Below are 57,671 nucleotides of genomic sequence, written 5' to 3' on the forward strand. Positions count from 1 at the left end.
ACCCCGCCCCGCTCAACTTCACCCCCAATGTCGCCCCCCCCGACCGCATCTTTTCCCCTAAAACGGTGTGGGGGCGCGTCCTGGATCCAGGACGCGCCCCAACACCGTTTCCGTGCGGAACAACCTCACCCGAAGCCGCGCGAGTCCTGCTTCAGCGCCGTGTCCACCGTCAACGCCGTCGCCACGACGAGGCTCAGGAGCGGCTCGGGCAGCTGGTAGTGGATCTGCAGGACGTAGTTGTCCGCGGTCGTGAACATCGTCTTGGCGAGGCCTTCCCAGGTCTTCGTGATCCGGGCGACCTCGTTGTCCGCGTGGTCGACGATCGAGAAGTTCCAGGCGCGCCAGTTCTCGGCCTTGATCGCGCCGGCCTGCTGACCGTTCACCATGATCGCGAAGTTGATCTTCCCGATCATGTTCTGCTGGACGATCTCACCGATCGGCTGGCCGTCGGGGCGCTCGACGATGACCCGCGACTTCATGAACTTGCGGGGGCGGGTCAGGTTGAGCACCGGCTGACCGTACGCGTCACGGATCTCGAGCTTGTGCGTCATGAACTGGTCGACGCTGGAGACGAAGCGCGCGACCTTCTTCAGCGTGCTCTGACCGACCTGCACGACCGAGCCGAGCGTGTTGCCCGCCTGGTCCATCACGCTGTACTCGTTCGTCAGCTCGATGAGCTTGGCCTTCTGGTTCACGACCAGGACCGGCTCGGTGAAGAGCGAGCCGCCGCCCTGCGCCGTGGGCGTGACACCCGCCTGCTGCTGGACCTGCCGCTGCACCTTGGCCGGGTCGGCCTGCGGGGCCCCCTGCTGGGGTTGGCCGTAGTGGGCCTGCTGCGGAGCCTGCTGCTGGACCGCCTGCTGACCGAACTGCCCTTGCTGCTGGCCGAACTGGGCCTGCGGCTGACCGTACGCGGCCTGGGCCTGCGGCTGGGCCGGCTGCTGAGCCTGCTGCTGCGGGACCTGCTGCGGCTGCGCCTGCTGGGCCTGCGCCTGCTGGCCGCCGGCCTGCTGGCCCGGGTTGGTGTGCTGGGTCCACTGGGAACCGTCCCACCAGCGCAGCAGCTGGGGCGCGCCCTGGGGGTCCGGATACCAGCCTGCAGGAGTGTTCGATTGCGTTGTCACCCGGGCACACTACCCCGCGAACGGGGGCGCTTCGCCAGCCCCTCGCGCCCCCTGTGACACCTGACTCACCGCGGTTGATTCCCTACGCGCACCTCGACCCTCAGCTGCGTCTCCCCCTCCCGCGTCTCCCCCTCGCGCATCTCCACGGCCCCGACCCGCCCCGCGGCCCGCACGTCCGCCTGGGCGAGGCCGAAGCGGTGCAGGCTCGCGCGCGGTCCGGAGACCACCACTTCCGCGACCTCCGCGCGCATGGAGAGCCGGGCCTCCGACTTCGCCCTGCGGATCGCCGCGATGACCTCCGAGGCCGTCGACAGGACCGAGGCGTCCGCTCCTTCAGGGGCCCGGGGAGCGGGCCACGCGGCGCGGTGGACGGAGCCCTCGGCGTACCAGGACCACACCTCCTCCGTGACGAAGGGCAGGACCGGTGCGAACAGGCGGACCAGCGCGTCGAGAACGGTCCGCAGCGTCGCGCGCGCCGACCGCGTCCCCGCGTCCTCGCCCTGGTCGCCGTACGCGCGCGCCTTCACCAGCTCCACGTAGTCGTCGCAGAAGCGCCAGAAGAAGCGTTCCGTACGCTCCAGGGCCCGCGCGTAGTCGAAGTCGTCGAAGGCGGCGGTCGCCTCCTCCACGGTGGCGGCGAGTTCGGCGAGCACCGCCCGGTCCAGGGGTTCGGTGGCCGGAGCCGGGTCCGCCGGTCCGGGCCCCTCGTCGAGGCTCAGCACGAACTTGCCGACGTTCAGGAGCTTGGTCGCCAGACGGCGGCCGACCTTCATCTGGCCGACGTCGAACGCCGTGTCCGTGCCGGGCCGCCCGCTCGCCGCCCAGTAGCGGACCGCGTCCGAACCGTGCCGCACGAGCAGGTCCCCGGGCGTGACCGCGTTCGACTTCGTCTTCGACATCTTCTTGCGGTGCGGGTCGAGGATCCAGCCGGAGATCGCGGCATGCCGCCACGGCAGCTTCCCCTGCTCGGCGTGGGCACGCACCACCGTCGAGAACAGCCAGGTACGGATGATCTCGTGGGCCTGCGGCCGGACGTCCATCGGGAAGACGCGCGCGAACAGGTCCGGGTCCGAGCGCCAGCCGCCGGCGATCTGCGGGGTGAGCGAAGAGGTGGCCCAGGTGTCCATGACGTCCGGGTCGCCGGTGAAGCCGTGCGGCTCGCCTCGCTGCGCGTCCTCATAGCCGGGCGGTGCTTCCGCGCTCGGATCGACGGGCAGGGCGGAGGCGTCCGGGACGATCGGGCGGGTGTGGTCGGGCTGGGCGTCACCGTCCAGGGGGTACCAGACCGGGATCGGGACGCCGAAGAAGCGCTGCCGGCTGACCAGCCAGTCGCCGTTCAGGCCACCGACCCAGTTCTCGTAACGCACCCGCATGTGCGGCGGATGCCAGGTCAACTCGGCCCCGCGCGCCATGAGTTCGTCCCGCAGGCCTGCGTCGCGGCCGCCGTTGCGCAGGTACCACTGCCGGGTGGTGACGATCTCCAGGGGCCGGTCGCCCTTCTCGTAGAACTTCACGGCGTGGGTGACGGGCCGTGGTTCGCCCTCCATCTCGCCGCTCGCGCGCAGCAGTTCCACGATCCGCTCGCGTGCGGTGTGCGCGGTGGCGCCCGCCAGCTTCGCGTACGCGGCGACGGCTTCCGCCGATTCGACACCGCTCGGCGGCTGCGCGAGGAAGCGGCCGTCCCAGCCGATCACCGGCCGCGTGGCGAGCCGCAGTTCACGCCACCAGGTGACGTCGGCCGTGTCGCCGAAGGTACAGATCATCGCGATGCCCGTGCCCTTGTCCGGGACAGCGGCACGGTGAGCGACGACGGGCACCTCGACGCCGAAGAGCGGGGTGCGGACCGTCGAGCCGACCAGGCCCTTGTGGCGCTCGTCGTCGGGGTGGACGACCAGAGCGACACAGGCGGGGAGCAGTTCGGGCCGGGTGGTGTCGATGGCGACCGGCCGGTCGTCCGGGCCGTGGAAGGTGAGCCGGTGGTAGGCGCCGGGCCGCTCCCTGTCCTCCAGTTCGGCCTGCGCGACGGCCGTGCGGTAGGTGATGTCCCACAGGGTGGGCGCCTCGGCGATGTACGCCTCGCCGCGCGCCAGGTTGTTGAGGAACGCGAGCTGCGCGGTGGCACGCGCCTCGGTGCCGATCGTCCGGTACGTACGCGACCAGTCGACGGACAGGCCGAGCAGCCGCCACAGATCCTCGAAGACTTTCTCGTCCTCGGTGGTGAGGTGTTCGCACAGCTCGATGAAGTTGCGCCGCGAGATGGGCAGTTGATTCTTCGGCGGTGACTCCGGCGGCCGGAACGAGGGGTCGTAGGGCAGCGCGGGGTCGCATCGGACACCGAAGTGGATCTGGACGCGGCGTTCGGTCGGCAGGCCGTTGTCGTCCCAGCCCATCGGGTAGAAGACTTCCTTGCCGCGCATGCGCTGATAGCGGGCGACGGCGTCGGTGTGCGTGTACGAGAAGACGTGCCCGACGTGCAATGAACCGCTCACCGTGGGCGGCGGGGTGTCGACGGAGAAGACCTCCTCCCGCGTCCTGGTGCGGTCGAAGGCGTATACGCCCGACTCGTCCCATCGCCTCGACCATTTCTCCTCGAGCCCGTCGAGAGAAGGCCTGTCGGGAGCGCCGTCCGCGCTGGTGCGATGGGGGAAGGTCATGCCTCCGCATGCTAAGCGCGGGCGGGGTGCGGGGGCCTGCTGTTTTTCGCGGCCGGAGCGGCGGCGGCCCCAGGTGCCCGCGCTCCTGAGGCCGCCGCGTGTGTCAGGCGGAGATGATCGCCGGGTCGCTGACGCCCGCCTGGCCGTTCTCCACGTGCCCGGAGAAGCGGCGCAGGAAGGTGGCGTCCGCGTCGGACTTCACCGTCACGTCGTACCAGCGCTTGCTCGCCCGCAGATCGACGGTGTGCTCGACGGTGCCGCCCGCCCTCACCTTGAACGTCTGGGCGGCGCCGCCATAGGAGTTGGAGACGCTGAGGTTCACGTCGGTGGTGCCCGCGTTCCGCAGCGTCAGCCTGAGGTTTCCGGTGGTCTTGTCGTGCCGGGCGGTGACCTCAGGGCCCGCCTTCTTGCCGGGCCCCTTGAAGACGCGCAGGAAGCCGTTGGGCCCGAACACCGACAGGTCGTACGCACCCTTCGAGTACGCCGTGTTCCAGGTGTCGGAGATCTGCTTGCCGGCCTCCGTGGTGTACGTCCAGGGCCCGTCCGTACGGTTGCCGGAGCGCACGTGGAAGCAGACGCCCGCGGCCTCGCCGCCGCCGAAGGTCAGCGTGAACTTGCCGTCGGCGGGCGTCCCGGCCCCGTCCACCAGCGGCGCGTACGGCAGCGGGCGCGCGGGCCGGGAGCCGGTCTCCTGCTTGGGCAGGTTCGCCTTCGCGGGGGCCTTGGGCACGTAGTCGGGGTGGCGCTCGTTGTCCGGCGGCTCGTAGGCGTCGGTGTCCGGCAGCGTCGCCGGGTCGGTGTCCTTGCCCGCGAAGTCGAAGGCGGAGGTCAGGTCACCGCAGATGGCGCGCCGCCACGGCGAGATGTTCGGCTCGCGGACGCCGAAGCGCTTCTCCATGAACCGGATGATCGACGTGTGGTCGAAGACCTCGGAGTTCACGAAGCCGCCGGTGCTCCACGGCGAGACGACGACCATCGGGACGCGCTGGCCGAGGCCGTAATGTCCGGCGGCGTACTGCGCGTTGCCCGGGAAGTAGTCGAGCGTGGTGTCGACGGTGGACTTGCCCTGGTTGGCGTCCTTGGGGACGTACGGCGGGACCACGTGGTCGAAGTAGCCGTCGTTCTCGTCATACGTGATGAACAGCGCCGTCTTCGCCCATACGGCGGGGTTGGAGGTGAGCGCGTCGAGGACCTGCGCGATGTACCAGGCGCCGAAGTTCACCGGCCAGTTGGGGTGTTCGGTGAAGGCCTCGGGGGCGGCGATGTAGGAGACCTGCGGGAGCCTGTCGGCCTTCACGTCGGCCTTCAGGATGTCGAAGTAGCCGTCGCCCGCCTTCACGTTGGTGCCGGTGCGCGCCTTGTCGTAGAGGGGGTCGCCGGGGTTGGCGTTGCGGTACTTGTTGAAGTAGAGCAGCGAGTTGTCGCCGTAGTTCCCACGGTAGGCGTCGTCTATCCAGCCCCAGTGTCCGGCCTTGTCCAGGCCGTCGCCGATGTCCTGGTAGACCTTCCAGGAGATTCCGGCCTGCTCCAGGCGTTCGGCGTACGTCGTCCAGTCGTAGCCCAGTTCCTGGTTGCCGAGGACCGGTCCGCCGCCCTTGCCGTCGTTGCCGACGTGGCCCGTCAGCATGTAGTAGCGGTTGGGGTCGGTGGCCCCCATGAACGAACAGTGGTAGTCGTCGCAGACGGTGAACGCGTCGGCGAGGGCGTAGTGGAACGGGATGTCGTCGCGCGTCAGGTAGGCCATCGTCCGCTCGGACTTGGCGGCGATCCAGTTGTCGTACTTGCCGTTGCTGAAAGCGCTGTGGCCGCCCGCCCAGTCGTGGTCGAGGCCCGCGATGAACTGCATGCCGAGGTCCTCGGCGTCCGGGTGGAAGGGCAGCACTTCCTTGCCGCCGCCCGACTGGTTCCAGACGGGTTTACCGCTGGGCAGGGTCACGGGGCGCGGGTCGCCGAAGCCGCGTACGCCCTTCATCGTGCCGAAGTAGTGGTCGAAGGAACGGTTCTCCTGCATCAGGACGATGACGTGCTCGACGTCCTCGATGGAGCCGGAGCGGCGCTGTGCGGGCAGAGAGGCGGCGCGGGCGATGCTCTGTGAGAGCGACGCGAATGCCGCGGTGCCTCCGGCGAGTTGCATGAACCGGCGCCGATTGAGTTCTGGCATGAGTGGATTCGACCTCGTCGTGTGGGGTGTGGGGGACGCGAGCGGGTGCAGTGTGTCAAGGGGAGCAAGGATCAGGGAAGGGCCCGTGACCTGGATGTGAAGAGAAGTCCAACCCTTGGCGGGAAGGACACAAGGCCTGAACCTATGGGCCCAAATCGCCCTGTGTGACGTAAGTGCACCGACATGCCCGGCAACGCCCCGGTCAGCTCGTGAGGACGACGAGCTGCTGGGTCGCGCGGGTCATCGCGACATAGCGGTCGACCGCGCCTTCGACGCCCTCGCCGAACTTGTCCGGGTCGACGAGGACGACCAGGTCGAACTCGAGCCCCTTCGCCAGCTCCGGGGTCAGTGACCGGACACGGGACGTCTCCTGGAAGCCGGGATCACCGATGACGCAGGCGACCCCGTCGGCGTGGGCGGCGAGCCAGCCGTCGAGGACCTTGTCCAGCTCCGTCACCGACCCGTGCGTCACGGGAATGCCGCTGCTGCGGACGGAGGTCGGCACGTTGGCGTCCGGGAGCGCGGCCCGGATGACCGGCTCGGCCTCCGTCATGACCTCTTCCGGCGTGCGGTAGTTGACGCTCAGGGAAGCCAACTCGACCCGGTCGAGCCCGATCCGCTCAAGACGCTCCTGCCACGACTCCGTGAAGCCGTGCCGTGCCTGCGCGCGGTCGCCGACGATGGTGAAGCTCCGGGACGGGCAGCGCAGCAGCAGCATCTGCCACTCCGCGTCCGTCAGCTCCTGGGCCTCGTCCACGACGACGTGCGCGAACGGTCCCGCGAGGCGGTCCGGGTCACCGGGCGGCAGCTCGGACTCGTCGACCAGGCTGACCTGCGCGTCCTGGCCACGCAACATCGTCACCAGACCCTCACCGTCGTCGCCGTCGGCGCCCGAGGCGGACGCGGCGTCGATCAGGTTGTCGACGACCTGCGCCATCTGCTCGCGCTGGGCGGCGAGGATCGCCTCGTGCCGACGCTTCTGCCGCGCCGCCTCCGGGTCGCCGAGCCGCTGCCTTGCCGCATCGAGCAACGGCAGGTCGGAGACCGTCCAGGCCTGGGGTGCCGCCTTGCGCATCAGCGTGCGCACCTCGTCCCGGTCGAGCCAGGGGGCACACATCCGCAGGTAGGCGGAGTTCGACCACAGGTCCCCGACGACGTCGGCCGCTTCGAGCAGCGGCCACGCCTGGTGCAGGGTGGTGACCAGCTCCTCGTCGTGCCGCAGCGACCGCTCGAACAGCTCGCCGGGGACATCGCCGTCGATCTTGTCGAGGAGGATCGCGACCAGCTCCTCCCAGATCTGCTCACGCGCCTCGTTGTGCGGTGTGCCGCGTCCCGCCGCGTCGAAGGCCTCCGCCCAGTCGTCGGCGGTCAGCCGCACGTCGGCCCAGTCGGTCGAGACCGTCATCCCCTTGGTGGGCGGCTCCTCGTAGAACCTGACGGCCTTCTCGATCGCCTTCACCATGTCCGCGGACGACTTCAGGCGGGCCACCTCCGGGTCGCTCTCGGGTCCTGCCGTGGCTCCCTCGGCGACCAGGTCCTGCAGGATGCAGGTCTGCACGCCCTCCTCGCCGAGGCTGGGCAGGACGTCCGCGACGTAGTTCAGGTAGGGCCGGTGCGGGCCCACGAACAGCACGCCTCCCCGGCTGTGCCCGAGGCGCGGGTCGGAGTAGAGGAGATAGGCGGAGCGGTGCAGGGCGACGACGGTCTTGCCCGTGCCCGGACCGCCGTCGACGACGAGAGCACCGCGGGAGCCCGCCCGGATGATGGCGTCCTGGTCGGACTGGATGGTGGCGAGCACGTCGCGCATCCGCGACGAGCGGTTGCCGCCAAGGCTGGCGATGAAGGCGGACTGGTCGTCGAGCGCCGCGTGCCCGTCGAGCCCGTCGGCGGTGAACACCTCGTCCCAGTAGTCGCTGATCCGGCCGTCGGTCCAGCGGTATCTGCGGCGGCTCGCCAGCCCCATCGGGTCGGCGTGGGTCGCCGCGAAGAACGGCTCGGCCGCGGGGGCGCGCCAGTCGAGCAGCAGCCTGCGGCCCTCGCTGTCGGTGAGGCCGAGCCTGCCGATGTAGACGGGCTCGGGGTCGTCCGCGGTCACGATGTGCCCGAGGCACAGGTCGAGGCCGAAGCGGCTCAGCGTGCGCAGGCGGCCGGACAGGCGGTGGATCTCCAGGTCCCGGTCCATCGCCTCACGGCCGATGCCGCCGGGCGCCCTGCGCAGGTCGTCGAGACGTGCGGAAACCTCGGCGACGGTCTCCTCGAGGGTCTGTGCGACGGACGCGAAGTGCTGCTCGTCCCGGGCGATCAGCGCCGGGTCGGCCTTGGCGGCGAGGCGGGCGGGAAGGTCGAACGCGGTCAGCAACGCAGGCACTTAAGGGATCTCCCGTTTTCGCAGGTCGTGGGCTTAGGCCTGCGATTGTGCGGGACGACCGGGGCCTTGCCGCAAGCCCCCCACTGCGCTATAAATTAAGAGTGGCAAGGAGTGGGAACACCTCCTTGCCTTCTTTTTTTGCCTCCTGCCCTGCCTCCCGCTCGTCTCCTTCCAGGCCGGCGCTTCCAGCGATCGAGGAGAGTCATGACCGCACGCATCCATGGAACCGTCGCCCCGGGATTCGAGGGCGTACGCGAGGAGTTCGAGCGCAACTTCGCCGAGCGGGGCGATCTCGGGGCTTCCGTCGCGGCGACGGTCGACGGTGAGTTCGTCGTCGATCTGTGGGGCGGGGACGCGGACAAGACGGGCACGCGCGCGTGGGAGCGCGATGCGCTGGTGAACGTGTACTCCACGACCAAGGGGATGACCGCGCTGTGCGCGCATCTGCTGGCCGACCGGGGCGAGCTCGACCTGGACGCGCCCGTCGCCCGCTACTGGCCGGAGTTCGCCCAGGAGGGCAAGGCCGACATCCCGGTGCGCTGGCTTCTGAGCCACCGCTCCGGGGTGATCGCGCCGCGCGAGCCCATGACGCCGGACGACCTCTACGACTGGGAGAAGGTGTGCGGGGCGCTGGCCGCGACACCGCCGTGGTGGAAGCCGGGGTCGGCACAGGGATACCACGCGCTGAGCTTCGGCTATCTGGTCGGTGAGGTGGTCCGGCGTATCACCGGGGTCTCGCTCGGCACGTTCCTGCACAGCGAGGTCACGGGTCCCCTCGGCGCGGATGTGTACGTGGGCACTCCGGAGAGCGAGCACGGCCGGTGCGCGAACATGGTGAGGCCGCTCGCCTCGGACGGCCCGCGCAGCGCGCTCGGCTCGGCTCCTCCGCCCGCGCCACCGGTGGCCTCGATCGACGCCCACCCGATGGCCGTCGTCACGCTCGCCCTGCAGTACCTGCCCGTCGGCAACGTGAACAGTGCGGCCTACCGCTGCGCCGAGATCCCCGCGGCCAACGGGCACGCGTCCGCGCGGGGGCTCGCGACGGTGTACGCGGCGCTGGGCGGCGGAAAGCTGCTGAGTTCCGGGGCACTTGAGCGGCTCCGGACGCGGCAGGGCGAGCCCGACGAGCCGGACCTGGTGCTCGCGGCGGGCACGGCGTGGGGCGAGAAGTGGGACTGGGGGCTCGGCTACATGCTGAACCGGTACGGGCAGGCGGGACCCAACCCGCGGGCCGTGGGACATGGGGGCGCGGGCGGGTCCTACGCCTTCACCGATCCCGAGAACCGTGTTTCATACGCGTACGTGATGAACCGGATGGGCGGCGGGACCTCCGGGGAGGATCTGCGGAGCGTGCATCTGGTGGGGGCGCTGTACCGCGGGCTGAAGTAGGGGGCCGGGGGCTGGCTGTGGGAGTCGCCGCCGGGGGGCGGCGGCTGGGGTGTCGGGGGTGAGGGCTCGGGGGAACGTAATCTGCCCCCATGGAGCAGCGCACCCCCCGCCACCGCCCGTCAGGGCAGTACGCCGCCGCCGATTCCCGCAGGGCGGCCATCATCGACGCGGCTCTCGCGCTCTTCGCCAAGGCGGGCTATCTGAACTCGTCGCTTGCGAAGATCGCCGAGGAGGCGGGGACCTCCGCCACCGTCATCACCCACCACTTCGGGTCGAAGCAGCGCCTCCTGATGGCGGTGCTCGAAGCCCGCGAGGAACGCACGGTCCGTACGTTCGGGCGGCTCGGCCCCGACACCGGCTCCGGCCCCGCCCCCGACCCCGGTGACGACGTGCGCGCGCTGTTCCGGGAGGTCCTCGCGCTGGCCGCGTACAACCTCACCCAGCCGGGCCTCATCGAGCTCTACACCAGGCTGTCGGCGGAGGCGGGCGACCCCTCGCACCCCGCGCACGCCTACTTCGCCGAGCGGTACGAACGCGTCGCGCACTATCTCGCCTCAGCGCTGCAACGTGCGGTCGCAGCCGGGCAGTTGAAGCCCGAGATCGAGCCGGAGAGCGTCGCGCGGGAGATCCTCGCCGTGTCCGACGGGCTCCAGGTGCAGTGGGCCATCGCCGAAGGGCGCCTGGATTTCGTCGGGCTGTACCGAGCGTACCTGGACCGGCTCACCCAAGCCCTCGCCATGGACGGCAAGGGACTTGGTGAGCCGGCCGAGGCGGAGCGGCTCCCCCGGGCCGCGCCCCCGCCCGCCCCCTAGCGGGCGACCCCCGTCAGCCGGATGTCGCGGGACGAAGAGCCGACGTACACCGTGCGCCGTCCCTCGGGGCGCACCCAGTGGCCGCGGTCCGTGTCCCAGTACGACAGTTGGCGCTCGGCGATCCGCACCCTGACCCGGCGCGACTCCCCTGCGCGCAACTCGACGCGGTCGAAGGCGGCCAGCGTCTTGACTGCCATCTCGACGGCGGCGCCGCGCGGGGCGCCCACGTACACCTGCGGGACCTCCGCACCCGCGCGCCGCCCCCGGTTCGTCACCGTGAACGACACCTCGTACCCCTCGCCCGCCCTGCGCACGGACAGGTCGCGGTAGCCGAACTCCGTGTAGGACAGGCCGTGGCCGAAGGGGAAGAGGGGCTCTATGTCCGCCTTGTCGAAGCCTCGGTAGCCGGTGAATATGCCCTCGCTGTACGTGACCACCCCGTCGACGCCGTAGTAGCGCTCGGGGTGGGCCGGGTCCAGGGTGGGGTGGTCGGTGTCCTTCTTCGGCCAGGTCACCGTGGCCTTGCCGCCCGGGTTCGCACGGCCGGTGAGCAGGTCGGCGGTGGACCAGCCGCCCTCCTGGCCGACGTAACCGGTGTGCAGGATCGTGCCGACCTCGCGGCGCCAGGGCATCGTCACCGGGCAGCCGGTGGTGAGGACGACGACCGTACGGGGGTTGGCCCTGGCGACGGCCGTGATCAGCTCGTCCTGGTGGGCGGGGAGCGTCAGCGTGGTGAAGTCGCCGCTGCCGCCCACCGATCCGCCCGAGCCGTTGAAGGCGAAGACGACGGGTGTGTGGACGCGCCGGGCCAGCCGTGCCGCGGCGGCGATCGAGGCGGTGCGCTGCTGCGGTGTCACCCAGGCGAACCGCACCTGGACCGGGCCGCGTTCGGCGATGGTCGCGGCCCACCCGGTGGCCTTGACGACGACCTGGTAGGACTTGCCGCCGGTCAGTTCGATCGGGTCGGCCTGGCCGTTGTCGAGGCCGTCCGTGGTCGGGACGATCGAGGACCACTTGCGCGCGAAGCTGTCGCGGGCGCCGGCCGCCGTCGTCAGTTCCTTGCCGTCGAGGCTGAGCGAGACGGCGGCGCCCCAGCCCTGGATCTTGAGCGCGTACTCGCCGGTGGTGGGCGGGACGAAGGTGCCGGTCCACTCGGCCGTCGTGCCGACCGGGAGCGCCTTGTCGCCGACGAAGTCGACGTTCTGGTCGGTCCTGTTCGCGCCGCTGCCCTTGCGCGTCAGGCCCTTCGGGAAGGCGGACGCGGGCACGGCCGTGCCCGTGAGGTCGACGCCGACCTCGTAGGCGATCTTCCGCTTGGTGCTGCGGCGCAGGGCGTCGAGCGGGCTGACCAGGCGGTCCTCGAAGCCGTACGCGCGCTCGCCCGAGACCGATGTGGCGACCTGGCCCGCGGTCGGGCCGATGAGGGCGAGGTCGCGCAACGCGGCGTTCGAGAGCGGGAGGCCGCCGTCGTTGGCGAGCAACACCGCGCCCTGGGTGGCGACTTCGCGGGCCACGCGCGCTCCGGCCCTGACGTCGATCTTCTTGTGGGCGGGGACGCGGCTGCCGTCAAGCATGCCGAAGGCGTCGTACCGGCCGAGGATGCGCGAGACGGCGGTGTCCAGGGCCGCCTCGGGGATGGAACCGTCCTTGATCGCCTTCTTCAGGGGCTCCCCGTAGAACGAGCCGTCCCACATCTGCATGTCCTGGCCCGCTTCGAGCGCGGCCGTGGAGTGGGTGGCGCCCCAGTCGGAGGTGACGAAGCCCTCGAAGCCGAGTTCGCCGCGGAGGATGTCGGTGAGGGTGGTGCGCTGCTCGGAGTTCCACTTGCCGTTGAGGTGGTTGTACGCCGACATCACCGAGGCGACTCCGGCGCGGACGACGGCCTCGAAGGCGGGCAGATACAGCTCGTGCAGGGTGCGGTCGTCGACGACGAAGTCGTAGGAGTTCTCCGGCTTCTCGCGGTCGAACTCGTGCAGGCGCTGGTTGTTGGCGAGGAAGTGCTTGGCCTGGGCGAGCATGCCCTGCGCCTGGACGCCCTCGACCTGGGCGGCGCCGATCAGGCCGTTGAGGTAGGGGTCCTCGCCGGACTGGTCCTTGTTGCGGCTGAAGAAGGGCGTACGGGAGAGCTCGATCTGTGGGGCGAGCAGGACGTCCATGTCGAGGGTGCGACCCTCGCGGCCCATGACCTCGCCGTACTGGCGGGCGAGTGCGAGGTTGAAGGAGGAGCCGAGTGTGGCGACCGGCGGGAGGCCGGTCGCGGACTTCGTGACGTTCACGCCGGCGGGGCCGTCGCTCAGGCGCAGCTCCGGTATGCCGAGGCGCTCGACACCCGGCAGGTATCCGGCCTGACCCAGTCTGCGCGGGTCGGTCGCGCCGTGGACGAGGCTGATCTTCTCGTCGAGGGTGAGGCGGGCGATGAGCCCCCGGACGCGGCGCGTGGCGGCGGCCGCGCCCGGGGAGGCGGGAGTTCGCGTTCCGGCGGCGGCGACGGCGGTGGCGGGCGTCGCCGCGGCGAGCGGGCCGGCGGCGGCGACGAACGCGAAGGCGGCCGCGGTGCCGCCCAGTTGCTTCATGAGTTCACGACGTGTGGTGGCAGGCATGGCGAAATGGCCTCCGAACGCGGCTCTGGGCGTGCCGAACTGGGCCCGCGACGCCAAGAGCTGAATGCGTCACCCGCGCCAGTGCGGTGTTGTGGGGCCTGAGTCTTGATTGGTTGAACGCTTAAGGTCAATGCTCGCGTCGGCAAAACTTTGGAGGTCGTTCAGTTTTCTGGACGGGGAATAGCGGGGCGAGCGTGGCGGTCGTCCTAGGTGCTCCGTCCTGGGAGTGCGGACGGGGCTCAGGGTTGACGGCTCTGGGTTCAGGGCTCAGGTTTCACGGCTCGAAGTTCACGGTTCGAAGCGAGGGAGCACATGTCCAAGGCGTACGTATTCACGCGGTTCGGCGGCCCTGAAGTGGAGGCCTTCGTCGATCAGGACCCACCGGAGCCCGGTCCGGGACAACTCCTGGTCGCCGTGCGGGCGGCGGGGGTCAACCCGGTCGACTGGAAGCTGCGCGCGGGCAAGCGGAGGCCGGGGGCACCGCCCGCCGCGTTCCCCGAGGTGCTGGGGAGCGAGGTCGCGGGCGTGGTCGAGGCGGTCGGTCCGGGAGCCGAAGGCTTCGGGGTCGGCGACGCGGTGTTCGGCAACCCGGACACGGGCGGCTACGCCGAGTACACCCTGCTGCCCGCCTCCCTTGCCGCGCACAAGCCGGACGACCTGACGTTCGCGGAAGCCGCCGCGCTGCCGGTCGCCGTGGCGACGGCGTACGACGGGGTACGTCAGCTGAATCTGCCGGCTGGGGCCACCTTGCTGATCACCGGAGTCGGCGGCGGGGTGGGCGTGGCGGCGGCGCAGTTGGCGAGGCACCTCGGCATCCAGGTCGTGGGCACGGCTAGCGCGGGCAAGAAGGACTTCGTCGAGTCCCTGGGCGCGGTCCATGTACCGCCGGGTCCCGACCTGGCGGAACGGGTGCGGGCCGCTGCGCCGGACGGGCACATCGACGCGATCTTCGACCTGGTGGGCGGCGAGGATCTGGTGGCGGTGGCTTCCCTGCTGCCGCTCGCTGACCGCGAGGGGAAGCTGATCACGGCCGCCGCCAAGGAGACGGTCGGGGAACTGGGCGGGGCGGCGGTCGCACGGGCGCGGACCAGCGAGGTCCTGGACGCGGTGGCGCGACTGGCCGTGGACGGGGTGCTGCGGCCACAGGTGACGGCGACGTACCCGCTGGAGCGGGCGGACGAGGCGTTGCGGGCGGTGGAGGCCGGGCATGCACGGGGCAAGGTCGTGATTGAGGTGCCTGGCTGAGCCTGTGGGCTGTGGGAGGGGGTGGGGCTGCGGGGCTGCGGGGCTGCGGGGGAAGCCGGGGCGGAGGGTTTGGGTGGGGGAAAAAGGGGAGGACGGGTCCTGTTCTCGTTGATACGTTTCGAATCATGGAACCTATCGGCGAGAAAGAGATCCGCGCGGCCTTCGTCAACTGCTCCAAGGGCGAGGCCCGCAGACTCACGCTCCCCGCGGGCTTTCAGGAGACTCCCTGGTCCGACCTGGACTTCCTCGGGTGGCGGGACCCCAAGGCCCCGGACCGGGGCTACATCGTGACCGAGCGGGACGGCGCGTACGTGGGCATCGCGCTGCGCGCCTCGACCGGTGCGCGCAAGAGCCTCTTCAAGTCCAGCATCTGCTCCGTCTGCGTGACCCCGCAGTCCGGCTCCGGCATCACGCTGCTCGCGGCACCCCTCTCGGGCCCCGCGGGCCGCCAGGGCAACTCGGTCGGCATCTACATCTGCGCCGACCTCGCCTGCTCCCTCTACGTACGCGGGAAGAAGACCACGGCCCTAGCCCGCCGCTTCGAGGAGACCCTCAGCCTGGAGGAGCAGAACGCCCGCACCGTGGCGAACCTGCACGGCTTCGTCGACAAGGTTCTGGCAGGGTCGTCGGCGGCGGCCTGAACCGCTGCCCCTCCCCGCCTCCTCGCCCCTCGCCCTCACGTCTGCCGGGGGTCCACCACCTGCAGAGTCAGTGCCGCCGACGGTGCCGCGACTCCCGGTCCGCCCGCCTCCGCCCACGCGATTATCTCGTCGGTCGAGTCGTCGTCCATGGCGAAGCCGATCCAGACGGCCCGGCCGCCGCGCCTGCGCCCCTCGCGCGAGGGCTGGACGACGACGATGTTCGCCTGCCCGCAGGGCCCGAGGCACTCGCTCGTGCGCACCGCGAACCGCCCCGCCGACTCCGCGGCGGCGGCCCGCATCCGCGCCAGCTGCCAGTCGTGGTCCGTTCCGGGATGCTTCCGCGAGTTGCCGCAGCAGCAGCCTCGGCACACGACCAGGGTGCAGGGGCGGGCGGCGGCGGATCCGATGGAGATGACGGGGCTCATCCAGTGATCATCTCAGCCCGCCCAAGCCCGGTTGTCAGACCCTCGTGGCACGCTCGATGCAACGCGACCCGCGCAGAGGTACGCGGGAAAGATCCGCGGACGAGGGAGAGCGCTCATGGCCGTTCACTGGACCGTCACCATCGACTGCGCGCGGCCGCGCGAGCTGGCCAAGTTCTGGGCGCTTGCGCTCGGTTACGCGCCGAAGCCGCCGCCTGCCGGCTTCGACAGCTGGGAGGCCTGGCTGGCGCACCACGACGTCCCCGAGGAGGAGTGGGACGAAGGTGCCTATCTGTTGGACCCGGACGGCCTGGGACCCACCCTCTCCTTCCTCAAGGTCCCGGAGCCGAAGGTGGTCAAGAACCGGCTTCACCTGGACGTGCGGGTGGGCGGTGGCCGCGAGACTCCCTGGGACATCCGCTGGCCCCGGGTCGTCGCCGCGATGGAGAGGCTGACCGCGGCGGGGGCGACGGTGATCCGGCAGCACGAGCTGCAAGGAAAACCCGACCACATGGTGATGGCCGACCCAGAAGGCAACGAGTTCTGCTTGGTATGACCCTCGCAAGTCTCACGACGCCCGACGCCCGTCTCACGTCACCCGCCGCCCGTCGCCGACCGCCCGCCACTCCCTCCCCTCCCGACGCTCCGACTCACCCGAGGTAGGCAAGCCCCGGGTGCACCGCCTTGTAGCCCTCCACCAGCCGGCGCGCCACCGCCACGGAATCCACCAACGGGTGCAGGGCGAACGCCTTCACCGCCGTCGCGCGTGAGCCGCTTTCCGCCGCCGCCAGGATCTCCCGTTCCACCGCCTTCACCGCGCACACGAGCCCCGTCGCGTGACCCGGCAGCGGGTCCACTGCCATGGGGTGCGCGCCGTTGGCGTCGACGGAGCACGGGACCTCGATCACCGCGTCGGCGTCCAGCGCCGAAAGGGTCGTACGGTTGCGGACGTTGAGGATCAGCGTCGTCCGCTCGTCCCGCGCGATCGCCCGCATCAGGGCGAGGGCGACCTTCTCGTAGCCACCGGATTCGAGGTCCTCGGCGGCACGCTCGCCGACGCCCGCGGCCTCCCGGTTCTCGGCCATGTACGTGGCCTCCCGCTCCGCACGCGTGGCGTCCCAGGCCTTCAGCGCGGAGGACACCTCGTCGTCACGGCCCAGCTGCTCGTAGAAGCGCGCCTGCTGGTCGCGCAGGAAGGCGCCCCTCGTCTGCTCCGCCTCCTGGTAGGCGCGGACCGCCTCGCGGTTGAAGTAGTAGTAGTGCAAGTACTCGTTCGGGATGGCGCCCAGTGATTGGAGCCACTCCGCGCCGAACAGCCGCCCCTCCTCGAACGAGTCCAGCATCCGCGCGTCGCCGAGCAGGCGCGGCAGCTCGTCGCGGCCCGCGATCCGCAGTCCGCGCAGCCAGCCCAGGTGGTTGAGTCCGACGTAGTCGATGAACGCCTCGTCGGGGTTGCCGCCCAGCATGCGTGCCACCCGGCGCCCCAGGCCCACCGGCGAGTCGCAGATGCCGATGACACGGTCGCCGATGTGCCGGGACATCGCCTCGGTGACCAGGCCCGCGGGGTTGGTGAAGTTGATGACCCAGGCATCAGGGGCGAGCTGTCGTACGCGGCGCGCGATGTCCACGGCGACGGGCACGGTCCGCAGGCCGTACGCGATACCGCCCGCGCCGACCGTCTCCTGGCCCAGGACACCCTCCGCGAGCGCCACCCGCTCGTCGGCCGCTCGTCCCTCCAGGCCTCCCACCCGGATCGCCGAGAAGACGAAGTCCGCGCCCCGCAACGCCTCGTCCAGGTCGGTGGTGGCCGTCACGGCGGGGGCGTCCGGCACCCCGGCGGCCTGCTCGGCCAGCACACGGGCGACCGCACCGAGCCGACCCGCGTCCAGGTCGTGCAGGACGACCTCCGTGACCCGGCCCTCGGCATGGTCGCCGAGGAGCGCGCCGTACACGAGCGGGACGCGGAATCCGCCGCCACCGAGAATGACCAGCTTCACGTCTCAACCACCTTCACGTCTCAACCACCTTCCGTCGGAACAGCTGGCTGCCGTCGGAACACCTGGCTGCCGGCCCACGCACATCTGTCGACCTGTCAGAACTCACCCGTCGACAGAGGTCACGTTACGTACGATTGCCCGGCAGCGATCGACCCCCCACGGAGGTAGCGCACCGATGACACCCCTCAAGACGTCCGCGAAGGCATCCGCGGCCCTGCTCGGCGCCCTCGCGCTGGCCGTGTCGACCGGCTCCGCGGCATCGGCGGACACGGCCCCCAGATCCCCCGGCGGCTGGCAGGAGACCGGCGTCTCGTCCGTCAACTCCCTCACCGGCAGCCAGGGCCTGGCCAGCCGCGCCGACGGCAGTCTCCTCTACCGTGGCCTCGGCTCGATCCCGCTCGACCTGCGGGCCAAGGGCTGGAGCCACGTCGGCGACCCCGACATAGCCGACGGCCACACCGTCGACGCCTACCAGGGCGGTGACGGCGCGAAGTCGAAGATGTTCGCGGTCACGACGCCGGGCGGCAAGCGCTACCTCTACGAGCACCAGCTCGACGCGGGCGAGAAGCTGAACAACTCCTTCGCGGCCGTCGCGCCCGGCAACCAGTGGCTGGTGTCGGGCGAGTGGGGTGACCAGAACCGTCTCCAGGTCTTTCCCGCCCCGCTCCTCAACTCCTCGACCCCGCCGACCGGTGGCGCGCTCCCCCAGGCCGGTCACATCTCGCTCGACAAGCCGGTGCGGGACATCCAGGGCTGCGACTTCGTCTCCAACACCCGCCTCGTGTGCGCGTCCAACGACGCCTCGAAGGAGTTGTGGCCCGAGGACCGGCCCGTCCTCCAGGTGGACCTGGAGCGCGCGCTCGACGGGAAGCCCGTGACGGGCAAGGTCACGAGCCTGTTCGCCGTCCCGCAACGGAGCCTGTGCCGGGGCACGTTCGAGACGGAGGGCGTCGACTACGACTCCGCGCGGCGCACGCTGCGCGCCGAGGTCGTGCCGCCGGTCCCGTGCCTGGTGACGACGTCGGTGTACGCGTACAAGCCGACGACCGGCTGACCAAAGCCCGCTCACCATGGCTGGCTGACCTGCACACACCCTCGACACGCCGGACGTGTGCGGAGGGGCCGGGCGGGGGATGGTCGCGATCATGACACAGCAACACCGGCACGACCCCGTGTCCGAGACGCGCCCCGCTCAGCCCCGCCGCCCGATACGGCAGCTGCTCGCCGCGTCGGTGGGCAACGCCGTCGAGTGGTACGACTGGTACGCGTACACGTTCCTCGCCACGTACATCGCCGACCAGGTCTTCCCCAAGGGCTCGGGCAACTCCCTCGTACCGCTGCTCTCCACGTTCGCCGTCTTCGCCGTCGGGTTCTTCATGCGGCCGGTCGGCGGTCTGCTCATGGGCGCGGTCGCCGACCGGCGCGGCAGGCGGGCCGCGCTGACCGTCACGATTCTGCTGATGGGCGGCAGCAGCCTGCTGGTCGGCCTGACGCCGACGTACGCGTCCGTCGGGGTGCTCGCTCCGGTCGTCCTGGTCCTGGCCCGGCTGCTTCAAGGCCTGTCCGTGGGCGGCGAGTTCGCGGCATCGACGACGTTCCTCGTGGAGTCCGCCGGCCCCGGCCGTCGGGGGCTCTTCTCCAGCTTCCAGTACGTGTCGACGAGCGTGGGCCAGCTCGCCGCGTCCGGTGTGGCGGCGCTGCTCGTCGCCATGCTCTCCGACGGGCAGATGGACGGCTGGGGCTGGCGGCTGCCGTTCATCGTGGGCGCGGTGCTCAGCCTGGTCGGCTTCTGGATCAGGCAGGGCGCCCAGGAGACCCACCGGACGCCCGAGGACGCGTCCGAGCGTCCCGGCCTGTTCGACGCGCTGCGCAAGTATCCGCGCCAGTCGCTGCTGATCTGCGGCATCACGGCCGGCGGCACGATCGCGTACTACACGTGGACGTCGTACCTGCCGACGTACGCCGAGCTGAACACCGACATCAGCAAGAGCCAGGCCCTGCTGTCCGGCACGCTCTCCCTGGCGTTCTTCGCGCTGCTCCAGCCGGTCGGCGGACTGCTCTCCGACCGCTTCGGCCGCAGGCCGCTCCTGCTCTTCTTCGGAATCGGCTTCGCCGTACTGAGCGTGCCGCTCCTCCGCTCCCTGAACGGCTCGTTCGGCTCGCTCCTGATGGTGCAGTGCGCGGGCATGGTGCTGCTCACCGGTTTCACGTCGATCTCGGCGGCCGTGAACGCGGAGGTCTTCCCCGCCCACGTCCGCGCCGCGGGAATCGGCTTCCCGTACTCCCTCACCGTCGCCCTGTTCGGCGGCACGGCCCCGTACATGGGCACCCTGTTCAAGGAAATCGGCAACCCGGGCCTCTTCCCCTGGTACGTGGCCGTGCTCTGCCTCGCGTCATCGGCGGTGTATCTCAAGCTCCCGGAATCGGCCCACAAGGAACTGGAGCGTTAACTCGCCTTCGGTACCTCGGCGATCGAGCGGCCCGCCCACTGCGGGGCCGGTTCCGTGAGGGTCTGCAGGTGGGTTTGGATCGCCTCCGGGAAAGGCGCCGACCTGCCCGCGTTCTGGTCGACGTGGAGAGCCAGGAGCTCCGTGGTCGCCACCGGGGTCGCGTCCGGGGCGATGGCCGCCTCGGGCTCCTCCACCACGTACAGCTCGTGGGTGAAGCGGGCCTTCTTGGCGTCCGCGCCCAGGATGCGGGTGCGGACGGCGAGGTGGGCGCCCTCCGCCACGTCGTCGAGGTAGCGGATGTGCGCCTCGACCGTGTAGAGGGAGCAGCCCGTGGACTCGCGGTAGCCCTCGTGCAGGCCGGTCTCGATCATCATGGCGTCGGTGGCGTAGCCGAAGACGAGGACGTAGAACGCCTCGCTCATGTGGCCGTTGTAGTCGATCCACTCCGGCCGTACGGTCCGGTGGAGGGGCGGCAGGGGCTCGAAAGGCACGGACTCGCTCACTTGGTGTCCTCCTTTGCGCGCTGCTGCGGCAGGCGGCCCGTCGCCCGCAGTACGTCGATGACTCCCTGGTCGCGCTCTGCGACCAGGTCGGCGATGGTCCTGCCCTCCGCCGCGTCGTCGCAGCCGGCCACCACGGCGTCGTACAGCTTCTTGTCGAGCTCGGGGGCTTCCAGGCGGGTCCACGGTGACTTCAGGGACGGACCGAAGTGGTCGAGCATGTGGGCCATGCCGCCCTCGCCGCCCGCGAGCGCGAAGGTGAGCATGGGGCCCATGAACGCCCAGCGCAGGCCGGGGCCTTCGGTGATCGAGTCGTCGATCTCCTTCACCGTGGCTTCGCCGTTGGCGACCATGTGCAGGGCCTCGCGCCACAGTGCTTCCTGGAGGCGGTTGGCTATGAAGCCGGGCACCTCGCTCGCCATGGTGATCACGGACTTGCCCGCGACCTCGTAGAAGCGGGAGGTCCACGTGACCGCGTGTGCCGCTGTCTTGTCGCCGCCGACCACCTCGACCAGCGGGATCAGGTAGGGCGGGTTGAAGGGGTGGCCGACGACGAGGCGGCCCGGGTCGGCGGCCGTGGTCTGCATGTCGGTCATGGGGTAGCCGGAGGTCGAGGAAGCGATGACGACTCCGGCAGGCGCCGCGGCGTCCAGCTGGGCCAGCAGATCGCGCTTGAGCTCCAGCTTCTCGGGGGCGCTCTCCTGCACGAACTGGACGTCGGCGACGGCCTCTTCGAGGGTGGCGGTGACGGTGAGGCGGTCGGGTGACGCGCCTTCCGCGAGGCCCAGTTGCGTCAGCGCGGGCCAGGCCGCGTCGACCAGGCGGCGCAGCTTCTGCTCTGCGTCGGGGGCGGGGTCCCAGGCGGTGACCTCGTAGCCGCGGGCGAGGTAGTGGGCGACCCAGCCGCCGCCGATCACTCCCGCGCCGACGCAGGCGATACGGCGCACGTCTTCGGGGGCGCAGGGGGCGGGGGGCGTGGTGATGTCGTTCATGGAGGGGGTCCTACTCGTCGTGGGGGGGGCGGAGGTCAGGCGCGGGGCTTGAGGCCGAGCTTCTGGCGCGCCTCGTCCGGCGTGGCGACACGGGAGCCGAGGTTCTCGGTGATCTGCACGGCCCGCTCGACGAGTTGGGCGTTGCCGACCTTGTTGCCCTTGCCGAGGTAGAGGTTGTCCTCTAGGCCCACGCGGACCTGACCGCCGAGCAGGATCGACTGGGCGACCCACGGCATCTGCATGCGGCCGAGCGCGAAGCTGGCCCACTGGGCGCCTTCGGGGAGCATGTTGACCATCGACTGGAGCACACCGGGGTCGGCCGGGGCGCCCCACGGGATGCCCATGCAGAGCTGGAAGACGGTGGGGTTGTCGAGCAGCCCTTCGGCGAGCAGCTGCTTGGCGAACCAGAGCTGTCCGGTGTCGAAGATCTCCAACTCGGGCCGTACGCCCAGCTCCTGGATGCGCTTGGCGCCCTGGCGGAGCATGTCGGGGGTGGAGATGTAGAGGTTGTCGCCGAAGTTGAGCGAGCCGCAGTCGAGGGTGCAGATGTCGGGGAGCAGGTCCTCGACGTGCGGGAGGCGGTCGAGCCCGCCGACGAGGTCGGTGCCCGGCAGCCCGCCCAGCTCCTTCAGCGGCTCGACCGGGTCGATGACCAGGTCGCCGCCCATGCCCGCGGTGAGGTTGATGACGACGTCAGTGCCGGTCTCCTTGATGCGCTCGACGACCTCGCGGTACAGACGCGGGTCGCGCGAGGGGTCGCCGGTCTCGGGGTCGCGTACGTGGATGTGCACGACGGCGGCGCCGGCCTCGGCGGCCTCCACGGCGGAGGTGGCTATCTGCTCGGGGGTGACGGGGACGTGGGGACTCTTGCGTACGGTGTCGCCCGCGCCGGTGAGCGCGGCGGTGATGATGACGTCCTGGTTCACGGGCATGGCGAACTCTCCCTCGGGGGTGGGGTGTTGATGCAGGTGTTGCGGGGGTTGTTGCGGGGGTACTGCCGTAGCTCTGCCGGTGCTTACGCGGGTCTCGGCGCCGCGAGTGTCGCGTCCACGTACACGAGCAGCGCCTCGTGCATGTCGTCGGGGGTCGTGCCGTCGTCTCCCGGCGTCGAGGCGAGCACCTGGGTGGCGAGGCCGTCGATCAGCGCGGTGAGCCGGAGCGCGGCGGACTGCGGATCGACGAGGCGGAACACGCCCTCGTCGACGCCACGGCGGATGACGTCGGCGACCGTCGAACGCCACTGCCGGTAGTAGTCGGCGTGCAGCCGCCCCACGGCGGTCGACCGGGCGGCCTCCGCCCACAGGTCCAGCCAGACGCTCCACTGCCAGCGCTGTTGCGGGGTGCGGGGCGTCTGGAGCTCGATGAGCTGGCGCAGCTCGTCGGCGGCGTCGGCCGCGTCGGCGACGCGGGCCGCCCGGCGGGCGGTGTCCTCGTCCATGCACCAGCGGACGGCGGCCTCCAGGAGGTCGTCGCGGCCGGGGAAGTGGTAGTGGATGGCGGCGGTGCTGGTGGCGCAGGCTTCGGCGATGTCCGCCACGCGTACGGCATGGAATCCGCGCTCGGCGACGAGCCGTACGGTCTCGCGGACGATCTGGAGGGGGCGCCCGCCGTCCGGGGCCGCGGCGGTGCGTTCCCGGCGGGCCGCCGGGGGCGCGGCGTTCTGGGCACCCGGATGCTGGGTGCCCGGAAGCTGGGCACCCAGAAGCTGGGTGCCCAGGAGCCAGCCCGCGTCCACGCCGCCGGTGTCGGCGATGCGGGCGAGCTCGGCGGCGGTGAAGCGGCGGGTGCCGCCGAGGGAACGGGAGAGCTTGGAGGGGTCCATCACGATGCGGCGGGCGAATTCGCGCTGGGTCACTCCGGCGTCGGCGATGACCTTGCGGACTCTGTCCGCGACCTCGGGGTCTTGCTGCATGGGCGGTCACGCTACCGGGACATTGCGGTGATCGCAATCCCACAGTGCGAGGTTTACCCAGGTGGAACAGGCAATTGCGATTCTGACTGATGCATCAGTCACTCAGATCACATCAGATGTGATCAGAAAGGATCAGATCAGGTTCGGTCCTGCACCCCGGAGACGAACTCGTCCAGGTAAGGATCGGCGATCTTCACCGGCCCGAGCTGATGGTGCTCGGCCGGGTCCACCGTGATCGCACGGGCCCGCCGCACGAGCGACTCCATCGAGGCCCGTTCCCGCGCGGCCCCCGCGTCGTCCCCCTCTTGGGCGAAGGACAGCGCCGCAAGGCCGTGCCCCAGCGCGGACCCCCACAGCTCCGTCGCGTCCAGCCACTGCTTCGCGTCATGGAGGAACAGCTCGTCCGGCACCCCGGCGCGCAGCACCGCGGGGACCTTCTCGATCTCCCGGGCGGTGGGCCGCAGCGCCCGTACCGCCCCGGCGGGATCACTCTCGTACCGCGGCCAGAACGCGTCCAGCTTCGGGCCGAGGACCGGGGACTGCGGCTGCCAGTTCGACTCACCGAAGGTGGGCGCCGCGTGGTTGAGGTCCACGAACGTCTGCACCGCGTCCGCGACCCGCTCATCGCCCCCGGCGAGATACAGCGCCGCCTGCCGCCCCGAACGCGCCCGCTCGTACCCGTGGTCGTTCCACGAGAAGTCGTTCATGGTGAAGACGGCGAGCTTGCTCGCCCCCTCCTGGTTCATCGGGTTGGACACGATGCCGCTGAGATGGCCGGACAGACCGGGCTCGCGCTTGTCGTAGGGCGCGAGCAGCAGCCGCCCCTTCGTCCGCGCGAAGTCGTTCACCGGATAGTTGTCCCAGACGAACACCTTGCGTCCGAAGAGCTCGGCGGCCTTCTCCGCCTGGGAGTTGGTGATCTCCGGCGGGACCACGTCCGTGCCCGTCCACATCACCTCGACGGCGCCGTCGAGCTCGGCCCGCATCGTCTGCTTGTACGCGGTGTCCGTGAGGTCCCCGTACTCCGTGGGCACCATCTGCAGCGGGTTGGCGTCCTCGTGCTGCGCGATGAAGTCCCGCTGGATGGTGTTGAGGAGCCCCACTTGGGCCTTCGCCGCGGGCCCGCGGCCCGGCTCACCGAACGCGGCCTTGTCGGCGTCGCAGTTCCACTTGGTGTAGCTGATGTCGTCGAGCGGCACCGAGAAGGACCGCACCCCGAGGTCGTACATCGCCTGGAGCTTCGCCGTCAGCGCCTTGACGTCCGCCGGGTCCGAGTAGCAGATGGAGCCGCCCGGCGAGACCGCGAACGTGAAGCGGACGTGGTTGGCCGTGGCGCGGTCGATGAGCTTGCCGAGTGCGGTGAGCTTGTCCGCCGGGTACGGCTCACGCCACTTCTCCCGGTGGTAGGGGTCGTCCTTCGGCGCGTACACATACGTGTTGGCCTTGGTGTCGCCGAGGAAGTCCATCTGGTCGAGGCGTTCGGCCTCGGTCCAGGGCGGGCCGTAGAAGCCCTCGATGCTGCCGCGCAGCGGCATGGAGGGGAAGTCGGAGACCTCGGCCCCCGCTATGCGCCCCTTGGTGATGAGCTGCCCGAGAGTCTGCGCCGCGTAGAACTGCCCGGTGGCGTCCTTGCCGCCCAGCGCGACGGTGCGGTGCCGGGCCCGCAGCGCGTAACCCTCCGCCTGCTCCGGCACCTTCGTCCCGCCGAGCGCCTTCGCGATGTCCGGCCGGGTCGCGGGGCCGAGCAGGACGGTCAGCGGGGCACGGCCCGTCGCCTTGGCGCGTACGTCGATGTCACGTACCCCGTGGGCGCGCAGCGTCTCGGTGACGCGCTGGCGGGCCACCCCGTCCGTGTCATCGCCGACGACGAGCTCGGCGCGCCGGGCGAGCGGTACGTCGCCGCCCGCGCGGGCCATGTGCTGCGGGGTCGGGGAGACGACGGGGAGCTTGCGGGTCACGGTGTCCTCCTGAGCGGCCGCTTCCTGAGCGGCCGCTTCCTGGGCCGACGGCGGCGCGGCGGCTGCCGACGGGGCCAGGGGGATCGCGAGGACGGCGAGCGCGAGAAGCGCTGTCGGGGTTCTGAGGGTGCGTGTGGTGCGGGGCATGAGACCTCCGAACTTCGGGGTGGGGGTGGGAGTGGGCAGGGGCGGGCGCTCCGGGGGTCGCCCCGTGGGGGCGCAGGGAACTGCGCGACCAGCCCCCTCCGGCCCAAGGCGAACGAACCGCATGTCCAGCGGAGCGCTCAGTCGCGCGTGTGCGAGCGGTACAGGTCGAGCTCGCCGTCGAGCTCCAAGGCGATGACCGTGCACAGCGGATCGAGGTGATCGTCGGCGAGGTGCACGTACTCCCAGCCGGGTACGTCGCCGAGGCCGCCGACGCGTTCGTGCCGGACGGTGGTGTCCGTGCCGAGCACGCGGGCAGAGGTGACGCCGTTGCGCACGCCCCGCAGCACCACGTACTCGTTGGGCCGGTCGAAGAGGAACAGATACAGGGTGCGGCGGTCGGCGGAGAGCGTCGAAGGGCCGTAGAAGTGGCCGTGCGGAAGGCCGCGTACCGTCCCGTAGACCGCTTCGGCGTGCCGGCCCGTCCACTCCCCCAGCGCTTCGAGGCGCTCGATCTGTTCGGGGAGCAGCGTGCCGTCCTCCTTCGGGCCGACGTCAAGGAGCAGATTGCCGCCGCCTCCTACGGCCTCGACGAAGATGCGGATCAGTTGACGCGGTGACTTGTGGTTCGTGTCCTGCGGCTGGTACCCCCAGGAGTCGTTGACCGTGAGGCACAACTCCCAGGGCTGGTGCGGTGGTTCGATCGGTACGCCCTGCTCGGGGGTGGCGTAGTCGCCGTGCCCGGTGAGGCGGCCGTTGACGATGGTGTGCGGGGAGAGCGTCCGGATCTCCTCGGCGAGTTCCGCCATCCGCCACTGCTCGGGGCTGCGCTCCCACTCGCCGTCGAACCACAGCAGGTCCGGTTCGAAGCGTTCGAGGAGTTCCCGCACCTGTACGCGGTGGAAGGCGAGGAAGTCCGCCCACCTCTCCTCGGACTCCTCGCCGACGGCGGGCATGGAGTAGCGGTTGCCGCGTTCGGCGGGGTCCTGGCCGTCGGGGCGCACGGTGGCGTAGTCGGGGTGGGACCAGTCCAGGTGCGAGTAGTAGAGGCCGACCTTGATGCCTCTGGCGCGCAGGGCGGTGACGTATGGGGTGATGAGGTCGCGGCCCGCGGGGGTGCGCTTGACGACGGAGAGGTCGTTCGCCGTGTCCCAGAGGGCGACCCCGTCGTGGTGCTTGGCGGTGAGTACGGCGTAGCGGGCGCCCGCGCGGACGAAGAGGTCGGCCCAGGCGTCGGGGTCGTAGGCGGACGCGGTGAAGCCTTCGAGCTGCGCCATGTAGCGGTCGTAGGGCACGCGGCCGTCGAAGAAGGACCAGGACTCGGCCACCCCGTCCACGCTGTAGATGCCCCAGTGGAGAAAGATCCCGAGCTTGGAGTCCGTGAACCACGGCTGGATCATGGGCAGTTCTCCTCGTGGTGCGGGGGCGCGTCGGGGGGTGACGTCGGCAACTTCGGCAGCGGTGGCGGCGTTGGCAACGTTGTCTACCGGGTGGGGAGGAATGCCGACGGTCGGTGGCCGCCGAGCTGAAGCGCTTGAGCGCCAGCAGGCTAGATCGCGAAAGATGCCGTATACAAGGGGGCGTCGGAGGTCAAATTCCGGTGATGTCACGGGGCTTGACGGGGCGGGGTCGCTGCTTCATCCTCACCGCCGCCGAGCCGCCGAGCCGCCGAGCCGCCGCAGGCCGCCTTGTCACGCCGCCTCGTCACGCCGACCTCTACAGCGCCTCGTCACGGCGACGTTTGAACCGCGTGCATCACGCAATGGTGTGACGCTCCGGCCGTCACCGCATCGGGCACCCCCGCTCGGGTAGTGCTCCGCTGCCCGTAAGCCACCGTCACCGCCCTACCAGCGCGCACTGCCGCACCGCCGTCACCGCCATCACCCCCGTCGCGAGGAGAACGCCGTATGTCGTCGCAGCCCTTTGAACTGCCCAGCTTCTACATGGTGCATCCCGCCCGCCTCAACCCCCATCTGGAAGAGGCGAGGGAGCACTCAGGGAAGTGGGCACGTGACATGGGGATGCTGGAGGGTTCGGGCGTCTGGGAGCAGCGTGACCTGGACGCCCATGACTACGCGCTGCTGTGCGCGTACACCCACCCCGACTGCGACGGCCCGGCGTTGTCCCTGGTCACCGACTGGTATGTGTGGGTGTTCTTCTTCGACGACCATTTTCTCGAACTGTTCAAACGAACCCATGACCGTGAGGGCGGCCGAGCCTATCTGGACCGGTTGCCCGCCTTCATGCCGATGGACCTGTCCACGCCCGTGCCGGAGCCGACCAATCCGGTTGAGGCGGGTCTAGCGGACCTCTGGGCGCGGACCGTGCCGTTCATGTCGCGTGACTGGCGGGCGCGGTTCGCCGAGAGCACACGGAATCTGCTCAACGAATCCTTGTGGGAGCTCTCGAACATCAACGAGGGCCGGATCGCCAACCCCGTCGAGTACATCGAGATGCGCCGCAAGGTGGGAGGCGCTCCCTGGTCGGCGGGGCTGATCGAGTACGCGACGGGCGCCGAGGTCCCTCCGGCCGTGGCCGGGTCCCGGCCGTTGCGCGTCCTCAAGGAGACGTTCTCCGACGCCGTCCACCTGCGCAACGACCTCTTCTCGTACCAGCGGGAGATCGAGGACGAGGGGGAACTCTCCAACGGTGTACTGGTCCTCGAAAAGTTTCTGGACTGCTCCACGCAGGAGGCGGCCGATGCCGTGAACGACCTCCTGACCTCGCGAATGCAGCAGTTCGAGAGCACGGTGCTGACCGAACTCGCCCCGCTCTTCGCGGAGACGGGGCTCCCCCCGAAGGAGTGCGCCGACGTCCTCGCGTACACCAAGGGGCTCCAGGACTGGCAGTCCGGCGGGCAGGAGTGGCACATGGTGTCCAGCCGCTACATGAACAAGGGCGGCGCCACGCCCTCGCCGCTGGACGGCCCCACCGGGCCCGGCACGGCCGCCGCCGGCATCAAGGCGCTGATCGCCGCCACGGGCGCGGAGCGACTGCGCGGCTACACGCATGTCCCCTTCCAGCGGGTGGGCCAGTCCCGGCTGCCGGACTTCAACCTGCCGTTCAGGACCCGCCTCTCGCCGCACCTGGAGGCAGCACGCCCGCGAACCGTGCGGTGGGCGAGCCGGATGGGCATGCTCCGGCCCCAGCCCGGCGTGCCGAGCTCGGACATCTGGGACGCGCACAAGCTGTACGGCTATGACTTCCCGCTCTGCGCGGCGGGCATCCACCCGGACGCGGACCTCGAAGCCCTCGACCTGGGATCGCAGTGGCTGACCTGGGGGACGTACGGGGACGACTACTTCCCCGTGGTCTTCGGCAGGCCCCGCGACCTGGCGGGCGCGAAACTCTGCAACGACCGGCTCTCGCTCTTCATGCCGCAGGAATTCGCCGACATGCCGGCGCCGACGAGCGCGCTGGAGCGCGGCCTCGCGGACCTGTGGGTGCGCACCGCGGGCCCGATGGACGACGAGGCGCGCCGCACGCTGCGCACCGCCGTCGAGGTCATGACGGCCAGCTGGCTCTGGGAGCTGGACAACCAGGCGCAGAACCGTATCCCCGACCCCGTCGACTACATCGAGATGCGCCGCCTCACCTTCGGTGCCCCGCTCACCCTGAGCCTGTGCCGCCTGGGCAACGGTCCGCAGGTCCCGCCGGACATCTACCGGAGCGGCCCGATGCAGAACCTGGAGAACGCGGCGGTCGACTACTCGGCCCTGATGAACGACGTCTTCTCCTACCAGAAGGAGATCGAGTACGAGGGCGAGATCCACAACGGCATCCTCGTCGTCCAGAACTTCTTCGGCTGCGACTATCCGACGGCGCTCGGCATCATCGACGACCTCATGAAATCGCGCCTGAGCCAGTTCCAGCACATCGTGGCCCATGAACTCCCGGTCCTCTACGACGACTTCGCCCTCCCCCAGTCGACACGAACCATCCTCGACGACTACGTACGCGACCTCGAGAACTGGATGGCGGGCATCCACACCTGGCACCGCGACTGCCGCCGCTACCGCGAGGAAAACCTGTCACACGGCCCCCTGCGAACCCCGTCAGGTTTCGGCATGGCGGCGGTACGCCCGGACTGGCTGTGGGAGTTCGGCCTGGCCGTCGACCGCCAGATGGAAGGAGCGCCCTAACTCACCTGACCGTCAGCCCTCCCGTGGTTCCGGCAGGATTTGGCGTAGTTGTGGGGTGGGGTGGTGGTCGCGGCGCCATTCTCGGGGGTAGCCGACCGAGACCTCCTGGAAGCGGACGCCGTCGTGCCAGGTGGTGCGGGGGATGTGCAGGTGGCCGTAGACGACCGCCGCGGCCTCGTACTTCAGGTGCCAGTCGGCGGTCAGTTCGGTGCCGCACCACAGGGCGAACTCGGGGTAGTGCAGGATGCGGGTGGGGTCGCGCACCAGTGGCCAGTGGTTGACCAGGATCGTGGGCAGGCCGGACGTCCGCTTGGCGAGCATCTCCTCGGTGAACGCCACGCGGGCGCGGCACCAGTCGTCGCGGCCCGGGTAGGGGTCGGGGTGCAGGAGCACCTCGTCGGTGCAGACGACGCCGGCCGCGTGCGCCGCCTCCAGCGCGTCCCGCTTCGCGTGCGTGCCCGCGGGGCGGAACGTGTAGTCGTAGAGCAGGAACAGCGGGGCCACGGTGACGGGGCCGCCGTCGCCGCGCCACACCGGGTAGGGGTCCTCGGGGGTCGCGGCACCCAGGGAGCGGCACAGGTCCACGAGGTGGCGGTAGCGCGCCTCGCCGCGCAACTGGTTCGGGTCGTCGCGGGGCGTCCACAGTTCGTGGTTGCCCGGCGTCCACACCACCTTGGCGAAACGGTCGGTGAGGGTGCGCAGCGCCCATTCGACGTCGGCCATGCGCTCGGCGGTGTCCCCCGCGACGATCAGCCAGTCCTCGTCGGTCTGCGGGCGCAGGGTCTCGAGGAACGTCCGGTTGGCTTCGTACGCGACATGCAGATCGCTGATGGCGTACAACTTTGGTCTCTGGTGCGGCAGTTGTGTCATTCCGTGAGACCGATCGCGGAGCTGACGCGGCGTGGCGCGATCAATGGTGGCCGTCCCCGCCGCCCTGCTGGATCTCCAGGTACTCCTCGGGTGTCGCCTTGGGCACCTGGGCCGTGGGGCCGTACATGGCCCGCCCCAGGCGGGCCCGCAGGCGTTCGCCCCGGGTGACCTTGCGGGCCACGCCGTGCGCGTCGACCACCGGGCCTATCTCGTACGGCTTGGGCTGCTCGTGGGCGGTCAGGGTGTACAACTCGCCCTGGGTGAGCGGCACATGGACTTCCACGTACTCGCCGTGCGGCAGGCGTTTGATCGTGCCGCTCTCGCGACCGTGCAGCGCCTTCTCGCGGTCGCGGAGCTGCAGGCCCATGCACCATCGATGAGTCACGAAGAAGGCGAGCACCGGCACGACGAAGACACCGACCCGTACGGCCCACGTGATCGCGTTGATGGACAGATGGAACTGCGTGGCCCAGATGTCGTTGCCGCCGCCGACCATCAGTACGCCGAACAGCGAGAGCCACGCCACGCCGAGCCCGGTGCGCACCGGGGCATTGCGCGGCCGGTCGGCGATGTGGTGCTCGCGTTTGTCGCCGGTGACCCAGGCCTCGATGAACGGATAGACCGCGATCGCCGCCAGGATCAGCGGGAAGAGCATGAACGGGATGAAGACGCCCAGTTCGGCCGTGTGCCCCCAGGCGTTGATCTCCCAGGTTGGCATCACCCGGATCAGGCCCTCGGAGAAGCCCAGATACCAGTCGGGTTGAGCGCCCGTGGAGACGAGGTCCGGCCGGTAGGGCCCGATCACCCACACGGGGTTGATGGTGGCGATCGCGCCCATGAGCGCGAGGACACCGAAGACGAGGAAGAAGAAGCCGCCCGCCTTGGCGATGTAGATGGGCATGAAGGGCGCCCCGACCACGTTCTTCTCGGTCTTTCCCGGCCCGGCGAACTGGGTGTGCTTGTGGTAGAAGACCAGGATCAGGTGGGCGACGACAAGACCCAGCATGATCCCCGGCAACAACAGCACATGCACGCTGAAGAGACGCGGAATGATGGCGTCACCCGGGAACTCCCCGCCGAAGAGGAAGAAGGAGATGTACGTCCCCACGACGGGAATGGACAGGATCGCACCCTGCGCGAAGCGGATGCCGGTGCCCGAGAGCAGGTCGTCCGGGAGGGAGTAGCCGGTCAGGCCGGTGATGATGCCGAGGAACAGCAGCGTCCAGCCGAACAGCCAGTTGACCTCGCGCGGCTTGCGGAACGCGCCGGTGAAGAACACCCGCATCATGTGCACGAGCATGGCGGCCACGAACACGAGCGCGGCCCAGTGGTGGATCTGCCGGATCAGCAGGCCACCGCGCACCTCCATGCTGATGTCGACCGTGGACTCGAAGGCCTTGGTCATCTGGATGCCCTTGAGCGGGGTGTAGACGCCGTCGTAGACGACCTCGGAGCCGCTCGGCTCGAAGAAGAGCGTCAGCCAGACCCCGGTGAGGATCAGGATCAGGAAGCTGTAGAGGCAGATCTCCCCGAACATGAACGACCAGTGATCGGGGAAAATCTTGCGCATCTGGCTCTTGGCCAGGGTGTGGATGCCGAGACGGCCGTCCGCCCAGTCGGCGACCCGCTCCCCTTTGCCGGCCGGAGCCGTGCGTTTGCTGTCCCGGGTGTGCTCGACGCTTCCACTCATGCGGCTACCCCCCTCAGGCGGCTCCCAGGTTAGATCAAGGGTTCGCCTGAGCCAACAGGCCCTCCTACACCCGTAGTTGACGATCTTGGGGTGCGCAGGTGGGGCCACCACACGCGGCTGAGGTCACACCTCACTGCGGTGCCTCCCGGCCCTGATCCCACTCCCGGGCCCGGTCCCGGGCCAGCGCCTGGTCCCGCTCCTGGTCCAACTCCCGCACCAGATCCAGCGCCCGCCCCAGCGTCGTGAGCCGCGCGTCCAGGCTTTCGCCCGCCGGGTAGAAGCGGACCGTGTCCACGCCCGCCTCGCGCCACACCCTCAGCCGCTCGCGGACCATCTCCTCGGTGCCGATGAGGGTGGTGGCGAGGACCATGTCGTCGGTGATCAGGGAGGCCGCGCCCTCGCGGTCGCCGGACTGCCAGCGCTCGCGGACCACGGCGGCGACCTCCGCCCAACCCTGCCTGCTGTAGGCGTTGTTGTAGTAGTTGGCGGTGGCGGAGCCCATGCCGCCCAGGCTGAAGGCGAGCTCCTTCTTGCGGCCCGCGACCATCGCGCGCAGGGCGTCCTCGTCGTCGGCGAAGGCCACTTCGGCGCCCTGGCAGACGTTCAGGTCGTCGCGGGTGCGGCCGGAGGCGGCCAGACCCGCGTCGAGGTGGTCGAAGTAGGCCTCCTTCGAGCCCTCGGGGACGAAGCTGGTGCCCAGCCAGCCATCGGCGATCTCGCCGGTCAGGCGCAGCATCTTGGGCGAGAGTGTGGCCAGGTAGACCGGCAGGTCGTGCTCGGCGCGCATGGACAGGCGCATGGGCTTGGCCTCGCCGCCCGGCAGCGGGAGGGTGAACTCCCGCCCCGTGTACGAGATCTTCTCCCCCGAGGCCGCCAGGCGGACGATCTCCACGGTCTCCCGCATCCGGCCGAGCGGCCGGGCGAACGGCACCCCGTGCAGGCCCTCGATCACCTGCGGCCCCGACGGACCGAGCCCGAGGACGAAGCGGCCCTCGGAGATGTTCGAGAGGGTGATCGCCGCGCGGGCGATGGCCGCCGGGGTCCGGGTGGCGAGCTGGATGATGCCGGAACCCAGCAGCATGCGTTCCGTGCGCGCTGCCAAGTAGCCGAGCGGGGACGGCGCTTCGGAGCCCCACGCCTCCGCGACCCAGCAGATGTCCATCCCCAGCTTCTCGGCCTCGGTGACGAAGTCGACGGTCTCCCGCCAGTTCGCCCCGGACGCCTCGATGGTCGTCGACGTGCGCATCAGGCGTCCGCCTTCGTCTTGGCTTTCGCCGAGCCCGCGCCCTCGGCCAGCTTCTTGATCGCGTCCAGCGTCGCCGTCATGTTCTGCTCGAACTCCCGCATCCGTACGAACACGATCTTCTGCTCCTTCTCGGGCATCCGCTCGATCGCGTACGACAGGCCCGAGCGGCCCGGCCCCATCTGCATCCACTGGGTCAGCTCGGTGCAGCCGTCGTCCGCCGCGGTGAGGGTGAACCGCCAGAGGGCACTGGGGTTTTCGGGGTCCTGGACCGCCCAGGCGAACGCGCGCGGGGCCTCGCACTCCACGACGTACGACGTGGTTTCCCACGCGCCGAACGACGGGTGCTCGCTGCGGCCGACGAACCGCGCGCCGAGGACAGGCCGGGTCGTTCCGTCCAGCCATTCGACCGACCGCAGCTCCGCGCTGAGGGTGGGCATCAGGGCGATGTCGGAGACGAGCTCCCACACGCGTTCCGGTGGCGCGGCGATCCGTGTGCGCACCTCGGCCGTCGGCTTGTCCGCGTAGCGCGCGCCTGTCCACTCCATCGTGGGTCGCCTCTCCGTTGTCGTCGCTACCTCGTTGACCACGAGAGTTGCGTAGATGGACTCACTCGTCAAGGGTGAGGGAGAGGGGGAGAGCCCTGAACGGCGCGAGGGGGTTCAGCGGTTGAAGCGGTCCCGGATGTCCGGCCGTTCGGCGAGCCGCGCCGGGTAGCCGGGGCCGAGGCGGGCGTGTGTGTCGGCGGCCGACATGGGCTCCTTGCAGTGACCGCAGACCACCTCGGCCTCGGTCTGGTGCCCGCAGCGGTCGTGCTCGAAGACGACCGGCGCGCCTTCGTCGCCGCTCAGCCAACGGTTGCCCCAGCTGTTCATCACGGCGAGCACGCCGAAGAAGTCGCGGCCCTTCTCGGTGAGCACGTAGTCGTAGCGCACCGGCTCGCTCTGGTACGCGCGCTTCTCCATCAGGCCCTCGTCGACCAGGCGGCGCAGCCGGTCGGTCAGGGTGTTGCGCGCGATCCCGAGCTCCTGCTGGAAGGAGTCGAACCGCTTGATCCCGTAGAACGCCTCGCGCAGCACGAGCGGCGTCCACCAGTCGCCCAGCAGGTCCATGGTGCGGGCGATGGAGCAGGGCCAGTCGGCAAAGGAGGTCCGCCTCATGCCGCAAGGATACGAGCGCAAGGACACGAGAAGGAGCCCCGGGCCCCGGTGGGTCTCGGTACCGGACTCAGCAGCCTGGTGCGGGTACCGGCAGGCTCACGTGACGTTCGACGCAAACGTGGCGGCACCGTTGTGGAGCGGGACGGTGAACTGATCTGGTGGGGTAAGCAGCCGCTTACCCGCACGACGCACCACCGACCCGCTCCTGCGCGCTCAGCCCGCTCACCCGCACAAGCCGGAGGCCCCGTTGCTCTTCACATCCGTGGACGATGTCGCCACGCGGCTCGCCGAGACCGGCTATCTGGCCTCCACGGCCGTCGCCACCACCGTCTTCCTGGCCGACCGCCTGGGCAAGCCGCTGCTCGTCGAGGGTCCCGCGGGCGTCGGCAAGACCGAGCTGGCCAAGGCCGTCGCCGAGGTCGCAGGCGCGCGCCTGGTCCGGCTCCAGTGCTACGAGGGCGTGGACGAGTCCCGCGCGCTCTACGAGTGGAACCACGCCAAGCAGCTCCTGCGCATCACCGCGGGCCGCGACGAGTCCTGGGACGAGACGCGCACGGACATCTTCAGCGAGGAGTTCCTGCTCCCGCGCCCGCTGCTCACGGCCATCCGCGGCGACGAGCCGAAGGTGCTCCTGATCGACGAGACCGACAAGGCGGACGTCGAGGTGGAGGGGCTGCTCCTCGAGGTCCTCAGCGACTTCCAGGTCACGGTCCCCGAACTCGGCACCATCACCGCGACCCGGCGCCCCTTCACCGTCCTCACCTCCAACGCCAGCCGCGAGCTCTCCGAGGCGCTCCGCCGCCGCTGCCTCTTCCTCCACATCGGCTTCCCCGAGGAGGAGTTGGAGCGCCGCATCGTGCGTCTGAAGGTGCCCGGACTCGACGAGACCCTCACGCGGTCCGTCGTACGCGTGGTGGGCGCGCTGCGCGCGATGGACCTGCGCAAGGTGCCGTCGGTCGCCGAGACCATCGACTGGGCCCGTACGCTCATCGCCCTCGGCGCCGACTCCCTCGACGAGGAGGTCGTACGCGACAGTCTCGGCGTCGTGCTCAAGCATCAGGACGACGTCCTGAAGGCGGCGGCCAAACTGGACCTGGACGCCGTGTGACCGGGTCGGCCACCGGGGTTCCGGAGCGGCTCACCGCGCTCGTGCAGGCGCTGCGTTCGCACGGCATCCGGATCGGCACGGGCGAGACGGTGGACGCCGGCCGGGCCATCGAGGCACTCGGCCTCACCGACCGGGAGCAGGTGCGGGAGGGCCTCGCCGCCGCGCTGCTGCACAGCGAGGGCCAGCGGCCGGTCTTCGATCCGGTCTTCGACCTGTACTTCCCGCGCGGGATCGGAGCGCCGGACATCCCGGGCGCCCCGGACAGCTCCGAAACAGGCGAGACAGAAGCGACAGGGGATGCAGGGCGGGCCTTCGACCGGGACGACCTGCGTGACCGTCTGGCCGCCGCCCTGGCCGCCAACGACCAGGCCCTGCTGGCCCGGTTGGCGGCCGAGGCGGTGGAGGGCTTGGGCGGATACGGGACGCGGCCCGGGTCGGGAGGCACCGGAGGCTCGGACGGCTGGTCGTCCCACCAGACGCTCTCCCGCCTCCGTCCCGAGACCCTGCTGGCCCGCGTCCTGGCCGGTATGCGCCAAGGGGCCGCCGCCGACGCCGAGTTCACCGACCGGCTCACCGCCGACGAGATCCGCCGCCGCATCGAGGGCTTCCGCGCGCTCGTGGGCAACGAAGCGCGCCGCCGGGTCGCCGAGCGGCGCGGCGCGGACGTGATCGCCCGGCGGGCCATCGCCCCGACCGCCGACCGGGTGGACTTCCTCGTCGCGGGCCGCGCCCAGCTCGACGAACTCCGCAGGACGGTCCAGCCGCTGGCCCGCAAACTCGCGACGCGCCTCGCCGCCCGCCGCCGTCGTGCCGCCCGCGGCCACATCGACCTGCGCAGGACGCTGCGCGGCTCGCTGTCCACGGGCGGCATCCCGATGCGCCCTGTCCTGCGAAGGCGCCGCCCCGCACGCCCCGAACTGGTGCTCCTGTGCGATGTGTCGGGCTCGGTGGCGGGCTTCGCCAACTTCACGATGCTGCTGGTCCAGGCGCTGCACGACCAGTTCAGCAAGGTGCGGGTCTTCGCCTTCGTCAACCGCGTCGACGAGGTCACGGACCTCATCGCCCGCGGCACGGCCGACCCCGAGGGCCTGAGCGGCCGCATCATCTCGGGGGCCGCGGTCACCGGCCACCACGGCAGCAGCGACTACGGCACCGCCCTCGGTGAGTTCGCCGAGCGCTACCGCGACGCGGTCACCTCGCGCTCCACTGTCTTCGTGCTCGGTGACGCCCGCACGAACATGAGCGACCCGAACGTCCCCGCCCTGCGCACCCTCGCGTCCCGCGCCCGCCAGGTGTACTGGCTCAACCCGGAAGGCCGCGCCCAGTGGCGGACCGGCGACTCGGCGGCCGGCACCTACGCCGAACTGGTGGACATGTACGAGTGCCGCAACGCACGGCAGCTCAGTGCGCTGATCGGGCGGTTGTTGCCGGTCTGAGCGGGAACGCGGCCGACCGTAAGCTGGCCGGGCGTGATGTTCGGTGGCAGCGGCAGTGGCCGTGGCGGTGACGAGGAGGACGTGTGACAGGCGACGGGCTCGATGGCCTCGATGGGCTCGATGACCTCAGTGACCTCGATGGACTCAAGGAGGAGATCCGGGCTCGGATCGGCGAGGTGCGCGGTGAGCTCGTCGGGCTCAGCCGGCGGATTCACGCTCATCCGGAGATCGCCTTCGAGGAGCGGCGGGCCGCCGGGTGGTGCGTGGATGTGTTGCGTGCGCACGGTTTTGCCGTGACAGCTCCGGCGTACGGGCTCGACACCGCCTTCGAGGCCTCCCTGGGGTCCGGACCCGTGACCGTCGCGCTTACATGTGAGTACGACGCGCTGCCCGGCATGGGGCACGCCTGCGGGCACAACCTGATCGCGGCGGCGGGCGTGGGGGCCGCCCTCGGGCTCGCTCCGGTGGTCGATCAACTCGGGCTCACCGTGCGCGTGTTGGGCACTCCGGCGGAGGAGAGCGGGGCGGGGAAGGCGCTGCTGCTCGACGCCGGGGCCTTCAAGGGGGTCGACGCGGCGATGATGGTGCACCCGTGCCCGTTCGAAGTGGCCGACTTCCACTCGTACGCGATGGGGGCGCTCTCGGTGACGTACACCGGCAAGTCCGCGCACGCCGCGCTCAACCCGCAGGACGGGCGGAACGCGGCCGACGCGCTGACCGTGGCGCAGGTGGCCCTCGGGCTGCTCCGGCAGCAGCTGCCCGGGGAGTGGAAGGTGCACGGCATCACCACCGAGGCCGGGACCGCGCTCAACGCGATCCCCGAGCGGGCGAGTGCCGCCTACGCGTTGCGGACGCCGTCCGTCGAGGAGCTGCGTGAGCTGCGGGAGCGCGTGGCCGACTGCTTCCGGGCGGGGGCGCTTGCCGCCGGGTGCGCGGTGGAGCTCGAACAGCCCGCTCCCGACTATCTCGACTTCCGGTCCGATGCCGCTCTCGTCGCCCTGTGGGAGAGCAACGCGCGCGTCCTCGGGCGGCCCGAACCGCAGCGGCGCGGGCCCTTCGCGTCCACGGACATGGGCAACGTCTCGCACGTCGTCCCGTCCATCCACCCCGTGCTCGACATCAGCGGGGGCGGCTGCGGCCCGCACCAGCCGGAGTTCGCCGCCGCGGCCGTCACGCCGCGAGCCGAACAGGCCCTGGTCGACGGGGCCGTGGGGCTCGCGTGGACGGCCGCAGACTTCGCGGTCAGCCGGTCGGCGTCTTCTTGGTCGCCTTCGTAGTCGCCTTCGCGGTCATCGTCGGTACGACCACCGGGGAGCCGTCCCCCGGGGCCTTGAGGATGTCCGCGTCGATCCCGTACAGCTCCTTGACCAGCTCGGCGGTCACCACCTCGCGGGCCGGGCCGCCGGCGACGACCTTGCCCGCGTTCATGGCGATGACGGTGTCGGCGTAGCGGGCGGCGCTCGCGAGGTCGTGCAGGACCATGACGACGGTGCGGCCCGCGGCGGCCACCTCCCGCACCAGGGAGAGGACTTCGACGGCGTGCCCGAGGTCCAGGGCGCTGGTCGGCTCGTCGAGGAGCACGATCGGCGTCTGCTGGGCGAGGACCATCGCGAGCCAGCAGCGCTGGCGCTGGCCGCCGGAGAGGTGGTCGAGGCGGCGCGTGGCGAGCTCCGTGGTGCCGGTGGCCTCCAGGGCGTCGCGCACGGCGTCCTCGTCCTCGCGCGACCACTGGCGGAACAGCCCCTGGTGGGGATGGCGGCCGTAGCGGACGAGTCCGGCGACGGTGACCGCCTCGGGGGCCTGCGGAGACTGCGCGAGCAGCGCGATGCGGTGGGCCGCGCGGCGCTGGGTCAGCCGCCACACGTCCTCGTCCCCGGCGCGGACCGTGCCCGAACTCGGCTTGTGGAGCCGGGAGATGGAGCGGAGCAGCGTCGACTTGCCGCAGCCGTTGGGGCCGACGATGGCGGCGACCTGTCCGCTGGGGATGGTCAGGTCGACGCCGTCCACGGCGGCCGTGTGGCCGGGGTAGCCGGAGGTGAGCGCCTCGACGGTCAGTTGCACGGGTCAGGCCTTTCCGGTCTGCTCGGAGTTCTTGCCGAAGAGGACCCACAGGAGGAAGGGTCCGCCCAGGACGCTGGTGATGACGCCGACGGGGATCTCCACGGGGGCGACGACCCGGCCGAGCGCGTCGGCGGCGCCCACGAGCGCCGCGCCGACCAGGGCCGAGCCGATGACCGGGACACGGGTGGGTCCGCTGAGCCGCCCGGCGACGACGGGTGCGGCGAGCGCGACGAACGCGATCGGCCCGCCGATGCCGACGGCCACGCCGGACAGGGCGACGGCGAGCGCGAGGGTCACGGCGCGCACACGGCGGACGTTCACGCCGAGGGTGGCCGCCATGTCGTCGTCGAAGCGCAGGAGTTGGAGGCGGCCGCCGGCGATGAGGGCCAGCGGCACGAGGACGAGCAGGATGACCGACAGGGGCGTGCCGACGCTCCAGTCGCGGCCGCTGAGCGAGCCGACGGTCCAGAGGAAGACGCCGCCCGCGGTGTTGTCGTTCTCGCGGGACATGACGAGGTCGGTGACGGCGCCGATGACGGTGGAGACGCCGATGCCGACGACCAGGATGCGGTATCCCCCGCTGCCCGCGCCGCCCGCGCAGGCGACGACGACCATGGCCGCGGCGGCGGCACCGAGGGGCCCGAGCCACCAGTCCCCGATCATGCCGGTGGACGAACCGACGACGGAGGCGACGACGGCCGCGGTGGCGCCTTCGTTCACGCCGATGATGTCGGGCGTGGCGAGGCGGTTTCCGGCGAGCGTCTGCGTCAGGCACCCGGCGACGCCGAGCGCCGCGCCGACCATGAGCCCCACGGCGATCCGCGGGAGCCGGAAGTCCTGCACCAGCATGACGGTGGCGGAGTCGCCGGTTCCGAGCAGTCCGGAGAGGCTGTCGGAGAAGCTCATCCCGGTGGAGCTGGCGAAGGTGGCGAACGAGACGACGACCCCGATCACCAGCGTGAGGCCGACGGCGGCGAGGGCGCTGCGGTAGGGGAAGAGCCAGGAGAAGGTCCCGACGCGTACGGCGGTGGAGTCGGGCGGGGTGACATCGGCCCGCTGCGCCTGCGCGGGCTCCGGGGTCCCGGCCTCCGGCATCTCGTGTGTGCTCACGCGGTCACCCCCGCCGTCGACATCCGCTGCGAACGGGCGATCCAGATCAGCAACGGGCCGCCGATGAAGGCGAGCAGCACGCTGACCGGGGTCTCCCAGGGGCGGATCACGACCCTGGCGAGGAGGTCGGCGGCGATCATCACGTTCGCTGCGACCAGCGCGGAGAGCACCAACTGGCCCGCCATCCGGGGGCCGGTGACCGCGCGCGCGGCGTACGGGGCGAGGAGGCCGAGGAAGGCGATGGGGCCCGCGAGGGCGACGGCGGAGCCCGCGAGGAGCGTCACCGCCGCCGCGACGATCAGGCGGATGCGTCCCGGGTGGTGGCCGAGTGAGCGCGCGCTGTCGTCGCCGAGCGCGAGGGCGGAGAGCGGGCGCACACAGGAGAAGGCGATGAGCAGCCCGACCGCGATCAGCGGGATCAGGGGGTAGGTCTCGGACGTCTTGATGCCGGCGAGCGACCCGATGGTCCAGTAGCGGTAGGTGTCGAACGTAGCCTGTTCTCCCAGGAGTACGTACGACGTCATGCCGTGGAAGGTGGCGCCGAGCGCCGATCCGGCGAGGACGAGCCGCAGCGGTGAACCCGCGGCCCTGCCCGACGCGGCGAGCAGCAGCACCACCGCGCTGGCGGCCGTGCCGCCGACCAGGGCCCACACCAACACGCCGTAGGCCGAGGTCACTTCGAAGTAGGTGAGACCGATCACGACGCCGAGCGCCGCACCCGAGTTGACCCCGAGGAGGCCCGTCTCGGCGAGCGGGTTGCGTGTGACGGCCTGCAGGAGGCAGCCGGCCGCGCCGAGAGCGACGCCGACCAGGACGCCGGCGAGCGTACGCGGGAGGCGTACGTCCATGACGGCGAGCCGTATCTGGGCGTCGGCCCGCGCGGAGGGGTCCCCGGTGAGGAAGTCCCAGGCGCGGCTCATCGGCGTCGACCCTGATCCGACCAGGAGCGACAACAGGCCGAGCAAGAGGAGCAGGACGACAAGGGCGGCAGCCGCCCACAGCGTGGGGCGATGCATCTTCGCCAAGCCCGGTATCGGAGGTCTGGATCCGGACGTTGGGACCCGGCCCCCTTGCGCAACCAACATGAAGTTAGCCTAACCTAACCTTGACCTGGAGCCCCGAGTCGGGGTGGCGGCGAACTCCCTGTTCTTTCAGGGGTAATTTGCCATGCCCCGGCACGGCCAGGAATAACCCTTATGTCCGGACTGACCGCCGGGCAACTGAAGCATGGAGATCACGGACATGTCCTCGAACCACTCCCCGCGCACCCGGCTGACCGCGGTTGCGGCCCTCGCTCTGGCCTCCGCCCTCACGCTCTCCGCCTGCGGTTCGGACTCGTCCGACGACTCCGACTCCAGCAGCAACGCCAAAAACGCCGCGAAGAACGTCACCGTCACCGACGCCTCCGGTGCGGAGGTAAAGGTTCCGGCCAATCCCAAGAAGGTCATCGCGCTGAGCGAGATGGACCTGGACTCCGCCCTCGCCCTGAAGGTCAAGCCCGTCGGCCTCTCCGCGGGCAGAGGCCAGAAGGGCGCCCCCGAGTACCTGGCCGACCAGGCCAAGGGCATCCCGGTGGTGGGCGCGGTCACCGGACCCGACATCGAGAAGGTGCTGCAGGCCAAGCCGGACGTCATCCTCGCGGGCCAGCTCGCCGACCAGCAGGTCCTCAAGCAGCTCAAGGAGATAGCCCCGACGGTCGTCACGATCGACAGGACCAAGGACTGGAAGAAGTCCCTGGAGATCACCGGCGAGGTGCTCGGCAAGTCCAACGAGGCGAGCGCGTTCCTCAAGGACTACGACACCAAGGTCGCCGCCGTGAAGAAGAACCTCGGCGACAACGCGGGCGCGAGCGTCTCCGTGGCCCGCTACTCGGCCAAGGGCACCGCCGTCATGCAGCAGGGCGTGTTCATCTCCGACGTCCTGAAGGACCTCGGCTTCAAGCGGCCCGGCATCCAGAACAAGAAGGGCGAGGGCCACTCGACGCCGCTCAGCGACGAGGACCTCAAGCAGATCGACGCCGACTGGCTGTTCATCGGCACCCTCGCGTCGGCCGGTCCTGACGCCGACCTCTTCAAGGAGCTGAAGGGCAAGGCCGCGTACAAGCAGCTCGACGCGGTCAAGAAGGACCACACGACCGAGATCGACGGCTCGAAGTGGACCAGCCTCGGTGGCGCGCAGGCCGCCGTCTCCGTCCTCCAGGACGTCGAGAAGGCGATGGGCAAGTGACTTCCGGCATAACCGACCCTGAGCTCGCGGGCCGGGTGGCTCTGGTCACCGGCGCGGGCCGGGGCATCGGACAGGCAGTGGCCCGCGCGCTCGCCGAGCGCGGCGCGCGGGTCGTCGCCGCCGACCGGTCGCCCGACGTCAAGGAGCAGGACGACGAAGGGCGGCCGGCGGGCGTCGGCCGCGTCACCGGCATGGTCCTCGACGTCACCGACGCGGCCGCCGTGGACGCCGCGTTCGAGGAAGTCGAGCGCACCGTGGGGCCGTTGGACATCCTCGTGAACGTGGCGGGCATCCTGCGGCCCGCCCCGGTCGTCGAACTCACCGACACCGACTGGGCGGAAACCTTCGCCGTCAACACGAACGGCGTCTTCCACACCTCGCGCGCCGCGGCCCGCCGCATGACCGCCCGGGGCAAGGGCTCCATCGTGACGGTCGGCTCGAACGCCGCCGGGGTGCCCCGCACCCAGATGGCCGCGTACGCCGCGTCCAAGGCCGCCGCCACCATGTTCACCAAATGCCTCGGCCTGGAGGTGGCCCGCGACGGCGTGCGCTGCAACGTCGTGTCGCCGGGCTCCACCCACACCGACATGCAGCGGCAGCTGTGGACCGGCGACCACGAGCAGGCCGAGGCCCGGGTCATCGACGGCGACCCCGCCTCGTACCGGGTCGGCATTCCGCTCGGCCGGATCGCCGACCCCTCCGACATCGCCGAAGCGGTCGCCTTCCTGGTCTCCGACCGGGCCAGGCACATCACCCTGCACGACCTGTACGTGGACGGCGGCGCCACCCTGCGCGCCTGAAAGCCGCGCCGCCCTCCCCTACTTGACGAGGAGTCATCCGTGACACCCCCCAACGACGTGGTCGCAGACGCCGCCCCCACCACCCCCGGGGCCGTCGGCGCGGCGACCGCGCTGCTCGACGCCTACCGACCCGGCGACACCCGGTTCTTCGCGTCGCCCACCCGCACCCTCCTCGCCCACGGCACCGCCGCCGAAGTCCCCCACGACGAGCGGCCGTTGACGGAGCGGGTCGCCGCCACCCTGGACGCACAGCTCCGCGCCGGCAACCAGGCGCCGATCGTGGTGGGCTCCATCCCCTTCGACCCCGCCGAGCCCGCCGTGCTCACGGTGCCCGAAGCGGCACGCTGGGCGCCCGCGCTGCGCACCGACCCGCTCGTGGCGCTGCCCACGCCGCCGCCCGCCACGGCCGGCGGCTGGCAGGTGCGCGAGGTTCCCTCGGGCGAGGAGTACGCCGCGTCGGTCGAGGCCGCCGTGGCCCGCATGAAGAGCGGCGAGTTCGACAAGGTCGTCCTCGCCCGCACCCTTGAGCTGTCCACGGACGGACCGCTCGACCTGCCCGCGATGCTCCAGCGCCTGGCGCGCCGCGACCCGCGCGGGTACTCCTTCGCCGTGCCCACGGGCGGGGGCCGTACCCTGCTCGGCGCCAGCCCGGAGCTGCTCGTCTCCCGGCACGGCAACCGCCTGACCGCCAACCCGCTGGCCGGTTCGACGCCCCGTTCGGCGGACCTGGCCGAGGACGTGCGCCGGGCCGCCGCGCTGCTCGAATCGGCGAAGGACCTGCACGAGCACGCCGTCGTCGTGGACGCCGTGCACAAGGCCCTCGCCCCGTTCTGCACCGACCTCGACGTGCCGGAGCGGCCCACCCTGGTCCGCACCGCCACCATGTGGCACCTGTCGACGACCGTCACCGGCGAACTCGCCGACCCGGCCACCTCCGCCCTGGAGCTGGCCACCACCCTGCACCCGACCCCGGCCGTGTGCGGCACCCCGACCGGACACGCCCGTGACGTGATCGGCGAGCTCGAGCCTTTCGGCCGCGGCCACTACACCGGCATGGTGGGCTGGAGCGACGCACGCGGCGACGGCGAGTGGGTCGTCACGATCCGCTGCGCGGAGTCCGAGGAGACGCGGGACGGCAGCGGACGGCTGCGACTCTTCGCGGGCGCCGGCGTCGTGGCCGACTCGTCGCCGGAGGCCGAACGCGCCGAGACGGGCGCCAAGTTCCGTACCTTCCTGGACGCGGTGGGGGTCGACCGATGACGACGACGGACAGCGGTGCGGCGGACAGCCGCAGAGACGCGCCGCGCATCCCCGAGGTCTTCGCCGAGCGGTATCGCGCCGCCGGGTACTGGCGCGGCGAGACGTTCGGCGGCATGCTCCGCGAGCGCGCCGACGCCCACCCCGCCCGGGTCGCGATCACCGACGGGGACCGCAACTGGACGTACGGCGAACTCGACGTACGAGCGGACCAGTTGGCCGCCGGTTTCGCCGCGCGCGGCATCAGCAAGGGTGACCGGGTCGTCGTCCAGCTGCCGAACGTCGCCGAGTTCTTCGAGGTGATCTTCGCGCTCTTCCGGATCGGCGCGCTGCCGGTCTTCGCGCTGCCCGCGCACCGCGAGACGGAGATCCACTACTTCTGCGAGTTCACCGAGGCCGTCGCCTACGTCATCCCGGACCGGATCGGCGGCTTCGACCACCGTGACCTCGCGTCCAAGGTGCTCGCCGAAGTGCCCACGCTGCGCGAGGTGTTCGTGGTCGGCGACCCGGGCGAGCACACCGCCCTCGCCGACGTGCCGCGCGAGCCGGTCGAGCTCGACGGACCCGAGCCGTCCGACCTGGCGTTCCTCCAGTTGTCGGGCGGCAGCACTGGCGTGCCCAAGCTGATCCCCCGCACCCACGACGACTACATGTACTCGCTGTGGGGCTCGAACGAGCTCTGCGGGGTGACGGAGGACTCCGTCTACCTCGTGGCGCTGCCCGCGGCCCACAACTTCCCGCTGTCCTCGCCGGGTTCGCTCGGCCTGCTGTACGCGGGCGGCCGTGTCGTGATGTGCCCGCAGCCCGACCCGGACACCGCGTTCCCGCTCATCGAGCGGGAGCGGGTGACGATCACCGGTCTGGTCCCGCCGCTCGCACTGGTGTGGACGGACGCGGGGCGCACCACGCCGTACGACCTCTCCAGCCTCGAAGTGCTGCTCGTGGGCGGCGCGAAGTTCAGCGAGTCGGCCGCGCGCCGGGTCGCCCCCGCGCTCGGCTGCACCCTCCAGCAGGTCTTCGGGATGGCCGAGGGCCTGGTCAACTACACGCGTCTGGACGACCCGGCGGAGACCATCGTCACCACGCAGGGCCGTCCGATCTCCCCCGACGACGAGATCCGCATCGTCGACGACCTCGACCAGGACGTGCCGGAGGGCGAGGCGGGACACCTGCTGACCCGCGGTCCGTACACCATCCGCGGCTACTGGCGGGCGCCCGAGCACAACGCCCGCTCGTTCACCGCCGACGGCTTCTACCGCACCGGCGACATCGTGCGCCGCACCCCCACCGGGCATCTGGTGGTGGAAGGCCGGGCGAAGGACCAGATCAACCGCGGCGGCGAGAAGATCGCGCCGGAGGAGGTCGAGAACATCATCCTCGCCCACCCGCACGTCCACGACGTGTCGGTCGTCGCCGTCCCCGACGAGTACCTGGGCGAGCGGACCCTCGCGTACGTGATCCTGCGCTCGGACGCCGAACCGCTCAAGCCCGTCGTCATCAAGAAGTTCGTACGGGAGCGCGGTCTCGCCGCGTACAAGGTGCCCGACCGGGTCGAGTTCGTGACCGCCTTCCCGCAGACCGGCATCGGCAAGATCAGCAAGAAGGACCAGCGGACGACCGCCGCGGCTCCTGGCAACTGACCTCCGCCATCGGCCCCGGGCAGCTGACCTCTGCCCGGGGCGGCCCCGATCCACCAGCTTTCCTGAGTTCCCGAAAGGCCCCACCATGGCGCTCCCCGCCGTCACGCCGTACCCGATGCCCTCGTCCGAGGAGCTGCCCGACAACCGGGTCGCCTGGACCATCGACCCGCAGCGGGCGGTGCTGCTCGTCCATGACCTGCAGAACCACTTCCTGACCGCCTACACCCCCGACACCTCGCCGACGGCCGAACTCCTCGCCAACGTCGGCGAGTTGGCGAAGGCGGCGCGCGCGGTCGGCATCCCCGTCCTGTACTCCGCGCAGCCGGGCGGCCAGTCGCCGGCCGAACGCGGACTGCAGCAGGACTTCTGGGGTCCCGGGCTGCCCGACGACGAGCATGCCAAGGCCATCGCGGGCCCGGTCGCGCCGGAGCCCGGCGACACCGTGCTCACGAAGTGGAAGTACAGCGCGTACGTCCGCACCGACCTCGAGGAGCGCATGCGCGAGGCGGGCCGCGACCAGATCGTCGTCGTCGGCGTGTACGCGCACATCGGCGTCCTGATGACGGCCTGCGACGCCTGGATGCGTGACGTGCAGGCGTTCGTCGTCGCGGACGCCGTGGCCGACTTCTCCCGCGAGGACCACGACATGGCCCTGCGCTACGCGGCGGGACGCTGTGCGGTCGTCACCACCACCGACGCGGTTCTGAAGGGGATCTGACATGGCGCTCAGCGTGGAACTCATACGGGCCGACGTCGCCGACGTCCTGGGCGAGGACCCGGCCGACATCCCCGTCGACGAGAACCTCGTCGACTACGGCCTCGACTCGGTGCGCATCATGTCGCTCATCGAGCGCTGGCGCCGCGAGCACGACATCACGGCCACCTTCGTGGACCTGGCCGAACAGCCCGCCATCGAGGCCTGGGCGCCGCTGCTTGGAGCCACGGCATGAGGCTCACCGCTGCCCAGTCGGGCATGTGGTTCGCGCAGGCGCTCGACCCCGGCAGCCCGGCGCAGAACACGGCCGAGTGCCTGGAGATCCACGGGCCCATCGACCCGTCGCTGTTCGCGCAGACGCTGCGACAGGTCGTGTCCGAGGCCGACGCGCTGCGCGTGAGGATCATCGAAGGGGCCGACGGGCCCAGCCAGTTGGAGGTCGTCGACCCGACGCTTCCGCTCAAGGTGCGCGACCTGCGCGCCGCGTCCGACCCGGACGCCGAGGCGCAGGCGTGGATGCGCGAGGACCTGGCCACGCCGTTCGACCTGGCGGCCGGGCCGCTGTTCGCGCACGCGCTGTTCCGCGTCGGCGACGAGCGCTGGCTGTGGTACCAGCGGGTGCACCACATCGTGATGGACGGCTTCGGGTACTCGCTGCTCGCCCGTCGCACCGCCGAGGTCTACACCGCGCTCGCCGCGGGCGAGGAGCCCGGCGAGAGCCCCTTCGGGCGGCTCGAGGACCTGGTCGCCGAGGACACCGCGTACCGCGCCTCGGAGACGTTCGAGACGGACCGCCGCTTCTGGGACGGCGCCTTCGCCGACCGCCCCGACGCCCCCAACCTGGCCGGGCGCACGGCGCTGCCGTCGCGCACCTTCCACCGCCGCAGCGCCCGCCTCTCCCCCGAGGCGACCTCGCGGCTGCGCGAGTCGGCGTCCTCGATGCGGGCGACCTGGCCCGAGGTGCTCGTCGCCGCGCAGGCCCTGTACGTCTCCCGGGCCACCGGCTCGGCCGAGGTGGTGCTCGGCCTGCCGATGATGGGCCGCATGGGCTCGGTGGCGCTCCGCGTGCCCGGCATGGTGATGAACGTGCTGCCGCTGCGGCTCACCGTGACCCCGCAGGCCACCTTCGCGGAGCTGACCCGCCAGGTGGTGCTCGGCATCCGCGCCGCCCGCCGCCACCAGCGCTACCGCTACGAGGACATCCGCCGCGACCTGGGCCTCCTCGGCGAGGGCCGGTCCCTGGTCGGGCCGCTGATCAACGTCATGCCGTTCGACTACGGACTGACCTTCGCGGGGGCCCGCACCGACGCCCACAACCTGTCGGCCGGCCCGGTCGAGGACCTCACGGTCAATGTCTACGACCGCGCCGACGGCAGCGGCCTGCGCATCGACTACGACGGCAACCCCGCCCTGTACGAGCCGGACGAACTCGGCGTCCACCAGGCGCGGTTCATGGAACTCCTGGAGCGCATCGCCGACGCGGGTCCGCACACGCCGCTGGCCGAGCACACCATCGCCCGTCGCGGTGAACTCACCTTGGTGATCGACGAGTTCAACGCCACCGACCACCCGGTGCCTCCCACCACGCTGATCGGCCCGATCGAGGGCCAGGCGGTCCGCACCCCGGACGCCACCGCCCTGGTCTTCGGCGACCAGGAGCTCACCTACGCAGAACTGAACACCCGCGCCAACCGCCTCGCCCACCACCTCATCGAGGCCGGGGTACGTCCGGGCGCGCTCGCGGCGGTCGCCGTGCCCCGCTCCCTGGACCTGGTGATCACGCTCCTCGCCGTGCTGAAGGCGGGCGGCGCCTACCTCCCGCTCGACCCGGACTATCCGGCGGACCGGCTCGCGTACATGCTGGACGACGCGGGCCCGGCCTGCGTGATCGCCGACCGCGCCGACCGGGTGCCCGCGTCGGGCGTCCCGCTCGTCGCCCTGGACACCCTGGACACGACGCCGTACGGCACGTACGACCCGCCGCGGGCGCTCACCCCGCACCACCCCGCCTATGTCATCTACACGTCTGGCTCGACCGGCCGCCCCAAGGGCGTCGTCGTGCCCCACTCGGCGATCGACAACCGGCTGCGCTGGATGCAGGCGACGTACGAACTCGCCGCCGGTGACCGGGTGTTGCAGAAGACGCCGTCCGGTTTCGACGTGTCGGTGTGGGAGTTCTTCTGGGGGCTGCGGGTGGGCGCGACGCTCGTCGTCGCCGAACCGGGGGGCCACAAGGACCCGGCGTACCTCGCGCGGGTCATCCGCGAACAGGACATCACCGTCTGCCACTTCGTGCCGTCGATGCTCCAGGTGTTCCTGGCCGAGCCCGCAGCCGCGGACTGCACGGGCCTGCGGCACGTCTTCTGCAGCGGCGAGGCGCTGCCGCGCGAGACGGTGCGGGAGTTCGGGCGCGTGCTCGACGGCGTGCCGCTGCACAACCTGTACGGGCCGACCGAGGCCGCCGTCGACGTGACGTACCACCCGTGCGCCACCGACGCGACGGGCCCGGTGCCGATCGGCAAGCCCGTCTGGAACACCCGCCTGTACGTCCTGGACGCGGCGCTCCAGCCGTGCCCGCCCGGCATCCAGGGCGAGTTGTACCTGGCCGGGACGCAGCTGGCAGCCGAGTACCTGGGGCGGCCCGAACTGACCGCGTCCCGCTTCGTCGCCGACCCCTACGGCCCGCCCGGCACCCGTATGTACCGCACGGGCGACCTGGCGCGCTGGACCGAGCACGGCGAGATCGAGTACCTGGGTCGCACCGACCATCAGGTGAAGCTGCGTGGCCTGCGCATCGAACTGGGCGAGATCGAGGCCGAGTTGGCGGCCGATCCCTCCGTGGGCGCGGCAAGCGTCCTGGTGCGCGAGGACCGGCCGGGCGACCAGCGGCTCGTCGGGTACGTGACGCCCTCCGACACCGGAGCCGTCCCGGACCCCGAGAAGCTGCGCATCCGGCTCGCCGGGACCCTGCCCGACTACATGGTGCCGGGCGCGATCCTCGTCCTGGACGACTTCCCGCTCAGCCCGAACGGCAAGCTGGACCGGCGCGCCCTGCCCGCCCCCGCCTTCGAGGGGTCGGGCGACGGCGGCCGGGTGCCGAGCGGTCACCGTGAGGAAACGCTGACCCGGCTCTTCGCCGAGATCCTCGGAGTGCCCCAACTCGGCGTGGACGACGCCTTCTTCGACCTGGGCGGCACCTCGCTCCTCGCGGCCCGCCTGGTCGCCAGGGTCCGCGACACGCTCGGCGCGGAACTCACCATCGGCACGCTCTTCCAGGCGCAGACCCCGGCCGCACTCGCCGCCCTCCTGGACGCGGACCACAGCGCGGCCGACCACTCCCTGGACGTGCTGCTCCCGCTGCGCGCGGGCGGTGACCGCGCCCCGCTGTTCGCCTTCCACCCGGCGGGCGGCGTGAGCTGGTGCTACTCGGGACTGCTCTCGCGGCTCGACCCCGGGCAGCCGGTGTACGGCCTCCAGGCGCGCGGACTGCACGGCGAGGGGGGACTCCCCTCCACCATGGAGGAGATGGCGGCCGAGTACGTCGAGGCACTGCGCGCGGTCCGGCCGCACGGCCCCTACCGGCTGCTGGGCTGGTCGGTCGGCGGTGTCCTCGCCCACACGGTCGCCGTACTCCTCCAAGAGGCGGGCGAGGAGGTCGAGTTGCTCGCGCTGCTCGACGCCTACCCCTCCGACCAGTGGCGCGACGCCGTGGTACCGGAAGAGGCGGACGCCTTGGCGGCGCTGCTGCGGATGGCAGGCTACGACCGTACGGACGAGATGACCCGCGAGGACGTCCTGGCGACGCTGCAGCGTGAGGGCAGCGCTCTGGCGGGCCTGCCGGACCGCACCCTGTCGGCGGTCCTCGACATCGTGGTCAACAACGCCCGCCTGATGCGCGAGCACGACCACCGTCCCTTCGACGGCGACGCCCTGTTCTTCACGGCGGCCGCGCCGCGCGCCGAGGACTGGCTGACGAGGGAGGCCTGGGCGCCGTACGTCACCGGTTCGATCACCAACCACGACGTGGACTGCCTGCACCCGGAGCTGACCCAGCCGCGCCGCCTCGACGAGGTCTGCGCCGTCCTCGCCGCCCGCCTCAAGGAGCTGGACCACGCATGACGACAACTCCCAGCCCCTTCGACCAGGTCGCTCCCGTCGACGCCGACACCGACCCGACCCACCTGATCCTGGAGAACACGCTCGGCGAGTACTCCCTGTGGCCGGTCTTCCGCGCCGCGCCCGAGGGCTGGACCACGGTCTACGGCCCCGAGACGTACGGCCGTTGCGTCGCCCGCCTCCAGGATCCGCCCGCGTGACGGAGATCCAGCTCGTCCGCCCGGCCCCGCTCGACGTGTCGCTCCTCGACGCGGAGGAGCGGCGCCGGGCGGCGGCGTTGCGGCGCCCGGCGGACCGGGAGCTGTACGCGGCGGCGCACACGGCGCTGCGCGTGCGGCTCGGCGCCTGCCTCTCCGTCGACCCGGCGGCGGTGGAGCTGGTACGGCTGCCGTGCCCGCTGTGCGGTGAGCCGCACGGCCGCCCCGCGGTGGCCGGAGGCGCGGGCCCGCACTTCTCCCTCTCCCACACGGACGGCCTGGCCCTGCTCGCCTTCTCGGACCGGCCGGTCGGCGCCGACGTGGAGAGGCTCCCGTCCGCGAGCACGGTGGCGGACGTGACAACATCCCTGCACCCCCAGGAACGAACGGAGCTGTCCGAACTCCCTGCGGCGGCCCGCCCCTTGGCCTTCGCCCGCTGCTGGACACGCAAGGAGGCATACTTCAAGGGAACAGGGGAGGGCCTCGCCGGCGGCGGGATGACCTCGCTCCTGGTCGGCACAGGCACCACACCCGTCGACGTCCAAGGCTGGACGATACGAGACGTGACAGCCCCTGAGGGCTACGCGGCAGCGGTCGCCACCGAGGACTCCCCCGTGGAGTCCGCGCCCAGCAGTCCGACCAAACCGTCCGCGAGTTCCGTGCGCCAGCACAAGTAGTCGTGGCCGCCGTTGAACTCGCGATACACGGCGTCCTCGTAGCCCTTCTCCCGCAAGGTGGCGCGCAGCCTGCGCATCGCGGGGAGCGCGACCCACTCCTGCTCGCCGGCCGACAGCCAGAAGCGGACGGGGAGCTTCTCGCTCTCGGCGATGCGGCCGGTCAGCCACTCGGAGCGTTCGAGGTCGGGGCCGTCCGGCCACCAGAAGGACCCCGACTGCGCCAGGACGCGGCCGAACCGCCCCGGCGCGATCACTCCGGCGTACGCGGCGGTGAGGCCGCCCAGGCTCTGCCCCGCGATCACGGTCCGCGCCGGATCGGCGGTCAGGGAGAGGCGCTCGCCCGCCCAGGGCAGCAGCTCGGCCTGGAGGAACCCGACGAACCGTTCGTTGCAGGCGAGCTCGGCCCAGCGCTGATCGGCGCTCAGGGATTCGGGCAGCAGCGCGGCCAGCGGCGGGATGCGGCCGTCGGCGATGAGGTTGTCCAGGAGGGCCGCGACATCCAGACCCGGCTGCCACATCTCACCGTCCATGAGCACGAGCACGGGCAGATCGCGCCCGCCGCCCGGCGGCTCGTACAGGTGCACCCGGCGTTCGTTGCCGAGGAGTTCGCTGCGGACGGTGTGCGTGCTGACGGTGCCGCGCGCGACGCCCTCGCGACGCTGCCAGTCGTCACCTGCCGGCGCCTGCGGCAACTCCACGCACGAGACCGGCTCACCACCCCAACGCCGGGTGAGCGTAAGGGAGTTGAGCGGGTCGGTGCGCTGCTGCTGCCGCAGCCAGGGCCAGTATCCGGCGTCGTCGACCCCGGGCCCGTCCCCCTCGTCCACGCACAGGCTGTATGTCGCCCGCCAGTCCGCCCGCATCCGGATCGACCAGTGCCAGATGTCCGTGCCGGGCACCCGCTCCATCAGGTTGGGGGCCATGTCACGCGGGTCGACGATCTTGTTCGGCATGACGAGGACGGCGCGGGTCGCGTCCGTGCCACGCCACAGGAAGGTGACCACGCGGTGCTGGTCGTCGCCCCGCGGGTCGGGCTCGACGACCGGCGCCCCGCCCGCCGCCCGCACGGCGTCCCAGAAGTCGCCGCCCCGCTCCACGGCCTGCGCCACCCACGCGCTGACCGCACGCTCGACCGGCCGCGGCCGCGGGATGCGGGGCGGCCGGCGGGTCGCCCCGGTGGGAGGAGCGGTGAGCGGCATGAGGAAGCCTCCAGGGGTTCACTGCGTACGCGTAGCTAAGGGTGACCTTACTTGAGCCCCTCACCCTTGGGACGACCAGGGCCGGGCCACGTCCACCAACCCGGGGGCCAGCGGTACATTGCCGCCTATGTCGATACCGAATCCCCAGCCCAACCAACCCAATCAGCCCGCCCAGCCCAATCCGTACCAGCAGACCCCGCCGAATCCGTACCAGCAGCCCCCGGGCGCGGTGCCACCCCAAGGCTCGCCCCAGCCCTTCGGCCAGCCGCCGGGTCCGTACGGCCAGCAGCCGGGCCCCTACGGCCAGCCGCCCGCACCGCCCGCGCCTCCGGCAGGCCCGCGCAAGCCCACGCCCGGCTGGGTGTGGGGCATCGGCGGCGTCGTGGTCGCCTCGGCCCTGTGGGCGGGAGCGCTCTTCGCCACCGGCAACCTCGGCTCCACCGGCGGCGACGGCGACGACGCGAAGGCGGACCTCGCCGGATACCAGTACGCGAAGAACCTCTGCGACGTCTCCCCGCTCGACGCCTTCAAGGAGAAGTACGAGATCGACTCGGACTCCACCTCGACCACTCACTACGGCACCCGGCAGAAGGGCTTCGACCAGAGCTACTGCAGCCGCAAGCTCAAGGACCCGGAGGCGGACGCCGACTCGTATTCGAGCATCTACGTCTACTCGACCGCCCGCTGGCACAAGGCCACCGACCCGAAGGGCGAGTTCGCCTCCGAGCAGAAGGCCTACGAGGACCAGTCGCAGAAGACGTACACCTACAAGACCAAGGCCGTCAGCGGCATCGGCGACGAGGCCTACCTGGTGACCGACAGGAGTGGCACCAGCGGTACCAGCGGCACGAGCGACGACCTCAACGGCATGACGCTCGCCGTGCGGGAGGGCTGGTTCACCATCGAGACGCGCTGGAGCTACTACGGCGGCGCGGACGACAAGTCCGAGCCGCCGACCGCTTCGGAGGTCGAGGAGATGCTCAAGTCCGACACGCGCGCCGCGATGGAAGGGCTCAAGAAGTGAGGGACGGGCTCGTGCGGTCCTGAACTGGACTCAGCACAGGGGCGGGGCGGGGCGGACGAGGCCCGACTGGTAGGCGATGACGACCAGTTGGGCACGGTCACGGGCATCGAGCTTGGTCATGGCGCGCTGGACGTGCGTGCGTACGGTCAGCGGGCTGACGAAGAGCGCGTCGGCGATCTCGGCGTTGGACTTCCCCTCGGCGACCAGAGCCATCACCTCCCGCTCGCGGGCGGTGAGCGCGGCGAGACTCTCGGGCGGCACCAGGTGGCCGCCGGGTTCGGGGGTGGCGAGGAAGCGGGTGATGAGGGCGCGCGTGGCCGACGGGGAGAGCAGCGAGTCGCCCGCGACCACGGTACGGATCGCGCCGAGGAGTTCGTCGACTCCCACGTCCTTGCCGAGGAATCCGCTCGCTCCGGCGCGCAGGGCCTGGGCGACGTACTCGTCGGTCTCGAAGGTCGTGAGGATGAGGACACGGGTCGCGGCGAGGTCCGGGTCGGCGCAGATCCGGGCGGTCGCGGCCAGGCCGTCCGTGCCCGGCATGCGGATGTCCATGAGGGCCAGGTCGGGGCGGTGGATGTGGGTGAGTTCGAGGGCTTCCTCGCCGTCGGTGGCCTCGGCGACCACCTCCATGTCGTCGCAGGAGTCGATCAGGATGCGGAAGGTCGCCCGGAGGAGGGCCTGGTCGTCGGCAAGCAGGACGCGGAGGGTCATGTGGTGCGGTTCTCTTCCGTGTTCTCGGGGTGCGGCGGCAGGTGGGCGGTGACTTCGAAACCGCCTTCGGGGCGATGGCCGGCGTGCAGGTGACCGCCGACGGAGTGGGCGCGTTCCCGCATGCCTATGAGCCCGTAGCCATGTCCTCCGGCGGGTGTGGCGGGCGCCGTGTGGTGTCCGTCGTCGGTGACCTCGAGGGTCAGGCCGTCGGGGGCGTGGGTCAGATGGACGTACGCCGTCTCCGTGCGGGCGTGTTTGCTGACGTTGGTGAGCGCTTCCTGCACGATCCGGAATGCTGTCAGATCGACCGCCGCCGAGAGCGGCTGCGGCTCGCCCTCCGTGGTGACGGTGACCGTGAGTCCGGTGGAGGCGAACGACGCGGTGAGGTCGGCGAGCCGGGCGAGCCCGGGTTGCGGCTCCAGGGGGGACGGCCCCAGAGGGGACGGCTCCAGGGGCGTGTCGGTGTCGCTCGCCTGGCGCAGCAGCCCCACGGTGGCCTTGAGCTCCCGCAGAGCCGTCGCGGTGGTGCCCGTGAGGTCGGTGAGGATCTGCTTGGCCTGGCCGGGGTGGGTGTCCGCGAGGTGCGCGGCCGTGCCGGCCTGGGCGTTGGCCAGGGTCAGGTGGTGGGCGACGACGTCATGCAACTCCCTTGCGATGCGCATGCGTTCGGCGTGCGCGGCACGGGCCTGCAGGGACTCCAGGTAGGCACGGCGCAGTTGGACGCCACTGCCGAACATCGCTGACAGGAGGATCCAGGCGATGGGGTTGAGCGTCTTGAGCAGCAGCGAGTGGTTGACGGTGTCCGCGAACAGGGCGGTGCCCCCCACCAGGACGGCGACGACGAGCGTGTACCCACGGGTGACCCTGCGGCCGCTGCCGACGGCCAGCCAGTAGAGCGCCACCATGACCGGGCCCAAGAGCAGGGGCGTGAGCAGGAAGCCCATCGCGCTTGTGCCCATGGCGCACACCGTGGTCACGGCGACGACGGTGCGGGGACGGCTGCGCTGCCACAGCAGGGTCGTGCAGCCGACGCCCGAGGCCAGCACGCCGGCCCACCACGCGGGCCGGTCGGAGGGACTGGTGGTGCTGAGCATGCTGCCGGAGAAGGAGACGCCGAACAGCAGCAGTGCCACGGCCGCGTCGGCGACGCGGGGGTGGGCCTCCGCGCGGCGCTGCCAGCTGGTGAGCATCGAGTTCTCCGATCATGAGTCTTCAGCCATCGTCGGCCACGCGGCGTCCGGAGGGGCGCAGGCCGCCCCGTGTCCCGCACGGGGCGGTCCCGCGTCGTACTGCTCGGCCACCCGGCCACACGCTTCGTCACGCGGTCTTTGTCAGGTCCGCACCGACTCGCGATCGGCAGGCCGGGCGGGGGCCGGTATGACGGCGGACCTGCGGCTGAGCGCCTCGCCCTCCACGTCGACGCGGGGCAGCAGCCGGTCCAGCGGGCGCGGCAGCCACCACGCCGCCTTACCGAGCAGGGCGAGGACGGCGGGGACGAGCGCCATACGGACGACGAACGCGTCGAACAGGACGGCCACGGCAAGTCCGAACCCGATCGTCTTGATCATGGATTCGCCGGCGCCGATGAACCCGGAGAACACCGCCATCATGATCAGCGCGGCCGCCACCACGACACGTGCGCTGTACCGGAATCCGCTGACGACGGCCTGCCCCGGCCGGTCCCCGTGCACGTACGCCTCGCGCATACGTGCGACGAGGAACACCTCGTAGTCCATGGCGAGCCCGAACACGATGCCCACCAGGAAGATCGGCATCAGGCTCATGATCGGACCGGTCTGTTCGACGCCGAGGAGCCCGGCGCCCCAGCCCCACTGGAAGACGGCGACGACTGAGCCGAGAGCGGCGCCGACCGACAGGAGGAAACCGAGGGCCGCCTTGACCGGTACGAGGACGGAGCGGAAGACCACCATCAGGAGCAGCACGGCCAGGCTCACCACGACGGCGAGATACGGAATCAGGGCGTCCTGCACCTTCTGGGCCATGTCTATGTTCATCGCCGTGGACCCGGTGACCTCGAAGGTGGCCCCCTGGGTGGTGGCCTCGATCGCGGGACGGTCGCCGCGGATGCCGTGGACGAGGTCCTTGGTCTTCTGGTCGGTGGGAGCGGCTGCCGGCACAGCGGTGAACATCGCGGTGTCACCGGAGGGGTTGAACTGCGCGGGCGACACGGACACGACCCCCTCCGTGGCGCCGACGCGCTGCTCGACGGTCGTCACCGCGGCCTTCGGATCGGCCGCCCCCTTGGCGTCGACGACTATGGTCAGCGGTCCGTTGAACCCGGGACCGAAGCCGTCGGCGAGGGCGTCATAGGCGCGGCGTTCCGTGGTCGAGGTGGGCTTGGCCTCGTCCCCCGGCATGCCGAGCCGGAGATCGAGCACCGGCAGGGCCAGCGTGCCGAGCCCCGCGACGGAGGCGAGCAGCACGGGGACGGGGCGGCGCAGGACGAACCTGGCCCAGCGGCTGCCGCCGTTGCTCTCGCCGCCGTCGCGCTCACCCCCGCCCTTGAGGTTGCCGCGCCCGCGGCTGGAGCGGGAGAGCACCGCGTTCGGCCAGAGGCCGAGCAGGGCCGGGACGAGGGTGAGCGCGATGACGACGGAGACGACGACCGCCCCGGCGGCGGCCAGACCCATCTTGGTCAGCATCGGGATGCCGACCACCGAGAGCCCCGCCAGCGCGATGACCACGGTGAGCCCCGCGAAGACGACCGCGGAACCGGCCGTCCCCGCGGCGAGCCCCGCCGCCTCCTGGGGCGCGTGCCCCTTGGCCCGCTCCTCCCGGTAGCGGGAGACGACGAACAGGGCGTAGTCGATGCCGCAGGCGAGGCCGAGCATCGTGGCGAGGGTGCCGGTCGTCGCGGAAAGGCCGAGCGCGCTGCCCAGGGCCAGGATCGAGGCCATGC

46 protein-coding genes (1 of these 46 running past the window's edge) are annotated in these 57,671 nt (G+C 71.1%); 21 read left to right on the plus strand and 25 right to left on the minus strand.

Annotation, left to right across the window (positions count from 1 at the left end):
- Positions 1–125: 125 nt before the first annotated feature.
- The 4 genes from ACWFRU_RS20140 to helR all read right to left on the minus strand — a co-directional run bounded on the left by ACWFRU_RS20140 (position 126) and on the right by helR (position 8,307).
- Positions 126–1,124: a phospholipid scramblase-related protein gene (locus ACWFRU_RS20140; protein WP_453688753.1), complete on the minus strand. Its 999-nt coding sequence runs from the start codon at positions 1,122–1,124 to the stop codon at positions 126–128.
- Positions 1,125–1,189: 65 nt separating this feature from the next.
- Positions 1,190–3,778 (minus strand): valine--tRNA ligase, encoded by a 2,589-nt coding sequence (valS, locus tag ACWFRU_RS20145; protein WP_453688755.1) that lies wholly within the window; start codon positions 3,776–3,778, stop codon positions 1,190–1,192.
- A 103-nt stretch (positions 3,779–3,881) separates the two neighbouring features.
- Entirely contained in the window at positions 3,882–5,939 is a 2,058-nt protein-coding gene (locus ACWFRU_RS20150; protein ID WP_453688757.1) for a phosphocholine-specific phospholipase C, read from the minus strand.
- A gap of 202 nt (positions 5,940–6,141) precedes the next feature.
- Positions 6,142–8,307, minus strand: coding sequence for an RNA polymerase recycling motor ATPase HelR (gene helR / locus ACWFRU_RS20155; protein WP_453688759.1), 2,166 nt, complete (start codon positions 8,305–8,307; stop codon positions 6,142–6,144).
- A gap of 204 nt (positions 8,308–8,511) precedes the next feature.
- Between helR and ACWFRU_RS20160 the strand changes: the two genes are divergently transcribed.
- Together ACWFRU_RS20160 and ACWFRU_RS20165 are read left to right on the plus strand one after the other, a co-directional pair.
- Positions 8,512–9,696, plus strand: a complete 1,185-nt coding sequence (locus tag ACWFRU_RS20160; RefSeq protein WP_453688761.1) for a serine hydrolase domain-containing protein — start codon at positions 8,512–8,514, stop codon at positions 9,694–9,696.
- An 89-nt stretch (positions 9,697–9,785) separates the two neighbouring features.
- Positions 9,786–10,508 carry a TetR/AcrR family transcriptional regulator gene (locus tag ACWFRU_RS20165; protein WP_453688763.1) on the plus strand — a complete coding sequence of 241 codons (723 nt, stop codon included), beginning with the start codon at positions 9,786–9,788 and terminating at the stop codon, positions 10,506–10,508.
- On the opposite strand, the gene ACWFRU_RS20170 is transcribed toward ACWFRU_RS20165, so the two are convergent.
- Positions 10,505–13,108: a glycoside hydrolase family 3 protein gene (locus ACWFRU_RS20170; protein ID WP_453688765.1), complete on the minus strand. Its 2,604-nt coding sequence runs from the start codon at positions 13,106–13,108 to the stop codon at positions 10,505–10,507. The two genes, ACWFRU_RS20165 and ACWFRU_RS20170, sit on opposite strands and share 4 nt — an antisense overlap.
- A 312-nt stretch (positions 13,109–13,420) precedes the next feature.
- Here ACWFRU_RS20170 and ACWFRU_RS20175 point away from each other — a divergent pair, with 312 nt between their 5' ends.
- A complete protein-coding gene (locus ACWFRU_RS20175) occupies positions 13,421–14,353 on the plus strand; it encodes an NADP-dependent oxidoreductase (protein WP_453688767.1) in 933 nt (310 codons plus the stop codon).
- 125 nt (positions 14,354–14,478) lie between these two features.
- A complete protein-coding gene (locus ACWFRU_RS20180; protein ID WP_453688769.1) occupies positions 14,479–14,994 on the plus strand; it encodes an FBP domain-containing protein in 516 nt (171 codons plus the stop codon).
- A gap of 35 nt (positions 14,995–15,029) precedes the next feature.
- Here ACWFRU_RS20180 and ACWFRU_RS20185 read toward each other — a convergent pair whose 3' ends face one another.
- Positions 15,030–15,419 carry a (2Fe-2S) ferredoxin domain-containing protein gene (locus ACWFRU_RS20185; protein WP_453688771.1) on the minus strand — a complete coding sequence of 130 codons (390 nt, stop codon included), beginning with the start codon at positions 15,417–15,419 and terminating at the stop codon, positions 15,030–15,032.
- Positions 15,420–15,534: 115 nt separating this feature from the next.
- Here ACWFRU_RS20185 and ACWFRU_RS20190 point away from each other — a divergent pair, with 115 nt between their 5' ends.
- Complete coding sequence (locus ACWFRU_RS20190) at positions 15,535–15,972, plus strand: VOC family protein (RefSeq protein WP_453688773.1); 438 nt, start codon at positions 15,535–15,537, stop codon at positions 15,970–15,972.
- 94 nt (positions 15,973–16,066) lie between these two features.
- On the opposite strand, the gene ACWFRU_RS20195 is transcribed toward ACWFRU_RS20190, so the two are convergent.
- A complete protein-coding gene (locus ACWFRU_RS20195) occupies positions 16,067–17,413 on the minus strand; it encodes a 6-phospho-beta-glucosidase (protein ID WP_453688775.1) in 1,347 nt (448 codons plus the stop codon).
- Positions 17,414–17,588: 175 nt separating this feature from the next.
- Here ACWFRU_RS20195 and ACWFRU_RS20200 point away from each other — a divergent pair, with 175 nt between their 5' ends.
- Together ACWFRU_RS20200 and ACWFRU_RS20205 are read left to right on the plus strand one after the other, a co-directional pair.
- On the plus strand, positions 17,589–18,467 hold the full coding sequence (locus ACWFRU_RS20200; RefSeq protein WP_453688777.1) for a hypothetical protein: 879 nt from the start codon (positions 17,589–17,591) through the stop codon (positions 18,465–18,467).
- 91 nt (positions 18,468–18,558) lie between these two features.
- Positions 18,559–19,863, plus strand: a complete 1,305-nt coding sequence (locus ACWFRU_RS20205; protein WP_453688779.1) for an MFS transporter — start codon at positions 18,559–18,561, stop codon at positions 19,861–19,863.
- Here ACWFRU_RS20205 and ACWFRU_RS20210 read toward each other — a convergent pair.
- The 6 genes from ACWFRU_RS20210 to ACWFRU_RS20235 form a co-directional block, all read right to left on the minus strand.
- The gene (locus tag ACWFRU_RS20210; protein ID WP_453688781.1) at positions 19,860–20,366 is read right to left on the minus strand and encodes a thioesterase family protein; all 507 of its coding nucleotides are present in this window, start codon (positions 20,364–20,366) and stop codon (positions 19,860–19,862) included. The genes ACWFRU_RS20205 and ACWFRU_RS20210 overlap by 4 nt on opposite strands.
- Positions 20,363–21,355: a 3-hydroxyacyl-CoA dehydrogenase NAD-binding domain-containing protein gene (locus ACWFRU_RS20215; RefSeq protein ID WP_453688783.1), complete on the minus strand. Its 993-nt coding sequence runs from the start codon at positions 21,353–21,355 to the stop codon at positions 20,363–20,365. The genes ACWFRU_RS20210 and ACWFRU_RS20215 overlap by 4 nt, the downstream gene beginning before the upstream one ends.
- Before the next feature lie 35 nt (positions 21,356–21,390).
- Positions 21,391–22,287, minus strand: coding sequence for a 3-keto-5-aminohexanoate cleavage protein (locus ACWFRU_RS20220; protein ID WP_453688785.1), 897 nt, complete (start codon positions 22,285–22,287; stop codon positions 21,391–21,393).
- An 83-nt stretch (positions 22,288–22,370) separates the two neighbouring features.
- A complete protein-coding gene (locus ACWFRU_RS20225; RefSeq protein ID WP_453688787.1) occupies positions 22,371–23,267 on the minus strand; it encodes a TetR family transcriptional regulator C-terminal domain-containing protein in 897 nt (298 codons plus the stop codon).
- A 137-nt stretch (positions 23,268–23,404) separates the two neighbouring features.
- On the minus strand, positions 23,405–25,372 hold the full coding sequence (locus tag ACWFRU_RS20230; protein ID WP_453688789.1) for a beta-N-acetylhexosaminidase family protein: 1,968 nt from the start codon (positions 25,370–25,372) through the stop codon (positions 23,405–23,407).
- Between the two features lie 137 nt (positions 25,373–25,509).
- Positions 25,510–26,769, minus strand: a complete 1,260-nt coding sequence (locus tag ACWFRU_RS20235) for an alpha-L-fucosidase (protein ID WP_453688791.1) — start codon at positions 26,767–26,769, stop codon at positions 25,510–25,512.
- A gap of 507 nt (positions 26,770–27,276) precedes the next feature.
- Here ACWFRU_RS20235 and ACWFRU_RS20240 point away from each other — a divergent pair.
- Entirely contained in the window at positions 27,277–29,511 is a 2,235-nt protein-coding gene (locus ACWFRU_RS20240; protein WP_453688793.1) for a terpene synthase family protein, read from the plus strand.
- Between the two features lie 12 nt (positions 29,512–29,523).
- Here the strand turns inward: ACWFRU_RS20240 and ACWFRU_RS20245 are convergent, their stop codons facing one another.
- The 5 genes from ACWFRU_RS20245 to ACWFRU_RS20265 all read right to left on the minus strand — a co-directional run bounded on the left by ACWFRU_RS20245 (position 29,524) and on the right by ACWFRU_RS20265 (position 34,474).
- Positions 29,524–30,381 (minus strand): metallophosphoesterase family protein, encoded by an 858-nt coding sequence (locus tag ACWFRU_RS20245; RefSeq protein WP_453688794.1) that lies wholly within the window; start codon positions 30,379–30,381, stop codon positions 29,524–29,526.
- Positions 30,382–30,421: 40 nt separating this feature from the next.
- Entirely contained in the window at positions 30,422–32,071 is a 1,650-nt protein-coding gene (qcrB, locus tag ACWFRU_RS20250) for a cytochrome bc1 complex cytochrome b subunit (protein WP_453688796.1), read from the minus strand.
- A gap of 130 nt (positions 32,072–32,201) precedes the next feature.
- Positions 32,202–33,317 (minus strand): LLM class flavin-dependent oxidoreductase, encoded by a 1,116-nt coding sequence (locus tag ACWFRU_RS20255; RefSeq protein ID WP_453688798.1) that lies wholly within the window; start codon positions 33,315–33,317, stop codon positions 32,202–32,204.
- Positions 33,317–33,862, minus strand: coding sequence for an SRPBCC family protein (locus ACWFRU_RS20260; RefSeq protein ID WP_453688800.1), 546 nt, complete (start codon positions 33,860–33,862; stop codon positions 33,317–33,319). The genes ACWFRU_RS20255 and ACWFRU_RS20260 overlap by 1 nt, the downstream gene beginning before the upstream one ends.
- 114 nt (positions 33,863–33,976) lie before the next feature.
- A complete protein-coding gene (locus ACWFRU_RS20265; RefSeq protein ID WP_453688802.1) occupies positions 33,977–34,474 on the minus strand; it encodes a winged helix-turn-helix transcriptional regulator in 498 nt (165 codons plus the stop codon).
- Between the two features lie 247 nt (positions 34,475–34,721).
- Between ACWFRU_RS20265 and ACWFRU_RS20270 the strand changes: the two genes are divergently transcribed.
- From ACWFRU_RS20270 to ACWFRU_RS20280, 3 genes are all read left to right on the plus strand, one after another.
- Complete coding sequence (locus ACWFRU_RS20270; protein WP_453688804.1) at positions 34,722–35,582, plus strand: AAA family ATPase; 861 nt, start codon at positions 34,722–34,724, stop codon at positions 35,580–35,582.
- Positions 35,579–37,018 (plus strand): vWA domain-containing protein, encoded by a 1,440-nt coding sequence (locus tag ACWFRU_RS20275; protein WP_453688806.1) that lies wholly within the window; start codon positions 35,579–35,581, stop codon positions 37,016–37,018. The genes ACWFRU_RS20270 and ACWFRU_RS20275 overlap by 4 nt, the downstream gene beginning before the upstream one ends.
- A gap of 155 nt (positions 37,019–37,173) precedes the next feature.
- Complete coding sequence (locus tag ACWFRU_RS20280; RefSeq protein ID WP_453688906.1) at positions 37,174–38,295, plus strand: M20 family metallopeptidase; 1,122 nt, start codon at positions 37,174–37,176, stop codon at positions 38,293–38,295.
- Here ACWFRU_RS20280 and ACWFRU_RS20285 read toward each other — a convergent pair.
- Genes ACWFRU_RS20285 through ACWFRU_RS20295 form a run of 3 tightly spaced genes read right to left on the minus strand, consistent with a single transcriptional unit; the run spans position 38,261 to position 41,205 of the window.
- Positions 38,261–39,079 carry an ABC transporter ATP-binding protein gene (locus ACWFRU_RS20285; protein ID WP_453688808.1) on the minus strand — a complete coding sequence of 273 codons (819 nt, stop codon included), beginning with the start codon at positions 39,077–39,079 and terminating at the stop codon, positions 38,261–38,263. The two genes, ACWFRU_RS20280 and ACWFRU_RS20285, sit on opposite strands and share 35 nt — an antisense overlap.
- Before the next feature lie 3 nt (positions 39,080–39,082).
- Positions 39,083–40,174 carry a FecCD family ABC transporter permease gene (locus ACWFRU_RS20290; RefSeq protein ID WP_453688908.1) on the minus strand — a complete coding sequence of 364 codons (1,092 nt, stop codon included), beginning with the start codon at positions 40,172–40,174 and terminating at the stop codon, positions 39,083–39,085.
- Positions 40,175–40,185: 11 nt separating this feature from the next.
- Entirely contained in the window at positions 40,186–41,205 is a 1,020-nt protein-coding gene (locus ACWFRU_RS20295) for a FecCD family ABC transporter permease (RefSeq protein WP_453688910.1), read from the minus strand.
- Between the two features lie 226 nt (positions 41,206–41,431).
- Between ACWFRU_RS20295 and ACWFRU_RS20300 the strand changes: the two genes are divergently transcribed.
- The 9 genes from ACWFRU_RS20300 (at position 41,432) to ACWFRU_RS20340 (ending at position 51,817) form a co-directional block, all read left to right on the plus strand.
- Positions 41,432–42,415 carry an ABC transporter substrate-binding protein gene (locus ACWFRU_RS20300; protein WP_453688810.1) on the plus strand — a complete coding sequence of 328 codons (984 nt, stop codon included), beginning with the start codon at positions 41,432–41,434 and terminating at the stop codon, positions 42,413–42,415.
- A complete protein-coding gene (locus ACWFRU_RS20305; RefSeq protein WP_453688812.1) occupies positions 42,412–43,215 on the plus strand; it encodes a 2,3-dihydro-2,3-dihydroxybenzoate dehydrogenase in 804 nt (267 codons plus the stop codon). The genes ACWFRU_RS20300 and ACWFRU_RS20305 overlap by 4 nt, the downstream gene beginning before the upstream one ends.
- A 39-nt stretch (positions 43,216–43,254) precedes the next feature.
- The gene (dhbC, locus tag ACWFRU_RS20310; RefSeq protein ID WP_453688814.1) at positions 43,255–44,475 is read left to right on the plus strand and encodes an isochorismate synthase DhbC; all 1,221 of its coding nucleotides are present in this window, start codon (positions 43,255–43,257) and stop codon (positions 44,473–44,475) included.
- The gene (locus ACWFRU_RS20315; RefSeq protein ID WP_453688815.1) at positions 44,472–46,112 is read left to right on the plus strand and encodes a (2,3-dihydroxybenzoyl)adenylate synthase; all 1,641 of its coding nucleotides are present in this window, start codon (positions 44,472–44,474) and stop codon (positions 46,110–46,112) included. Before dhbC ends, ACWFRU_RS20315 begins: the two co-directional genes overlap by 4 nt.
- Before the next feature lie 85 nt (positions 46,113–46,197).
- Positions 46,198–46,830, plus strand: a complete 633-nt coding sequence (locus tag ACWFRU_RS20320) for an isochorismatase family protein (protein ID WP_453688817.1) — start codon at positions 46,198–46,200, stop codon at positions 46,828–46,830.
- Between the two features lies 1 nt (position 46,831).
- Positions 46,832–47,062 carry a phosphopantetheine-binding protein gene (locus ACWFRU_RS20325; protein ID WP_365815938.1) on the plus strand — a complete coding sequence of 77 codons (231 nt, stop codon included), beginning with the start codon at positions 46,832–46,834 and terminating at the stop codon, positions 47,060–47,062.
- Positions 47,059–50,946: an amino acid adenylation domain-containing protein gene (locus ACWFRU_RS20330; protein WP_453688819.1), complete on the plus strand. Its 3,888-nt coding sequence runs from the start codon at positions 47,059–47,061 to the stop codon at positions 50,944–50,946. The genes ACWFRU_RS20325 and ACWFRU_RS20330 overlap by 4 nt, the downstream gene beginning before the upstream one ends.
- The gene (locus ACWFRU_RS20335; RefSeq protein ID WP_453688821.1) at positions 50,943–51,143 is read left to right on the plus strand and encodes an MbtH family NRPS accessory protein; all 201 of its coding nucleotides are present in this window, start codon (positions 50,943–50,945) and stop codon (positions 51,141–51,143) included. The genes ACWFRU_RS20330 and ACWFRU_RS20335 overlap by 4 nt, the downstream gene beginning before the upstream one ends.
- The gene (locus tag ACWFRU_RS20340) at positions 51,140–51,817 is read left to right on the plus strand and encodes a 4'-phosphopantetheinyl transferase family protein (protein ID WP_453688823.1); all 678 of its coding nucleotides are present in this window, start codon (positions 51,140–51,142) and stop codon (positions 51,815–51,817) included. Before ACWFRU_RS20335 ends, ACWFRU_RS20340 begins: the two co-directional genes overlap by 4 nt.
- Here ACWFRU_RS20340 and fes read toward each other — a convergent pair.
- The gene (fes, locus tag ACWFRU_RS20345) at positions 51,721–53,016 is read right to left on the minus strand and encodes an enterochelin esterase (RefSeq protein ID WP_453688825.1); all 1,296 of its coding nucleotides are present in this window, start codon (positions 53,014–53,016) and stop codon (positions 51,721–51,723) included. The genes ACWFRU_RS20340 and fes overlap by 97 nt on opposite strands.
- Positions 53,017–53,143: 127 nt before the next feature.
- On the opposite strand from fes, the gene ACWFRU_RS20350 reads away from it, so the two are divergent.
- Entirely contained in the window at positions 53,144–54,040 is an 897-nt protein-coding gene (locus ACWFRU_RS20350) for a hypothetical protein (protein ID WP_453688827.1), read from the plus strand.
- A 30-nt stretch (positions 54,041–54,070) separates the two neighbouring features.
- Here the strand turns inward: ACWFRU_RS20350 and ACWFRU_RS20355 are convergent, their stop codons facing one another.
- The 3 genes from ACWFRU_RS20355 to ACWFRU_RS20365 form a co-directional block, all read right to left on the minus strand.
- Positions 54,071–54,751 (minus strand): response regulator transcription factor, encoded by a 681-nt coding sequence (locus tag ACWFRU_RS20355; RefSeq protein WP_453688829.1) that lies wholly within the window; start codon positions 54,749–54,751, stop codon positions 54,071–54,073.
- Complete coding sequence (locus ACWFRU_RS20360; protein WP_453688831.1) at positions 54,748–55,941, minus strand: sensor histidine kinase; 1,194 nt, start codon at positions 55,939–55,941, stop codon at positions 54,748–54,750. Before ACWFRU_RS20360 ends, ACWFRU_RS20355 begins: the two co-directional genes overlap by 4 nt.
- Positions 55,942–56,082: 141 nt before the next feature.
- A protein-coding gene (locus ACWFRU_RS20365) for an MMPL family transporter (protein ID WP_453688833.1) crosses the window boundary here: on the minus strand, positions 56,083–57,671 show its 3' portion. It continues 640 nt past the right edge of the window; 1,589 of the gene's 2,229 nt are visible here — the last part of the coding sequence; the start codon falls outside the window, past its right edge — the gene reads right to left on this strand; the stop codon is at positions 56,083–56,085.

The organism is Streptomyces sp. NPDC055099 (assembly GCF_053607685.1).

Bases quoted from the DNA above. Each gene is read 5' to 3' on its own strand.
- ACWFRU_RS20165 (WP_453688763.1), top strand. From the start codon at position 9,786: ATGGAGCAGCGCACCCCCCGCCACCGCCCGTCAGGGCAGTACGCCGCC.
- ACWFRU_RS20245 (WP_453688794.1), bottom strand. From the start codon at position 30,381: ATGACACAACTGCCGCACCAGAGACCAAAGTTGTACGCCATCAGCGAT.
- ACWFRU_RS20335 (WP_453688821.1), top strand. From the start codon at position 50,943: ATGACGACAACTCCCAGCCCCTTCGACCAGGTCGCTCCCGTCGACGCC.
- ACWFRU_RS20200 (WP_453688777.1), top strand. From the start codon at position 17,589: ATGACACCCCTCAAGACGTCCGCGAAGGCATCCGCGGCCCTGCTCGGC.
- ACWFRU_RS20190 (WP_453688773.1), top strand. From the start codon at position 15,535: ATGGCCGTTCACTGGACCGTCACCATCGACTGCGCGCGGCCGCGCGAG.
- ACWFRU_RS20230 (WP_453688789.1), bottom strand. From the start codon at position 25,372: ATGCCCCGCACCACACGCACCCTCAGAACCCCGACAGCGCTTCTCGCG.
- ACWFRU_RS20325 (WP_365815938.1), top strand. From the start codon at position 46,832: ATGGCGCTCAGCGTGGAACTCATACGGGCCGACGTCGCCGACGTCCTG.
- ACWFRU_RS20300 (WP_453688810.1), top strand. From the start codon at position 41,432: ATGTCCTCGAACCACTCCCCGCGCACCCGGCTGACCGCGGTTGCGGCC.
- ACWFRU_RS20235 (WP_453688791.1), bottom strand. From the start codon at position 26,769: ATGATCCAGCCGTGGTTCACGGACTCCAAGCTCGGGATCTTTCTCCAC.
- ACWFRU_RS20350 (WP_453688827.1), top strand. From the start codon at position 53,144: ATGTCGATACCGAATCCCCAGCCCAACCAACCCAATCAGCCCGCCCAG.
- ACWFRU_RS20185 (WP_453688771.1), bottom strand. From the start codon at position 15,419: ATGAGCCCCGTCATCTCCATCGGATCCGCCGCCGCCCGCCCCTGCACC.
- ACWFRU_RS20175 (WP_453688767.1), top strand. From the start codon at position 13,421: ATGTCCAAGGCGTACGTATTCACGCGGTTCGGCGGCCCTGAAGTGGAG.
- ACWFRU_RS20150 (WP_453688757.1), bottom strand. From the start codon at position 5,939: ATGCCAGAACTCAATCGGCGCCGGTTCATGCAACTCGCCGGAGGCACC.
- ACWFRU_RS20360 (WP_453688831.1), bottom strand. From the start codon at position 55,941: ATGCTCACCAGCTGGCAGCGCCGCGCGGAGGCCCACCCCCGCGTCGCC.
- ACWFRU_RS20265 (WP_453688802.1), bottom strand. From the start codon at position 34,474: ATGAGGCGGACCTCCTTTGCCGACTGGCCCTGCTCCATCGCCCGCACC.
- ACWFRU_RS20255 (WP_453688798.1), bottom strand. From the start codon at position 33,317: ATGCGCACGTCGACGACCATCGAGGCGTCCGGGGCGAACTGGCGGGAG.
- ACWFRU_RS20215 (WP_453688783.1), bottom strand. From the start codon at position 21,355: ATGAACGACATCACCACGCCCCCCGCCCCCTGCGCCCCCGAAGACGTG.
- ACWFRU_RS20240 (WP_453688793.1), top strand. From the start codon at position 27,277: ATGTCGTCGCAGCCCTTTGAACTGCCCAGCTTCTACATGGTGCATCCC.
- ACWFRU_RS20355 (WP_453688829.1), bottom strand. From the start codon at position 54,751: ATGACCCTCCGCGTCCTGCTTGCCGACGACCAGGCCCTCCTCCGGGCG.
- ACWFRU_RS20180 (WP_453688769.1), top strand. From the start codon at position 14,479: ATGGAACCTATCGGCGAGAAAGAGATCCGCGCGGCCTTCGTCAACTGC.
- ACWFRU_RS20260 (WP_453688800.1), bottom strand. From the start codon at position 33,862: ATGGAGTGGACAGGCGCGCGCTACGCGGACAAGCCGACGGCCGAGGTG.
- ACWFRU_RS20295 (WP_453688910.1), bottom strand. From the start codon at position 41,205: ATGCATCGCCCCACGCTGTGGGCGGCTGCCGCCCTTGTCGTCCTGCTC.
- ACWFRU_RS20160 (WP_453688761.1), top strand. From the start codon at position 8,512: ATGACCGCACGCATCCATGGAACCGTCGCCCCGGGATTCGAGGGCGTA.
- ACWFRU_RS20225 (WP_453688787.1), bottom strand. From the start codon at position 23,267: ATGCAGCAAGACCCCGAGGTCGCGGACAGAGTCCGCAAGGTCATCGCC.
- fes (WP_453688825.1), bottom strand. From the start codon at position 53,016: ATGCCGCTCACCGCTCCTCCCACCGGGGCGACCCGCCGGCCGCCCCGC.
- ACWFRU_RS20170 (WP_453688765.1), bottom strand. From the start codon at position 13,108: ATGCCTGCCACCACACGTCGTGAACTCATGAAGCAACTGGGCGGCACC.
- qcrB (WP_453688796.1), bottom strand. From the start codon at position 32,071: ATGAGTGGAAGCGTCGAGCACACCCGGGACAGCAAACGCACGGCTCCG.
- ACWFRU_RS20220 (WP_453688785.1), bottom strand. From the start codon at position 22,287: ATGCCCGTGAACCAGGACGTCATCATCACCGCCGCGCTCACCGGCGCG.
- valS (WP_453688755.1), bottom strand. From the start codon at position 3,778: ATGACCTTCCCCCATCGCACCAGCGCGGACGGCGCTCCCGACAGGCCT.
- ACWFRU_RS20330 (WP_453688819.1), top strand. From the start codon at position 47,059: ATGAGGCTCACCGCTGCCCAGTCGGGCATGTGGTTCGCGCAGGCGCTC.
- ACWFRU_RS20205 (WP_453688779.1), top strand. From the start codon at position 18,559: ATGACACAGCAACACCGGCACGACCCCGTGTCCGAGACGCGCCCCGCT.
- ACWFRU_RS20290 (WP_453688908.1), bottom strand. From the start codon at position 40,174: ATGCCGGAGGCCGGGACCCCGGAGCCCGCGCAGGCGCAGCGGGCCGAT.
- ACWFRU_RS20315 (WP_453688815.1), top strand. From the start codon at position 44,472: ATGACGACGACGGACAGCGGTGCGGCGGACAGCCGCAGAGACGCGCCG.
- ACWFRU_RS20320 (WP_453688817.1), top strand. From the start codon at position 46,198: ATGGCGCTCCCCGCCGTCACGCCGTACCCGATGCCCTCGTCCGAGGAG.